The sequence below is a fragment of the Providencia sp. genome (assembly GCF_003533305.1).
Lineage (GTDB): Bacteria > Pseudomonadota > Gammaproteobacteria > Enterobacterales > Enterobacteriaceae > Providencia.
Genome location: NZ_DOEH01000023.1, coordinates 279,653 through 337,323 on the forward strand (window position 1 = coordinate 279,653; position 57,671 = coordinate 337,323).

At 37.4% G+C, this 57,671-nt stretch carries 43 protein-coding genes and 1 pseudogene (2 of these 44 running past the window's edge); 33 read left to right on the forward strand and 11 right to left on the reverse strand.

The features are described from left to right. The 3 genes from DD649_RS15675 to DD649_RS15685 all read left to right on the forward strand — a co-directional run. Positions 1-270 carry the final stretch of a DUF637 domain-containing protein gene (locus DD649_RS15675; protein ID WP_336430943.1) on the forward strand. It extends 5,001 nt beyond the left edge of the window, so 270 of the gene's 5,271 nt are visible here — the last part of the coding sequence; the start codon falls outside the window, past its left edge; its stop codon occupies positions 268-270. Continuing rightward, positions 267-617 (forward strand): hypothetical protein, encoded by a 351-nt coding sequence (locus tag DD649_RS15680; RefSeq protein ID WP_336430944.1) that lies wholly within the window; start codon positions 267-269, stop codon positions 615-617. Before DD649_RS15675 ends, DD649_RS15680 begins: the two co-directional genes overlap by 4 nt. Before the next feature lie 340 nt (positions 618-957). Beyond that, positions 958-1,563, forward strand: a complete 606-nt coding sequence (locus DD649_RS15685) for a hypothetical protein (RefSeq protein ID WP_294108645.1) — start codon at positions 958-960, stop codon at positions 1,561-1,563. A 138-nt stretch (positions 1,564-1,701) separates the two neighbouring features. On the opposite strand, the gene betT is transcribed toward DD649_RS15685, so the two are convergent. The 4 genes from betT to DD649_RS15705 form a co-directional block, all read right to left on the reverse strand. Continuing rightward, positions 1,702-3,708, reverse strand: coding sequence for a choline BCCT transporter BetT (gene betT / locus DD649_RS15690; RefSeq protein WP_294108647.1), 2,007 nt, complete (start codon positions 3,706-3,708; stop codon positions 1,702-1,704). A 481-nt stretch (positions 3,709-4,189) separates the two neighbouring features. Continuing rightward, positions 4,190-4,456 carry a DksA/TraR family C4-type zinc finger protein gene (locus tag DD649_RS15695; RefSeq protein WP_294108648.1) on the reverse strand — a complete coding sequence of 89 codons (267 nt, stop codon included), beginning with the start codon at positions 4,454-4,456 and terminating at the stop codon, positions 4,190-4,192. An 83-nt stretch (positions 4,457-4,539) separates the two neighbouring features. Next, positions 4,540-4,977 (reverse strand): GNAT family N-acetyltransferase, encoded by a 438-nt coding sequence (locus DD649_RS15700; protein ID WP_294108651.1) that lies wholly within the window; start codon positions 4,975-4,977, stop codon positions 4,540-4,542. Between the two features lie 167 nt (positions 4,978-5,144). Beyond that, on the reverse strand, positions 5,145-5,642 hold the full coding sequence (locus tag DD649_RS15705; protein ID WP_294108653.1) for a hypothetical protein: 498 nt from the start codon (positions 5,640-5,642) through the stop codon (positions 5,145-5,147). 308 nt (positions 5,643-5,950) lie between these two features. On the opposite strand from DD649_RS15705, the gene DD649_RS15710 reads away from it, so the two are divergent. Then, positions 5,951-6,646, forward strand: coding sequence for a YetF domain-containing protein (locus tag DD649_RS15710; RefSeq protein ID WP_294108655.1), 696 nt, complete (start codon positions 5,951-5,953; stop codon positions 6,644-6,646). A 49-nt stretch (positions 6,647-6,695) separates the two neighbouring features. Here the strand turns inward: DD649_RS15710 and cptA are convergent, their stop codons facing one another. Next, positions 6,696-8,405 carry a phosphoethanolamine transferase CptA gene (cptA, locus tag DD649_RS15715; RefSeq protein ID WP_294108657.1) on the reverse strand — a complete coding sequence of 570 codons (1,710 nt, stop codon included), beginning with the start codon at positions 8,403-8,405 and terminating at the stop codon, positions 6,696-6,698. A 396-nt stretch (positions 8,406-8,801) separates the two neighbouring features. Here cptA and DD649_RS15720 point away from each other — a divergent pair, with 396 nt between their 5' ends. The 6 genes from DD649_RS15720 (at position 8,802) to DD649_RS15745 (ending at position 25,520) form a co-directional block, all read left to right on the forward strand. Further along, positions 8,802-9,974: an NAD-binding protein gene (locus tag DD649_RS15720; protein ID WP_294108659.1), complete on the forward strand. Its 1,173-nt coding sequence runs from the start codon at positions 8,802-8,804 to the stop codon at positions 9,972-9,974. 30 nt (positions 9,975-10,004) lie between these two features. Further along, complete coding sequence (ccmA, locus tag DD649_RS15725) at positions 10,005-10,622, forward strand: cytochrome c biogenesis heme-transporting ATPase CcmA (RefSeq protein WP_294108661.1); 618 nt, start codon at positions 10,005-10,007, stop codon at positions 10,620-10,622. After that, positions 10,622-11,287 (forward strand): heme exporter protein CcmB, encoded by a 666-nt coding sequence (gene ccmB / locus DD649_RS15730; RefSeq protein WP_336430945.1) that lies wholly within the window; start codon positions 10,622-10,624, stop codon positions 11,285-11,287. Before ccmA ends, ccmB begins: the two co-directional genes overlap by 1 nt. Positions 11,288-11,819: 532 nt before the next feature. Next, positions 11,820-13,451, forward strand: coding sequence for a ShlB/FhaC/HecB family hemolysin secretion/activation protein (locus DD649_RS15735; RefSeq protein WP_336430946.1), 1,632 nt, complete (start codon positions 11,820-11,822; stop codon positions 13,449-13,451). An 11-nt stretch (positions 13,452-13,462) separates the two neighbouring features. After that, the gene (locus DD649_RS15740; RefSeq protein ID WP_294108664.1) at positions 13,463-25,159 is read left to right on the forward strand and encodes a hemagglutinin repeat-containing protein; all 11,697 of its coding nucleotides are present in this window, start codon (positions 13,463-13,465) and stop codon (positions 25,157-25,159) included. Between the two features lie 16 nt (positions 25,160-25,175). Beyond that, positions 25,176-25,520 (forward strand): DUF6572 domain-containing protein, encoded by a 345-nt coding sequence (locus tag DD649_RS15745; RefSeq protein WP_336430948.1) that lies wholly within the window; start codon positions 25,176-25,178, stop codon positions 25,518-25,520. Between the two features lie 10 nt (positions 25,521-25,530). Here the strand turns inward: DD649_RS15745 and DD649_RS15750 are convergent, their stop codons facing one another. Continuing rightward, positions 25,531-25,668 (reverse strand): hypothetical protein, encoded by a 138-nt coding sequence (locus DD649_RS15750; protein ID WP_294108666.1) that lies wholly within the window; start codon positions 25,666-25,668, stop codon positions 25,531-25,533. Between the two features lie 147 nt (positions 25,669-25,815). Here DD649_RS15750 and DD649_RS15755 point away from each other — a divergent pair, with 147 nt between their 5' ends. The 3 genes from DD649_RS15755 (at position 25,816) to DD649_RS15765 (ending at position 28,303) form a co-directional block, all read left to right on the forward strand. Then, the gene (locus DD649_RS15755; RefSeq protein WP_294108667.1) at positions 25,816-26,157 is read left to right on the forward strand and encodes a hypothetical protein; all 342 of its coding nucleotides are present in this window, start codon (positions 25,816-25,818) and stop codon (positions 26,155-26,157) included. A gap of 127 nt (positions 26,158-26,284) precedes the next feature. Beyond that, a complete protein-coding gene (locus DD649_RS15760; RefSeq protein WP_294108668.1) occupies positions 26,285-27,064 on the forward strand; it encodes a sulfite exporter TauE/SafE family protein in 780 nt (259 codons plus the stop codon). Positions 27,065-27,295: 231 nt separating this feature from the next. After that, on the forward strand, positions 27,296-28,303 hold the full coding sequence (locus DD649_RS15765) for a LacI family DNA-binding transcriptional regulator (protein ID WP_294108669.1): 1,008 nt from the start codon (positions 27,296-27,298) through the stop codon (positions 28,301-28,303). An 83-nt stretch (positions 28,304-28,386) separates the two neighbouring features. Here the strand turns inward: DD649_RS15765 and DD649_RS15770 are convergent, their stop codons facing one another. The 4 genes from DD649_RS15770 to DD649_RS15785 form a co-directional block, all read right to left on the reverse strand. Continuing rightward, positions 28,387-29,358 (reverse strand): ABC transporter permease, encoded by a 972-nt coding sequence (locus DD649_RS15770; RefSeq protein ID WP_294108670.1) that lies wholly within the window; start codon positions 29,356-29,358, stop codon positions 28,387-28,389. Between the two features lie 10 nt (positions 29,359-29,368). Then, positions 29,369-30,853, reverse strand: coding sequence for a sugar ABC transporter ATP-binding protein (locus tag DD649_RS15775; protein WP_294108671.1), 1,485 nt, complete (start codon positions 30,851-30,853; stop codon positions 29,369-29,371). A gap of 150 nt (positions 30,854-31,003) precedes the next feature. Beyond that, positions 31,004-31,918, reverse strand: coding sequence for an ABC transporter substrate-binding protein (locus DD649_RS15780; protein WP_294108673.1), 915 nt, complete (start codon positions 31,916-31,918; stop codon positions 31,004-31,006). 88 nt (positions 31,919-32,006) lie between these two features. Further along, a complete protein-coding gene (locus DD649_RS15785; RefSeq protein ID WP_294108675.1) occupies positions 32,007-33,080 on the reverse strand; it encodes an alcohol dehydrogenase catalytic domain-containing protein in 1,074 nt (357 codons plus the stop codon). Between the two features lie 1,219 nt (positions 33,081-34,299). Here DD649_RS15785 and dmsA point away from each other — a divergent pair. The 19 genes and pseudogenes from dmsA to DD649_RS15880 all read left to right on the forward strand — a co-directional run bounded on the left by dmsA (position 34,300) and on the right by DD649_RS15880 (position 55,884). Beyond that, positions 34,300-36,744: a dimethylsulfoxide reductase subunit A gene (gene dmsA, locus DD649_RS15790; RefSeq protein WP_294108677.1), complete on the forward strand. Its 2,445-nt coding sequence runs from the start codon at positions 34,300-34,302 to the stop codon at positions 36,742-36,744. Between the two features lie 11 nt (positions 36,745-36,755). Next, a complete protein-coding gene (locus DD649_RS15795; RefSeq protein ID WP_294108680.1) occupies positions 36,756-37,373 on the forward strand; it encodes a DMSO/selenate family reductase complex B subunit in 618 nt (205 codons plus the stop codon). A gap of 1 nt (position 37,374) precedes the next feature. Next, the gene (locus DD649_RS15800; protein ID WP_294108682.1) at positions 37,375-38,232 is read left to right on the forward strand and encodes a DmsC/YnfH family molybdoenzyme membrane anchor subunit; all 858 of its coding nucleotides are present in this window, start codon (positions 37,375-37,377) and stop codon (positions 38,230-38,232) included. 114 nt (positions 38,233-38,346) lie between these two features. After that, a complete protein-coding gene (dmsD, locus tag DD649_RS15805; RefSeq protein ID WP_336430949.1) occupies positions 38,347-38,949 on the forward strand; it encodes a Tat proofreading chaperone DmsD in 603 nt (200 codons plus the stop codon). Between the two features lie 229 nt (positions 38,950-39,178). Continuing rightward, a pseudogene (locus tag DD649_RS15810) lies at positions 39,179-39,355 on the forward strand (IS3 family transposase); the annotation flags it as partial. An 875-nt stretch (positions 39,356-40,230) separates the two neighbouring features. Further along, complete coding sequence (locus DD649_RS15815; RefSeq protein WP_294108686.1) at positions 40,231-42,771, forward strand: filamentous hemagglutinin N-terminal domain-containing protein; 2,541 nt, start codon at positions 40,231-40,233, stop codon at positions 42,769-42,771. 78 nt (positions 42,772-42,849) lie between these two features. Next, entirely contained in the window at positions 42,850-43,236 is a 387-nt protein-coding gene (gene acpS / locus DD649_RS15820; protein WP_294108689.1) for a holo-ACP synthase, read from the forward strand. Between the two features lie 10 nt (positions 43,237-43,246). Beyond that, entirely contained in the window at positions 43,247-44,002 is a 756-nt protein-coding gene (fabG, locus tag DD649_RS15825) for a 3-oxoacyl-ACP reductase FabG (RefSeq protein WP_294108691.1), read from the forward strand. 11 nt (positions 44,003-44,013) lie between these two features. Continuing rightward, positions 44,014-44,571 (forward strand): 3-hydroxyacyl-ACP dehydratase FabZ family protein, encoded by a 558-nt coding sequence (locus tag DD649_RS15830; RefSeq protein ID WP_294108696.1) that lies wholly within the window; start codon positions 44,014-44,016, stop codon positions 44,569-44,571. A gap of 19 nt (positions 44,572-44,590) precedes the next feature. Beyond that, positions 44,591-44,881: a phosphopantetheine-binding protein gene (locus DD649_RS15835; RefSeq protein WP_294108698.1), complete on the forward strand. Its 291-nt coding sequence runs from the start codon at positions 44,591-44,593 to the stop codon at positions 44,879-44,881. Positions 44,882-44,911: 30 nt separating this feature from the next. After that, positions 44,912-46,078 carry an aminomethyl transferase family protein gene (locus tag DD649_RS15840; RefSeq protein ID WP_294108700.1) on the forward strand — a complete coding sequence of 389 codons (1,167 nt, stop codon included), beginning with the start codon at positions 44,912-44,914 and terminating at the stop codon, positions 46,076-46,078. A gap of 73 nt (positions 46,079-46,151) precedes the next feature. Further along, positions 46,152-48,737 (forward strand): beta-ketoacyl-[acyl-carrier-protein] synthase family protein, encoded by a 2,586-nt coding sequence (locus DD649_RS15845; protein ID WP_336430950.1) that lies wholly within the window; start codon positions 46,152-46,154, stop codon positions 48,735-48,737. Beyond that, positions 48,734-49,882: a beta-ketoacyl synthase N-terminal-like domain-containing protein gene (locus DD649_RS15850; protein WP_336430951.1), complete on the forward strand. Its 1,149-nt coding sequence runs from the start codon at positions 48,734-48,736 to the stop codon at positions 49,880-49,882. The genes DD649_RS15845 and DD649_RS15850 overlap by 4 nt, the downstream gene beginning before the upstream one ends. 67 nt (positions 49,883-49,949) lie before the next feature. Beyond that, positions 49,950-51,008 (forward strand): ATP-binding protein, encoded by a 1,059-nt coding sequence (locus tag DD649_RS15855; protein WP_294108705.1) that lies wholly within the window; start codon positions 49,950-49,952, stop codon positions 51,006-51,008. Between the two features lie 20 nt (positions 51,009-51,028). Then, positions 51,029-51,742 carry an ATP-binding cassette domain-containing protein gene (locus DD649_RS15860; protein ID WP_294108707.1) on the forward strand — a complete coding sequence of 238 codons (714 nt, stop codon included), beginning with the start codon at positions 51,029-51,031 and terminating at the stop codon, positions 51,740-51,742. After that, positions 51,723-52,397, forward strand: coding sequence for a hypothetical protein (locus tag DD649_RS15865; RefSeq protein ID WP_294108709.1), 675 nt, complete (start codon positions 51,723-51,725; stop codon positions 52,395-52,397). The genes DD649_RS15860 and DD649_RS15865 overlap by 20 nt, the downstream gene beginning before the upstream one ends. A gap of 11 nt (positions 52,398-52,408) precedes the next feature. After that, entirely contained in the window at positions 52,409-53,713 is a 1,305-nt protein-coding gene (locus DD649_RS15870; protein WP_294108711.1) for an FtsX-like permease family protein, read from the forward strand. A gap of 103 nt (positions 53,714-53,816) precedes the next feature. After that, entirely contained in the window at positions 53,817-54,761 is a 945-nt protein-coding gene (locus DD649_RS15875; RefSeq protein WP_294108713.1) for an ACP S-malonyltransferase, read from the forward strand. 34 nt (positions 54,762-54,795) lie between these two features. Then, positions 54,796-55,884 carry a hypothetical protein gene (locus DD649_RS15880; RefSeq protein WP_336430952.1) on the forward strand — a complete coding sequence of 363 codons (1,089 nt, stop codon included), beginning with the start codon at positions 54,796-54,798 and terminating at the stop codon, positions 55,882-55,884. Positions 55,885-56,278: 394 nt separating this feature from the next. Here DD649_RS15880 and DD649_RS15885 read toward each other — a convergent pair whose 3' ends face one another. Then, complete coding sequence (locus DD649_RS15885; protein ID WP_294108717.1) at positions 56,279-56,590, reverse strand: hypothetical protein; 312 nt, start codon at positions 56,588-56,590, stop codon at positions 56,279-56,281. A gap of 641 nt (positions 56,591-57,231) precedes the next feature. Here DD649_RS15885 and DD649_RS15890 point away from each other — a divergent pair. Further along, positions 57,232-57,671, forward strand: partial view of a hypothetical protein gene (locus tag DD649_RS15890; protein WP_294108718.1) — the 5' portion only. The gene runs 94 nt beyond the window's last position; only the first 440 of its 534 coding nucleotides appear in the window; its start codon is at positions 57,232-57,234; its stop codon lies off the right edge, out of view.

Consider the following 57,671-nt stretch of genomic DNA (forward strand, 5'->3'; position numbering starts at 1 on the left):
CTTGCTCGGCATTTTTCTGATAAAAATGCGAGCCAATTTACTATTAGTCAATCGGATTTAAAAATAATACTTGAGAGTAACAATATATCATCTGTTCCAATTAGCAAGGTTAGAAAATATGAAGATATATCTACATTTGAGCGAGTTATTACACTAGATAAAAATATTGGTACTGATAAATTTAATGGATATCAACCAACAAAGACAATGACTGTTTTAACTGATATCCAAGGTAATCTTATAACGGCACATCCTGGGCGGCTACCATGAAATTAATAAATTCCAAATTAGAGCAAGAGATAAGAGAAAACCTTGCAAAACGTTCTCCATTAATTATGGGGGATAAAGAAATAACCAATTTTCTTATTCAGAATTTTCAAGAAATTAAAAGTGTATATGTCTTACAGGTAACACCAGATCAAGGTGAGGAACTATATACACTATTAGTCAATGGGGATAAAGTTATTGACTTTGAAATATCTAGAATTAATAACTCAATTTATGACGTGCATATCAGAACGGTTGATGAGTACTCAAAGGAAATCAAAAAAAAACTACCCAAGCTAAAGTTAATAATTGCTTTAGAGTTATCTAAGCAAGCATATAATGCTGAGTGAAATTAATATAAAGAAGTAGAGCTATACAAAAGCTAGGATTATGGAGACTATCCTAGCTTTTGGCTATTGATGCTTAGGGGCTATCAAAAAAATGAAGATAGCATAAATGATATTTTGAATTTTTATTCGAATTCATATGAATTATGTTACAAAAAAAATCTAACCCAAATAGATGTACAAATCAAGTTTATGGAGGAGTTAAACCAACAGACATAAGGATTTCACAAGCATATAGACCTAGAGATGCTCATGGATTCGATATATCAGAAGTTCCTCCAGAAGCGCTTGTATCTAATTGTAAAAATTGCATTAAAGTATTTTTAGAATAATAAGGATATCTATGGAATTACAGTTAGATGATAATTGGAAACCAGGCTCTGCAAGAAATCATACATGGGTTGCTATGGACAAGAATGGACATCTTGCATACATGTTAAATAATGGCTATGGCTGGCTTCCAACCATATTACTGAGTATCCCAAATATAAAAGATAAGTTATCTGATTTATGTGAATTTGTAGATGGTGACTCAAGTAAATATATTAATAATGTAGATAAACGAGGTGGTTATTTAATTGACTTATACTCAAGCTGGGTTTATGAAAATTATTGTGATAAAAAAACGATAGTAGGTGAGTTAGATAATCAATTAAAATGTGGAGATAAATATAGCGATGCTGCTATAGGAGCTAAAATGGGAATGTTCTTTTTTCAAGGACTGGAAGGACATAGCAAAGGTGAGGATTTTCCTGTTGGTTACGATGGTGATAGCAAGATGGGAGACTATTATCGTTTTATTGTCCCAACTATTTTCGCAACTATAGAGGATATTCCCCTTCCTTTAAGGCAATATATTGTTGTTTCAAATACAATTGATTTCACAACAGATAGGCTACTGGATAACGATAGGATTAGTGAGTATTTCCCTCGTATGTACCATAATTAAGGTTATGAGTTATTAGACGAAAAAATAAAACAAGACAAAGTTAGGAAAGAATCATAAGTAACCGCCATCTTTACATAAAGATGGCGGTTACTACTATGTAAGCTTTAGTCTCTAATGTTCAATTTCTCTCTTTTTGGGCTACTTACCCAATAAGTGTAAGAAATGAATGTGTTTTTCATACTGATCAAGAATGTCATGAATGATCTGTTCTTTTGCCCAGCCCATCACATCATAATCTTGCCCGCCTTCTTTTAAGTGGATCTCGGCGCGGTAATAACGCTGTTCTTCACTTTTTTCATCATCACTATCAGTGGCCATACCAGCGAGAGCAAATGCTGGCTGAACATAGTAACGGAGGCGAACTTCGTAGAAAAAGTTCATATCGTCGCCTAAATCTACATCAAAACTAATTCGGTCATCTTTCTCTATGTTGATATGGCAAGTAGTGCCTTGTTTAGCTAATTCTTCAGAAACCATCTCCATTGAAGGTTTGACGACCTCTTCAATAAAACGTTTAACTTGAGAGCGTTTCGGAAAATAAGCAATATTACGTAGTCTGCGCTGCCAAGGAATTGGGTTGCGGCTCGCTGTTGGTGCAATTGTTGCTAATTGCTGACTATCACGCTTATAGGCATCGACACGTAGTGCTTTAAATAGTCCATAGATTGATACGAGTAAGACCATCGCAAAAGGTAAGGCACTGGCTATAGTAAGGGTTTGAAGTGCTTTTAAACCACCCGCAAGTAGCATGGTGATAGCCACGACACCCATAAGACCAGCCCAGAAAATACGCTGCCAAATTGGTGTATCTGAGTCGCCACCGGAAGCTAGAGTATCTACAACCATTGCCCCTGAGTCAGCTGAAGTGACAAAGAAAACCACTACCATCAACATGGCAAAGAATGATAATACAGTTGAAAATGGAAAATAAGTTAGAAACTCAAATAAGGCTAGAGATACATCAGATTGCACGGTTTCTGCTAGACGTGTAGCCCCTTGATTTTTAATCAGATCGATAGCTGTATTACCGAAGAAGGTCATCCACAGTAAGGTGAAACCAGCAGGCACAAACAATACACCCATCACAAATTCACGGATAGTACGACCACGGGAAATGCGCGCGATAAACATGCCGACAAACGGTGACCATGATAACCACCAACCCCAATAAAGTAGCGTCCATCCACCTAACCAATTACTGGATTTAGGCTCATAAGCATACAAATTAAAGGTTTTCGTGACGATTTCAGAGAGGTAGCCTCCCGTATTTTCAACAAAAGATTTTAGTAATAAAACCGTTGGTCCCAAGACAACAATTAGTACCAATAACAAGAATGCGAGGCCCAAATTTAATTCAGATAAAATACGAATGCCTTTATCGAGTCCTGAAACAACGGATAAAGTGGCAAGTCCGGTGAAGGTGATAATCAAGATAACTTGGATGGTTTCGTTAACTGGCCAACCGAATAAATGATTCAATCCTGCATTGACTTGCAATACTCCAAATCCTAGCGAGGTAGCAACACCAAACACGGTACCGACAACCGCAAAAATATCCACCGCATGGCCTATAGGACCATAAATACGTTCACCAATAATGGGGTAGAGTGCGGAACGCAGTGTTAAGGGTAATCCGTGGCGATAACTAAAAAAGGCTAGAATTAAAGCAACAATTGCATAAATGGCCCACGCATGTAACCCCCAGTGAAAGAAGGTTAAACGCATAGCTTCTTTGGCGGCTTCAATGGTTTGTGCATCCCCGACTGGTGGATTGAGATAATGCATCACAGGTTCAGCAACACCGAAGAACATTAAACCAATACCCATACCCGCAGAAAACAGCATGGCAAACCAAGAAACATAACTAAAGTTAGGCTGTGCATGGTCAGGTCCAAGTTTTATCTGACCATAACGAGAGAGTCCCAGATAAGTCACACTCAGTAAAATGATGGCAACAGCAAGTATGTAGAACCAACTGGCGTTATCAAATAAATTTTGTTGAAGATGACTTAGATGAGATTCTGCGACTTCAGGCATCAAGGCGGCAAAGCCAACGATGATCAAGATAATGAGGGCGGAACTATAAAATACCGGAGGACTAATTTTCGATCGTACTTTTTTGATATCAGTATCAATTTGACTCATGACTACCTTCTTTGGTTTTATTTTTGGCATACCAATATAATGTCGAGTATGCAGCGAGCGTCCTTCTTAAAAACAATGGATAATTGCGAAAGGGTTTCGGTTAAGAAACAAAATAGAAAGAACAGCGAATAAATAGTGGTGTTGATAGCAGTTAAAACCGCCATAAATATTAACAAAAATCTTGCTTTATAGTCCTTCAGTTCAAAAAAATAGGGGGTAATACTGCCATGTTATGGCCTAACATTCAACTTACTCGTCATACTTTGAACTGTAGGGGTGTTGGCTTCATTCGCTAACCTCGGTCACATACTTATGTATGCTCCCAAGGATTATCTCAATTGCCGCCTACCTACAATTCAAATTATTTAGAGTAAATAATAATGTGGTGAATATATTTAAAATGAACTGAATGAACTGAATGAACTGAATGAACTGAATGAACTGAATGAACTGAATGAACTGAATAGGGAGAAGTGAGTTTTTATCTTAGCTGGCTGTCTTTACTGCCTCGGCGGTTGTAGCCACTGAACGCGGCCTGCTTTTTATCAAGCTCGCTTTGGCATGTGACACATAGTTTGACGCCGGGAAGGGCTAGGCGCCTTGCTTGAGAGATTTCATTGCCACACTCTTCACAGCATTCAGCGCTTTCTCCTGAATGTAACTCACTGCGCGCTTTGGCGACGGCGTCAGCTAATGTGGCGTCGATTTGCTCTTGAACGGCATTCTCATTTGCCCAACCCGTAGCCATGTTTACCTCAATGGTTAACTAATCATCGATATAATTATTATTGAGGTGAATTACAAGAAATCAAGTTTCTTACTGATTAAATTTTACTTAAGTTGGAGCGTCATATAAATATGATCCATCCCATCTTCATCGTACATCTCACCTTGGGTTTGATAGCCTAAGGTATGATAAAATTCGATAGCCGTATGTTGAGCAGAAAGGCCAATCGCACTGTAATGATTTTCTAAACCATATTGTTCAACGAATCTCATTAATTCGCGGCCGAGTCCTTTACCCCGATGTTGCTTTAATACTGCGACTCTACCGACTTTAATTAAGCCTTCGTCCAGTAATAGACAACGTAATACGGCGGCAGGTTTATCCGTTAAATAAAGCACCACATGTAAGGCGTTGTCGTCATATTCGTCAACATCAATGTCTGCCGGAAATCCTTGCTCATGAGTAAATATTTGCTGACGAATATCGAAAGCGTGACTCACTAATGTGGGGAGCGCATATCTGTGACTGTGTTTGATTTGCATATTATTCCCTATAAAGGCATTCAAAGTTCAAATTTTCGCTAAATAGCGTTATTAAATCTATAATAATATAGCTTAAGGAAGATACTGAGATTTATATTTTGAATTAAAAAATGCAGGTATGAGTCACCTGCATTTTTCAGTATATGACGGCTTATATAGGTTGAGTATTATTTATTGTCAGCCTTTGCATCATTATCTGCTTTTAATGATTCAGTCTTATTTTTTGCATCTGTCGCAAGCTCATCGGCTTTATTGATAGCATCAGTTTTGAGTTGTTCTGACTTCTCACCCGCACTTTCAGTGGCTTGGTTATATTTAGTCTCAAGTTCATCTGCTTTTTCAGATGCGCTTTGTTTTAGCTCATTGGCTTTAAGTTTGGCGTCATCGGTTAGTTCATCGGCTTTTTTCTCACCAGCTTCTTGCAACTCTTTCGCTTTATCGGTGATTTGGTCAGCTTTTTGTGAAGCATCTTTTTGCAGATCTTCGGCTTTTTCTTTTGCACTGTTGGTCAGTTCAGTAGCTTTTTGTTCACCTGTTTCTTTCAATTGCTGCGCTTTTTCTTCCGCTTGCTTCATCGTGTCGTCTGTTTTAGATGAATCATCACAGCCGGTTGTAACAGCAAAAACACCCGCTAGAATAAGTGAAGCGATGATTTTCTTTTTCATAAACATTTCCTTAGCATGAAGTTTGTCGAGTTATTGATTGAAATTCAAATCAAATATATTAATAGTTACTTCATTAATATAGACCAAAATTAGTTCGATGGATAATAGTTATGTCCTTTTTTTGATACGTATTAAGTTATGAAAGCTTTAATGCTATTTAATTTTTTATTGATTTTAAATAAATTAAAAACCTAATTTCATATTTAAATAATATGAAAAATGATTGGTTTAATGGTATTTTTATTAATAGAGATAGGTTTTTTAAAGTGGGAGTCTTAAATGAGATTTAATAATATAGGGATAACAAAATGACATATTATTACACGCTCGTTATTATAAAGTTTATCATTGGTTTTACTATTGTAATAACACATATGAATTTTTCGGGGAAAACACAACTTTCACAAATGACACCAATTGATTTTATTGGTAATTTTGTGTTAGGTGGTATTATCGGTGGTGTAATTTATAGTGATACCATTCCATTGCATCAATATGTAATTTTATTATTTATGGGTGTAATGTTTATTTCATTATTGAACTTTTTAACAAAAAAATTCAATTTTTTCCGCAGTGTTACTATTGGTAATACCATTCCAATAATTAAAAATGGGCAGTTTATTATGGAAAACATACAGGAGAAAAGGAATAAAATTGACATGTTGAATATCACTTCTCGCATTCATGCTCAAGGTGTCTATTCATTTCAAGAAATTTATTATGCGCAGATAGAGCCTGATGGCCAACTAACTATTATTTGTGATAAAAAAAATATGCCATCGGTGATATTAATTAAAGATGGTGTTATTAGAACCAGTGAATTGGAAGCGATTGAACGGGATGAGGACTGGCTTAAGCAACAAATTGAAAAACATGGAATTAATAACATCACAGATATTTTCTTAGCTGAGTTTTGGCATGGTGAAGTTAGTTTTATTTTGCAAGATGGTAAGATAAAGCGTGTTGATGAACAAAAGTTGAAAGTTGTTGCTGAAAATAGTTAGTGAAAAAGTGGATGAAACGAAGTTACTCATTTCATCCACAAATTGAACACTATTTTTTCAAATCATCATATAGCATCAGTGATGATTTTTTATCCGGATCGCCTATATACCTTGGTTGAGGCTTAAATTCAGCATTGAATAAGCTCTTTTCAGGTTCAAATCCGGTGTAGTTTAGCCCCGCTAAATCAGACCAAGCATAGATAAAATCCATGGTACTAAAAGGTCTGGTGGTTTTGCTGTTCAAATCAGACTGATGAGTCTGTAGCCATTCAGGTGATTGCCAAACTAAGAAAGGAATGTTGTACATAACCTTTGTCGGTTTACCTTCACTACGGCCTAACATCTCATGCGGTGGAGTATCAAATACATCTTCACCGTGATCGGAAAAGAACACCAAAAAGCCATTTTCTTTTGAAGAGTCGAAATCTTTAATCAGTGATGAAACCACATAGTCATTATAATGCTGAGCATTATCATAAGCATTGTAGTCTTTGATTTCGTCATCTTTCAGATTCGCAGGGATGAGACTATCTTTATTGGTAAAAATGGCTTTATCTTCAGGGTAGCGGAATTCATAACGCATATGCGTTCCCAACAGATGAACCACAATGAATTTTTTCTCAGCAGGATCTGCGAGTGCTTCTTTAAATGGCTCAAGTACTACGTCATCATAGATTCGAGAGCTTTGTGCCATATCATTATTCAAATAATATTGCTTATCTGTTTGGCGTGAAAATGCCGTTAACAGGGTATTACGCTCTGTCATAGTTTGCTGATTGGTGATCCAAAAAGTCTTAAACCCTGCTTGTTTCATCATATTCATGATAGACGGGCGCGAGTTAAATAATTCAGGTTCAGTTTGCGATGCAAAAGTCAGCACTTGTTGTAGTGCTTCGATGGTATAAGGACGCGATGTTACGACATCATTAAAGACGGATAAATTCGCGGGATAATCTTGAGCTAATTGAACAAGTTCAGGTGTTGTCGGGCGCTGATAGCCATATAAACTCATTCTATCGCGGCTAGTCGATTCACCAATAACTAATACAAAAGTTCTCGGTGTATTGCCGTTGGCATCAACAAAATTTTCTAGTGGTGGAATTTTGTTATTGTCACGGATCAGCTCCTCCATGTTTGCCAATTGGTTTTTGTAGAGGAAATAACCACTAACAAACTGCCACGGTGCTGCATACGCCAATTTACTATTGATATATGAAGTCACATTGGAAAGCGGGCGATCTTGCTTGATAGCTTTATTATAATAAGGCACACCAAACAGGATAATTAAAATTAGTAACGAAACGCCAATGCGCCCAGTGGTTGGTAATGTGACTGGCTTTAGGCGAGTCCATAAAAAGATAGCTACAAGCGTATAAGCGAGGATGACGCCAACGACTTTGAAACTGAAATACTGTCTGAGGAATTCTCCGGCTTCATTGGTGTTAGTTTCGAACATAACAAACATCACACTTTGTGATAATTGATGCCCATAAACCACAAAATAAGCTAAAGCGATAACGGAAGATAGCCAAAGGACAATACCGATAAGACCGGCAACGAGTCTTATTTTTTTAGGAAAAAGTAGGGCTGGAATAATCCAAAGTGAGCTATAAAGGAGTGAGTCTCTGAGTCCGATAGTGTTACTTTGGCCAGTAACGACAACATAAAGTTGCAATATCGATGAGAAATACCAAAAGTAGATTAATAGCCAGAGCAATGACGACCAGCTAAACTTGTTTGTTTGTGTAGTATTAACCATAAGTTTTTTGACTCTTACTTTTTTGTATTGTTGAGTAGCTATAAAGTAACGATAAGTAACTATGAAAAATAGTTGAAAAATCGATTTTTAGATAGAGTGACAATCGTTAAGTTCAATAATAAATTTAGTGAGATAATAATCTCTTAAGGTTACCTTTAATCATCTGTTTATTAAAATGAGTCTATTTAGCGCTTTCCGTTTAGATATTTTGATTACACTATAGTTTAGAATGGTGAATTGTGCCTTATTATACTAGGGTGACGGCATAACTTAGCGAGCGATATCATCATGCTTTGCCTGTTGCACAACTTGCCAGAATGATATTATCCTTAGCTAAACTAACTGGTATATAAACAAACGTTAATTATCTTTTCGATGAAAGGATGAGGCCAAATAATGTTCGATAACTCTTTTGTGGCTTTCTTAAAATCATCCTTATCAATCAGGCTGTTACTATCCTTATTGATTATTATTGATGGTTTTATGATTTTAAAACCAGTGCTAAGTGCATATACCGACTATATCGATTGGCGTGAAACAGGCTTCACAGAATGGTTGAAGTCATTGGGTTTTATGAAATTACTCGATATTCCTCGGTTTTTATTGGGTGCCTCGCTGATTTTTCTTTCGTTATTTATGATCAATGGTGCACGGATAGCTTGGGTATTTTCCCTGTTTTTATTAGCCATTATCTCTTTTGTTGATTTAAGACTTGCTCAAGAGAACATTCATCAAGGTTATTTTTCTCTCGGTTTATTTGTCGCATTATGTTTATTTTGGAAGCTTTATCATCATCATAGCTTAACCAGTGCTGGCTTTGTTGCTGTCACCTGTATTATTGGTTTATTGCTCTATTCCATTTTTGGTACGCTCTATATTGGCAATGAATTCTTTCCTATTGTGAAAGATGGCACAACAGCATTTTATTTTGCACTTGTGTGTATGACAACGGTTGGATTTGGCGATATTGTGCCTGTGACAGTCGATGCTCGCGTTTTTACTGTTACTGTTATTATTTTGGGTATTACTATTTTTACAACATCGGTCGTTTATGTCGTTGGCGTATTGGCTAAAGGGACGAAAGAAATTGTCCGCAAGAGGTTTTCTTATATGAAAGATCATTATGTCGTCATTGGTGGTACGCCTATGGCCGTGAATGTTTATCAAGGACTTAAAAAACGTGAGCTTCCTGTTGCGGTCATCTGTCAAGAAAACCATCGTAGCCATTATCCAGAAAAAGATAATATTGTAACGGGTGATCCTACGAGCTCAGAATTACTGGCCGCTGCTAACGTCAAACATGCTAAGTGCGTGCTTATCATGACGGATAGTGACTCATTGAGTACTTTTGCTTTACTCGGTGTTAGGGAATTAGCGGGCAAAGAAGTCAAAACAGTTGTGCTTATTAATCAAGAAAATAACATGGATAAAGTGCGTCTACTACATCCTGATATGTTGTTTTCATTATCTTCTCTGGGTTCTGAAGTTTTGATGCAAGTGCTTTGCGGTGACGCAATATCCAGTGACACTATCAGTGATATGCTGTTGAATAAAGTTGCAAAAAGCTAATAAAAAAGCTCTAAACAGGGAATGTAACCCATGCTAAGCGCACAACAAATAAGCTGTCATCGACAAAATAGAGTATTGTTTCAGCAGTTAGATTTTACAGTATTACCGGGGCAAATTTTACAGGTTGAAGGCCCTAATGGTGCAGGCAAAACCACTTTATTGCGTATGATGGCTGGTCTGTTAAAACCCGATGATGGCGATATTCTTTGGCAAGCACAATCGATTGAAAAACTAAAAGAAGATTATACGCGTCATTTACTTTATTTAGGTCATAAGCCCGCAGTAAAGTCTCTGTTAACACCTTATGAAAACTTGCTATTTTACTATCAAATGCACCATAAAGAGCCTGAAGGGGAGCGTATTTGGCAAGCGTTAGAGGAAGTTTCGTTGATAGGTTATGAGGATGTTCCTGTTTGCCAATTGTCGGCGGGTCAGCAACGTCGAGCTAACCTGGCACGGTTATGGTTAAGCGAAGCATCACTTTGGATTTTAGATGAACCGTTTACCGCTATTGATGTGGCGGGTGTTAAACGCTTAACTGAACGTTTTCATCAGCATGCTGAGCTTGGTGGTATTATTTTGTTTACATCCCATCAAGCGATGTCGGGCCATTTTGGATCATTAAAACTGACGGGCGGGTATGAGTAATGTTTTGGTTATTAATTAAAAGAGAACTAAAAATTGCCTTTCGAAGTTTTTCTGAATTAGTTAATCCGTTATGGTTTTTCTTAATTGTGATCACGTTGTTCCCGTTGAGTATTGGTCCTGAACCTCAGTTACTCGCCCGTATTTCGGTCGGTGTTTTCTGGGTTGCAGCCATCTTGTCCTCGCTATTATCATTGGAACGCTTATTTAAAGATGATTATCTCGATGGCACTTTAGAGCAGCTTTTATTAGCACCTAACCCGTTATTTATCACCGTATTAGCCAAAGTTATTGCACATTGGTTAGTGACTGGTTTGCCATTAATTTTGCTTTCGCCAATCGCTGCATTAATGTTGTCTTTTAACAGTGATACATTAATCGTACTCGCGGGCACACTCTTATTAGGTACGCCGGTGCTCAGTTTTATCGGCGCGATTGGTGCTGCGTTAACGGTTTCCCTTAAAAAAGGCGGCGTTCTTGTGAGTTTACTGGTGTTACCGCTCTATATCCCTGTCTTGATTTATGCCACAGGTACCATGGAAGCACATAGTTTTAATATTCCATTAAATGGTTATTTCGCTATCTTAGCGGCGTTATTTGCTGCAAGCCTAACATTTTCCCCCTTAGCCATTGCTGCTGCATTGAAAATCAATATTAGTCACAGTTGATTGTGACCTAGTCAATTGCTGCCTAGTCATTAGTTACATAGCTAATTTCTAAAAGGCGTCATCACGCATTTATGCATTTTTACATCTATATTTTTTGTTTTTTGTTTTCTTTCATTAAATGGTAGTGCTGTGGATTAATATATGTATGTTAAATTTTATTACTTATTTTGTGAGTGATTAATGTCAGTTAGTGAATTTAACTTAGGTTAAGATGATGCGATAATTTAAGCCGATAAAGTTAATTTGTTTTATAATATCTTAGCTATTTAACATAAGAAATTTAATTATATAATTGATTTAATTATTTAAATTGACTTTTATCTTTTGGGGGCGAGAGTGAGGGCTAAGTCACTATTTAACTAAAAATGCGATAATAGCTGATTGTGATTTAGGTTAAAGTATGTAAAGTTATGCGCAGATAATTAACTTACACTTTGGGCTATTAAAAAAACTAATGATTTTTGTACGGACACTCATTTTCGGATCGATTTTTTTTACCTTTTGTTTCCCTACACTAGCAAAAGCTTCATTATTGAAACCGGATAACACAGACGATCTATTCAATCGACAAACTCAGCAGCAGCAAGCTCAGCAGCAGCAATTTGAGGCAAAAGCCCCAGATGTGAGCTTATCTACGCCTATCGCCAAGGCGCAATTACAATTTCCAGATGAAAATCCGTGCTTTAAAATTGAGCAAGTCTCTATTACAGGCCAAGAGGCCTTGCCTCATTGGGTTCCGGTTCAGAGACTGGCTAATCAGGCCGTTGGTCATTGTATTGGTGTTGAAGGGATTAATTTATTGGTTACGGATGTGCAAAACCGATTAATAAGTCATGGGTGGATTACAAGCCGTGTTTTAGTTCCTGAACAAGATTTATCCACGGGTCAGCTTAATTTAGTTGTATTACCGGGCAAAGTTCAAAAAGTGGTTTTTACCGATGATTCATCACAATACAGTACGCTGTATACCGCAATGCCAGCCCATTCAGGTAATTTATTGGATCTTAGGGATATTGAGCAAGGCTTAGAAAATCTTCAGCGTCTACCCACCGTGCAAGCTTCTATGGAAATGGTACCCGGTGATGGTCCGGGTGAAACCCAAATTGTGATCAATCGCCAGCAGTCGCGTTATTGGCATGCTGGCGCGTGGGTGGACAATACTGGCTCAAAAAGCACCGGTAAAAACCAAGTGGGTGTGATGTTGGCACTGGATAACCCGGCTTCCCTCAGCGATCTTTTCTATATTACGGCAACGCGCGATTTAAGCTTTTCTAGCGATAAAGACACCACTAACTACAGTGCGCACTATTCGGTGCCGTTTGGTTATTGGCAGTTTGCCACCACAGCGAGTGATTATGAGTACACACAAACTATTGCTGGTACAAATAGCGACATTCGTTATCACGGTAAAAGCAAAAGTTTGAACCTACAACTGAGCAATGTGCTGTACCGTGATGCCACAGCGAAAACCACAGCGACCTATGATGTCAATTTACGTGAGACGCGCAACTTTGTGGGTGAAACTGAAATTGAAAACCAAAAACGGCGCACTACCGCTTGGAAGCTCGGCCTTAATCACCGTCAATACGTGGGGCAATCCACACTCAATGTGGGGGCGAGTTACCAGCATGGGACACGCTGGTTTGGCGCAATGCCCGCTTTTGAAGAGTTTAGCAGTAAAGGCTCCCAAGATTATGCGACCGCACTGGCGATAATTATGCAATTTTCCGCGTCTGCGAGTATCCCGTTTACACTTGCGGAGCAGCCACTTCGGTTTGAGTCACAATACTTACGTCAAATCAGTGACAGGCCTCTAACGCCTCAGGATCAATTCAGTATCGGTAACCGCTGGTCGGTACGAGGTTTTGATGGCGAACGCACCTTAAGTGCGGATGAAGGCTGGACGCTGCGCAACACCCTATCATGGACATTACCTGTTCCTGCTCAAGAACTGTATGTGGGCGTCGATTACGGCAAAATTAGCGGACGTGGGACTGACATTAACTTAGGCTCACACCTTGCGGGTGGTGCGATTGGTTTGCGTGGTGCGATTAACCCCGCCAACTTAAGTTATGACTTCTCTATTGGCACCCCGTTCTCTAAACCAGAAGGTTTTAGAACCGACCCAGCTACATTTTCGTTTTCGGTTAACTGGAATTACTAAGGACTCTCAGGATGAACAAGTTACTTTACCGCTTAATATTTAATGTCGCTCGCCAAATGGTGATGGTGGTGGCAGACATTACGCGCAGTCATCGTGCGGGTCCTGCGGGTTCGAGTGAAAATCGAGTCGAGAAAACAGCCAGCAGTCGCATTCGTTGGTCAATCAAGCCACTCGTCACTTCCCTTTGGTTGACGCTGGGCATGGTGAGTTTTAGCGCGTCGTCATCTACCATCGTAGCGGATGGTAATGCGCCGGGAAATCAGCAGCCTACCATTGTGAATACCCAAAATGGTTTACCTCAAGTCAATATTCAAGCGCCTAACCGTGACGGGGTTTCGCGTAACCAATATAGCCAATTCGATGTCGACCATAAAGGGGCTATTCTTAATAACAGTAGCACTAACGTCAACACACAACTTGGAGGGATGATCCAAGGCAATGATTGGCTCGCCAAAGGGGAAGCCAAAATTATCCTCAATGAGGTGAATAGCCGCAACCCAAGCCAACTCAATGGTTTTATTGAAGTGGCGGGTAAAAAGGCTGATGTGATCATTGCTAATCCAGCGGGGATCACTTGTAACGGTTGTGGCTTTATCAATGCCGATAAAGCCTTACTTTCAGCCGGTAAGACACTGATCGAAAATGGTAAAATTAAAGGTTTTGAGGTTGATAAAGGGAGTATCAATGTTATTGGTCAAGGCTATAACGGCAACGGAACTAACTATACGGCACTGATTGCTCGCTCGGTGAATATCAATGCCAAACTGCATGCGAAAGAACTAGCCATCACTACCGGTAAAAATACTGTTGCTGCAGACGGTCAAACTGTACTCAAAACCGATAATTCAGTGGCTGAGGATAAACCCGAATTTGCTCTTGATGTGGCTGCACTCGGCGGTATGTATGCAAACACCATTAAAATGCGCGGCACAGAAAACGGGGTGGGCGTGCGCAATGCGGGGCATATTGGCGCAGAGGCAGGCGATATTACGTTATCCGTTGACGGTAAAATTGGTAATGCTGGGGTAATAACAACCAACCAAAATATCGCGATAGACAGCCAACAAACGATTAATAATAGCGGCACCGTATTGGCACAAAACGATATTCAGCTCAATGCAAAACAAGCAATAACGAACACAAATAAAGGCCAAATTGTCGCAGAGCATGATGCGACGTTGAATGCTGATCAAATTAATAGCGATACAACGGCATTATTAGCTGCGGGCGTAGACAGTAAAGGGAAATTAACTTCAGCAGGTTCATTAACGGTTAAAGGCCAAAAAGACGTTGCATTGCAGGGGGATATTGTTGCCAAAGACAGCTTAATCGCCACAGGCGGTTCACTCGACTTGTCTGATTCCAATACTCAAGCCAAAAATATTTCACTGACGTCAACAGTAACCGATATCCGCACGAAAGATGCGCACCTACAAGCCAACGATAGAGCCACACTGACGGCTAAAACGGGTATTGATAATCAAAACGGTGAAATTGTTGCCAACGAACTCACCTTAATAGCTCCTGAATTTCTTAAAAACCAGCAAGGTAAATTAGTTCAAAAAGGCAATTCAAAAAATATCTTAAATACTAAGGTATTCGAAAACCAGCAGGGGGAAATTAACTTTGCGGGTGACACCGTTGTATCAACACAACAACTGAATAACCAGTCCGGAAAGATATTAAGTCGTGATGGTAAAGTCGATATTCAAACTAAAAACCTAGACAACCAACAAGGGACAATCTTAGCCTCGGGCAAACAAGGGCTTACTATCAAGGCGGATAAGCTGGATGGACAAAAAGGGGAAATCCTGACCCGTGGCGTATTAAGCTTAGCAGGGCAATCCATTAATTTGGATAATGGAGCCACCCAAGCTGAACAAATCACCTTGAAAGCTAATGCGCTCTCTCACCGCCAAGGGAATCTACTACAGATGGGCGATAAAGCCATGATCGTGGAAATCGCCACGACGTTGGATAACCGTGGGGGAAGTGTGTCATCCAAAGGTGACTTGCGTATACTTGCAGATAACCTTGATAACAGCGATGGTAAATTATTCACGAGTACTAACAAACAGTTAGCACTTACTGTAACTACTGAGTTGAATAACACGCGAGGCGTGATTCAAACAGATAAGTATTTAGCCATTAAAGCCAATAAACTGGTTAATTCTCAAGGGAAAATCAGTAGCTTATCAGGGGCAGCATTGCTCAGTGCAAATCAGTTGGATGGTAATAAAGGGACGATTTTTGCGCAAGATACCTTACGGATTGAAAGTGCCAATATCAATCTAAGCCAAGGTTTTACTCAAGCAAACCAGATTTCCATTTTAGCCAACAACTTCACACATCAGAATGCAACGTTACTGCAAACAGGTGAAGGAAAAACGGAACTACACATTCAAAGTCAATTTGATAATCAGCGGGGGGAAATCTCTAGCAATGGTCAAATTGATATTGTGGCAAACAGCTTGAATAACCAAGATGGTAAAATCATTGCCGCAAAATTGGGTAAGCTGACGCTCAGCATTCAACAGACGCTGAATAATACTCAAGGGATATTATTAGGTAATCAAGGTATTCAATTAGCGGCGAATCGCTTAATTAACCAATCGGGTAAACTCATTGCGAGTTTTGGTGATAACCAATTAACGCTCAAGCAGTTAGATGGCGAGAAAGGCGAAATCCTCTCGAAAGGTAAGTTGGCTTTGACCGGAGATAATCTCAATCTCAATGATGCCATTACACAAGCCGATAAACTCCAAATTCAAGGACAAAATCTCTCCCATCAACGTGGAAAAATGCTGCAAACTGGCAGCGAAAACGGTGAAATTAAGCTGACTCAAACCCTTGATAACCAATCGGGTAACATCAGCAGCCAAGGCACGTTAAATTTGGATGTTAATAAACTGGCTAACCAACAAGGCGTTGTGGTTGCCGCAAAAGCGGGTGCATTAATTTTAAATGCTAAAGGCGGTGTGGATAACACACAAGGTACCCTTTTTGCCGAGCAAAATTTAACGCTCAATGCACCGTTGCTCGCTAACGTTGACGGTAAAATCATTAATAAAAACGGGGATATGTTAATTTCCGCTGAAAGCGTGCAAGGTCAGCGAGGGGAAATGGTTGCGGATGGGGAGTTAGTGCTACATGGTCAAGAAATTGACCTGACTGCGGCGAATACCCAAGCGAAACATATCGAACTGACCGCAAATAATTTAAATCATCAGCAAGGTACAATGACCCAATTGGGTGAGCAACAAGGCACAATTTTAGTTTCTCAATACCTGAATAATCAAGCGGGTAATATCAGTGGTAATGGTTCGTGGCAGGTCAATACTAATACTTTAGATAACCAGCAAGGGAAAATATTCAGTGCCAAAATGGGCGCGTTAAACCTACAAATTGAGCAGGCACTGAATAATACAGATGGCACCTTGACGGGGCGCCAAGGTGTGTTTATTGACACACAATCGCTGATAAATCGTACCGGAAAAGTGATTGCGAATATGGGGGATATCACCCTCAATAGCCAATTACTCGATGGCGATAAAGGTGAATTACTGGCCGCAAATAACGTAAATATTCAAGGGAAAACGCTTCTATTAAATCAAGCCATTACGCAGGCCGATAATATTGTTATCACCGCCAATACCCTTGATCACCAAGGCGGTAAATTATTACAAACGGGTGATAAAGCAGGAAAAATAGCGCTTCAAGGTCAATTAAATAACCACGCGGGTGAAATCGGCAGTAATGGTGATTTTACGATTAAAGCCGACGCATTAAATAATCAGGCTGGACAAATTCTAACGGCGAATAGCGGGCATTTATCCCTTGATTTAAAAAATGTATTATCCAACCAAAGTGGCGTGATTGTGGGTGATAATGGGCTGGAAATTACGGCGAGCCAGTTGGATAACCAACAAGGAAAACTGGTTGCTCGCCATGGCGATACTACGCTGGATGTTACCCATACAATCAATAATCAAGCAGGGTTAATTGCGGCAGCGCAATTGTTGCAGATGCGTAATCAAGCGCTGCAAAACCAGCAGGGTTATCTTCAAGCCAATACCATCAATATCGATACGCATAATCAATTGTTTGATAATACGGATGGTTCGCTATTAGCTCAGCAAAAATTGACTTTAAATAGCGGTAAAATTGAAAACCAACAAGGTTCAATTCAGTCTGGCAGCGACATGCAGATTGATACCCATGGGAAGCAACTCAATAATACCCAAAGTGGAGAAGACAAAGGCATTTACGCACAAGGTGGGCTAATTTTAACCACTGGACAACTCAATAATGAGCAAGGTCGCATTGTCGCTAAAACCGCATTGGATTTAAAAAGCCAAAACTTAAACAACCAGCAAGGTTTGATTGGTAGCCAGTCTGCTATTTTGATGAAAACGCAACAGTTGGATAATAGCCAAGGTGTGATCAAAGGGCAATCCATCACCCTTGATACCCAAGGACAGCGTTTAATTAATACGACTAAAACTGATGAGCAAGGGATTTTTGCTAGCCAAGGATTAGCGCTAGCTATTGGTGAATTAATTAACCGACAAGGCCATATCCAAGCAAATAATATCACGTTAACAACGCAGAAAAACCGTGTTGATAATAACCAAGGTGAGATTTTAGCCAGTCAAACTTTGAGCCTAAAGAGTGGTGAATTTGATAACCAACAAGGGCGTGTGCAGGCAGGCCAACAGCTATCGCTCGACACTCATGGGCAACTTCTCAACAATGACGACACACAAAAAAGTGGTGGGTTGTTAAGCGGTGGCCGTCTAACCCTCAATAGCGGTAAATTAACGAACCAGCAAGGACAAATCCAAAGCGCAGCGGCAAGTGAATTAACCACTCAAGTCTTGAATAATCAGCAAGGGCAAATTTATTCAGGCGGTTTATTGGATATCAATACTCAGAAAAACAAGGTATTGAATCAAGACGGTGTACTGGCGAGTGAGGGGCAACTCACGTTAAAAGCCAACGATCTGAGTAATCAGCAAGGGTTCGTACAAGGCAAAAAAGGCTTAAATATCGATGCTAATCAGATTGATAACCAAAAAGGCACTCTGCTAAGCCAATCCTCAGCACAAGTAACAGGCGCTTCTCTTAATAACCGCGAGGGCACCCTGCAATCACAGGGAAATACTGACTTAACGATCGCGCAGCATATCGATAATCAGCAAGGAAAGATTTTGTCGGGGGCTAATCTGAATATTGGTAGCCAACGTCTGAACAATACTGAAGGTACTGTTCAAGGGCTAAACAATGTTGAATTGGCTGTAGTGCAACAGCTTGATAATCAACAAGGTTGGATCAAAGCCAATGAAAGCCTAAATGTCACAGCGCAAAAGATTGATAACCAAAATACGGCTAAAGCAGGGAAAGGGATCGAAGGGCAAAATGTTACCTTTAAAACAACAGATTTAAATAACCAAACCGGTGCTATTCGTGCAGGGAAAGCTATCGATGCCGTTGTGGCGCAAAGTTTAAATAACATTCAAGGAATGATGTCAACGGGCTCGGCGCTTATTATTACGGATAATGCCAAAGGGAAAGCCTTAGCGATATCAAACCAACAAGGGGTGATGGTCAGCAATGGTTCTGCGAGTGTATCGGCGAACCAATTAACGGGCGAAGGCAAGCTTATTACTCAAAAAGCGTTGACGTTGAGCCTATCTCAAGCTTTTACAAACCAAGGTCGTATTCAGGCTGGTGAACATTTAACCGCTAATTTTGCGCAAGGGCTCACGAATAGTGGGCTAATTTCTAGCCTTGGTGAGCTCGCACTCACTACCACGACGGTCATCAATCAACTTTCCGGTGAAATCAGCGGGCAAAATACCCGTATTAAAGCGAGTGGTCAGGTGCTCAATACCGGGTTAATTGACGGTGTGTTAACGCATATCATGGCAAATTCATTGGATAATTTAGGCACTGGACGCATTTATGGTGACTTCTTGTCCATTGCCGTCAAAACCTTGGTTAATGATAAGCAAGGGGACAAAGCGGCAGTTATTGCAGGGCGTAAAGCCGTTAATATTGCGGTTTCTGAGTTGTTAAATCGCGATCATGCTTTGATTTACAGTGATGGTGACTTACATATTGGCAACTCGTTAAATGACCAATTGCAAGCCACAGGTCATGCAACCCAAGTGAAAAACCACAGTGCGAATATCGAAGCGGCGGGTAATTTAACGTTGAAAACCAATCTGCTTGAAAACAAAGATATTCATTTAGAACTGACGGATAAACCAATTGAAATGAGCCGTGAGCATTTTGATTGGTTTGATTATGGTAATGGCAAACGTTATAAAATTCAGCCACGTAATGGTAACGAAACCCGTTATACGATTAATGATGATGGCACGCTGAATAAAGAAGTGGGCATTCACTACGAAAAATCCAATCGCTGGCGGATGTTTGAAAATGGTAATTGGACAAAAGATTTTTATGAATACGATTACGACCGTGTTGTTTATGAAACTCAGGTTATCAATCGTGATGCTGCACTGATCACCAGTGGGAAACATTTAACCCTTGATGGGCAACAGCTTAATAATGAAAACTCACGCGTAGTGGCAGGACAAAACTTGATCCTAACAGGCAATGACCTGAATAACGAAGAAGCGCAAGGTATTCGCCGTATTGTTGAGGATGGTAAGACGATTTATCGTTATAAAGGCGGTAAAAAATGGAAAACACGTGAGTCGGTTTATGCATATCAAGGGGTTAATCGTGAAGACGACTTGTCGTTGCATTTATTGGAAGTCACAGATAATGCGGGTGGTATTGATAAAACCCAACTTGATTCAGCGAAAGTTAACAAACTTGATGGCGCAGCAGAGACGGTTTCTGAATCAATCCTAAAAGAAAACCAAGGGACAACGGTTACTGAGCAAACATTAAAAGACAGTAAAAATACGCCTCTCGAACTTTCTGCGGGTCAACAAGTTGAAGTCACTCAGTTGCCCTCTGTTTCGGCTAAAGTTGATGTGACGGATAATAAAACCGTAGGAGCAACGACTCAGGCAGATGATGCCAATGTCGGGAGTGATGTTGAGGTTCAAGGACAAACCGATGCCGGTAAAGGGGAAAAGGCCACCGCAGAAACAGGGCCTCAAGGTAAAGATAACCTGGATACCGTGATAAGAACCGTCGGACCCAATACAAAACTGCCTGATAACAGCCTATTTAACCTAACGCCGGGCAGCGACAGTCAATTTTTGATTGAAACAGACCCCCGCTTTACCAATTACAAAAAATGGTTATCAAGCATTGATATTGTTACCAACGAGCAACTGCATAAGCGTTTAGGCGATGGCTATTATGAGCAGCGCTTAGTGCGTGATCAACTGATTGAAACCACCGGTCAACGCTTGCTAGGCAATTATCATAGTGATGAAGAGCAGTATCGGGCGTTGCTGACTAATGGCGTCGCATTCGGTCATCAATTTAACCTGACACAGGGCATTGCATTATCACCCGCGCAAATGGCGAACTTGACCACCGATATTGTGTGGATGGTCAACAAAGAAGTCACTCTGCCCGATGGTCGTGTTGAGTTAGTCAGTGTGCCTCAAGTGTACGTCCGTGCGCGCCAAGGAGATTTAAATGGTAATGGCGCATTGCTGGCGGGTCGCAATGTGTCAGCTGATATGGCGGGTAATCTTCTCAATAGTGGCGAAATCAGCAGTCGTGAATTGACCGATTTACGTGCAGAAAACATTGAAAATAGTGGTCGACTCCAAGGAAAAGATGTTCAGCTCAATGCATTGAAAGATATTAAAAATGTTGGTGGTGAAATTCGTGGGTTAGACAGCGTATCACTTTCTGCAGGACGCGATATTTTTAGTGAAACCACACAACGTAGCGAGGGCAACGCCCAATGGCTCGATCGCCCTGCTAGTATTTATGTCACTGGTGATAATGGACAATTGACCTTAAAAGCCGTGCAAGATATCAACTTGATCGCGACAGATATTGTCAATTTAGGTGTCGATGGTAAAACCGCAATTATTGCCGGACGTGATATTAGTTTAGAAACTCGCGATGTCAGTTCTGCATTTGATTACACTCGTAATTCAAATAATTATTATCGTGGTTCAAACAGCACGGAAGTCGGTACGCAGATCCAAACTCAAGGGGATTTAACGTTATCCGCAGGACAAGACCTTTCCGCTCGCGCAGCGAATGTCTCTAGTGGCGGCGAACTGGCAGTCAATGTTGGGCGAGATATTAACCTAACCTCCGGTGTTGAAACTCGAGATTACGCGAAGCATACAAAAAGTACAGATAAAGGCTTTTTATCTAGTACGACGAAAGAAAATCATGATGAAGTCAACGAGCGTACGGCAATCAGCAGCACGCTGAGTGGCGATAGCGTGAAAGTGACGGCAGGGAATAACGTGAATATTCAGGGCAGCAATGTTCTGGGCACAAACGATGTTACCGTCAATGCAGGCAACCAACTGAATGTCACCACATCTGACGAGGCGTTGTATGAAACGCACATGTCGAAAACGACCAAATCGGGACTGATGAGCACGGGTGGGTTAGGCTTTACAGTGGGTTCAAACTCACAAAAAGTCACCACCGAAACTGACAGTAATCAGAAAAAAGGTAGTGTCATTGGGAGTAGCGCAGGTAGCGTAACATTGAATGCTAGTGATACCGCATCGATTCATGGCAGTGATGTGATTGCCGCGAAAGATATTAATATCACGGGAAGTGATGTGTCCATCACTGCCGCTGAAAATAGCCGTACTGATATTACCACAGTGGAAAGTAAATCCAGCGGTTTGACGGTCTCGCTAGGCGGTGCGGCAGGCAGCCTGTTAGATGGCATGGCGCAAACGGCCAAGTCAGCGAAAGAAGAAGATGACGGTCAGCTAGCGGCACTTAAAGGGATAAAAGCAGGGTTGCAAGGTGTTCAAGCCGAACAAGCCGGAGAATTAGCCGGACTTAAAAAAGGCGGTAGCGTCAAAGATGCTTTCGGTGTGAATGTGTCTTATGGTAGCAGCTCTTCAAAATCGACCACTAAAACCGAACAAAACACGGCATCCGGTAGCAGTCTCAGTGCGGGGGATAATATTAATCTCACTGCGACGGGTAAAAAAGAGGGAAGCCAAGGCAATATAGCCGTGCAAGGCAGTCAGTTGACCGCGGATAAAGATATCACGCTGACTGCGAAAAATGATATCGATTTGACCAGTGCTAGTAATACGCAAAAAGTGGATGGCAAAAATTCGAGTTCAGGTAGCTCCATTGGGGCGGGTATCAGTACCGGCGGTTGGAACGTTAATGCCAGTGTTAATAAAGGCAGTGGTTTTGAAAAAGGCAACAGTGAGTTTTATACCGATACGCAGGTGGATGCAGGCAAACAATTAACCCTTAATAGTGGCAAAGATACTACGTTAACGGGAGCGCAAGTTAGCGGCGAAACAGTGAAAGCCAATGTGGGCGGTGATTTAACGTTATCGAGCCAACAAACCACGGATAAATACGACTCTAAGCAAACAAGTGGCAGTCTTTCAGGCAGTATTGGTTCAGGAATGAACACAACCGCCTCCATAAACGCCAGCAAAACCAAAATGCACAGTGATTATCAATCCGTTGACCAGCAAACGGGTCTCAACGCTGGTAAGGGTGGTTTTGATATCACGGTTGGCAATCATACCCAGCTTGACGGTGCGGTGATTGGCAGCACGGCAGAGTCGGGCAAAAATAAACTGGATACGGGCACATTGGGCTTTGGTGATATTAAAAACAAAGCGGAGTACCAAGTCGAAAGTCACAGTGCCGGTTTTAGTACGGGCGGCTCACCGTTTGCCGACCAACTGGCAGGAAATGCGGCAGGCTCGCTACTGACGAATGTGAATAATAAAGGTGAGTCGAGTAATACTACTCAATCGGCGGTGTCGGAAGGGCAATTGATTATTCGCGATAAGGATAATCAGAAACAAGATATCAATGAGTTAAGCCGTGATACGGATAATGCCCATGAGAAGCTCAATACCATTTTTGATAAAGAAAAAGAGCAGAAACGGATTGAGAAAACGCAGTTAATTGGCGAGTTGGGTAAGCAAATTACTGATATTGCCGTGACAGATGCGACGATTAATGCGACAAAAGAGGCGAATGAGAAAAAGACAATCCCGACACCACAAGAGCGTGAGACTGCGAAAAAAGCGCTTGAAGTACAAGGTAAAGTGGTCAGTGATGAGGCGATTGATAACTATATTCACGAGCAAGTTATTCAGGCGAAAGTGAATGAGTCAGGCTGGGGTGTAGGGGGCGATAAGCGGCGGATAGTCGAGTCAGGTACGGCTTTAATCCAAGGTTTAGTTAATGGTGATATGAACAAAGCGGTGGCGAATGCCAGTGCCCCGTATATTGCGAATGAAATTGCTAAACAGATACCGGCAGAAAATAAGGAAGGGCGGATTATAGCCCATGGCATTGCCAATGTTGCATTAGCCCTTGCAAAAGGCGAAAATGCAGGCGCACAATCGCTTGGCGCGATGACAGCCGAAGCGGTTGGTATGCTGTCCAAAGAGCTTTATGGAAAAGACCCGAGTAAGCTGACGGAAGATGAAAAAGCCACAGTCAGTGCGTTTGCGAGTTTGGCGGCAGGTATTGCGGGTGGATTAGTTGGCGGTGATACCTCCAGTGCTGCAAATGCCGCCGAGGCAGGGAAGACCACGGTTGAGAATAACTCTTTATCAAACAAAGATGTCCTTGATTTAAGAAAAGAGTTAATCAAAGCGACAGAAACTGGCGCAGATAAAGAGCTAATATTTGACCAGTTCCGCGAGCTTAGTAAAAAGAAACGAGATGAAGCTGTCGCTGATGCGAAGGAAGGCAAAATTACAGCCAGTATCACGTCATGGTCTGATGTACTTACTGGGGTAGACCAAGCGGACTCGTTAAAATGGATTGCATGGATAGACTCTTTAAGTGCTGATGATAGAAAAGCACTGGTTAACTTAGTTAAGAATGAGAATGAGATAACCGCGGCGGCAATTTTTAACTCAGCGACACCAGAAGTTAAACTTGCTTTAGGTGGTAAAGAAGGTCTTGATAAAATCGGAATAACCGGTGTAGGCAATAGCACTGGTATTACCGTTATATCAACGGCTATTAAAGGGAATAAGGGGAATTCTAACTTACCGACGGGTTACACTACTAAAGGCGGTTCAATAGTAGGTCCGAAAGGAAGCTCATATAGTAACACAGGCAAGACAGATGCTTTAGGAAACACGGTTTATAGTAATAATGGTGGTTATTATACATTTGAGAATGGTGTTAAGACGAAAGTACCATCACCAAATCCGCCAACAAATGTTCAGCTAAATAGTGAAAAAGGTAAGGAGTTTGAGAGTTCTATTTTTGATGAGATAAAGTCAAATCCTAATTTAAAAACACCTTCAAGAGAAATAACCGTAGAAACAAATAAAGGAACTAAAGTTAGAATTGATATAATGGCTAAGGATGAGAATGGAAATATTAAGTGTATTGAATGTAAAAGTTCTCAAACAGCTCCATTCACTAAAAATCAAGAAAAAGGCTTCCCTGAACTCAAAGCTGAAGGTGGAACTGTTGTTGGAAAAGGAAAGCCAGGATTTGAAGGGGGAACTAAGATACCACCGACAGAAGTTGAAGTTGTTAGACCAAAAGTAATTGATGATTAAGGGCTAAGGATATTATATGTCAATAGAAGATTTGAATAAAATTGATTTAATTACGGTTACTTGCGAAGACATAGTGCCCCCACAAGTAATATTAGTTATTACAGATCATTTACAGTGGTCAGAATATACCAATGATCATTTATATCAATTACAAGAAAAAATTAATAAATACATCGAATTTGTTGAAAGCGGAGAAATGTTAGAAAAATATCCTGATGCTTTTGGTAAGGAGATTATGTTTAAAATTTACTTTAAATATAGCATTCCACATGAATGCATCGAATTTATAAATCGAGTTAGAGAAATTTTGCTGTCTATTAAAATTCAGCTGACATATGAAGAAAAACATATTACGGATTGAACATTTCATACTATTTAAAGATCTGAAGATCCCAGCCCAACACTGGGATCTCTTTAGCCGCTTTACTCCCCTCAGCCAGCTGGATAATTAACTCATCGGCTTGGCGAGTGAGGGTATAGTGACTACCCACCTCAAATCCCATCTCCATCAGCTACTTACCGCTTAAGGTCAGTTGAGGGCTGCGGTTGGGTTTACCTCGGTTGGGGGCGTAACCCTCTGTATACTTTCTGGTTTTAATCACTTCTTCTTTTTTTTAGTCGTCAGTATTTCTACTTTAAACGCCAGCAAAACTAAAATGCACGGTGATTATCAATCGGTTGACCAGCAAACGGGTCTCAACGCCGGTAAGGGTGGCTTTGATATCACGGTCGGCAATCATACTCAGCTTGACGGTGCGGTGATTGGTAGCACGGCAGAGTCGGGCAAAAATAAACTGGATACGGGCACATTGGGCTTTGGTGATATTAAAAATAAAGCGGAGTACCAAGTCGAAAGTCACAGTGCCGGTTTTAGTACGGGCGGCTCACCGTTTGCCGACCAACTGGCGGGTAATGCGGCAGGCTCGCTACTGACGAATGTGAATAACAAAGTTAGCAGCAGTAACACTATTTATTCCACGCTGGTTGATAGTGGGTAAATTAGTATTATTCGCAGCTATGTTTACATAGTTGTCGTTGATTAATATTATTGCACTGAATATATCTCTAGCTTATGCTTTAATGAACTTAGCGTAAATATTGCGATTTTATAAGTAAAATTCTGCCATGCTAATACTGATATTTGAAGGTTTATTGATAGGTTGTTTGCTTGGTTTAACTGGTGCTGGTGGTGGTATTTTGGCGGTTCCTGCACTAATTGCAAGCCAAGGTTGGAGTGTGGCTCAGGCAGCGCCTGTTGGGCTATTAGCAGTAACACTCGCTGCCTTTGTGGGGGTGATCGAAGGGCTAATTAACAAAAATATTCGTTATAAAGCAGCTCTGTGGATGGCTTTAATTAGTATTCCTTTTGCAAAATATGGCGTGTACTTAGCCAATATTATTCCATCAGTATGGCTAACTTTTGTATTTAGTCTGGTCATGTTTTTTATCGCTTATCGTATTTTTTATAATAAACTAAATGAGTTAGATGATGCTCCTTGTCGCATTAATCAACAAACAGGGCGGTTTATCTGGAATTTTAAAACAGCGCTTATTTTGGGGGGGATCGGTATTATTGCGGGACTATTAACTGGGGCTCTTGGTGTTGGCGGTGGTTTTGTGATTGTTCCTGCATTGTGTAAAGCCACTAACTTAAAAATGAAAAGTATTGTTGCTACCTCGTTAATGGTAATTTTTTTAATTGGTAGTATTAGTATTTCAGTTAATTTATTAAATGGCTTTCAATATCCTATTAATATTAGTACCACCTTCGTTTTATCTTGCATCTCAGGGCTATTAATTGGGCGAAAAATAATAACATATATTTCAGCTAAAACAGTGCAAATAATATTTGCTTATACTGTTATTGTAGTTGCTTGTTATATGTTTTATTTGTCTTTGTTTTAATTAATGAGATTTCTATAATGAAAATTAATTTTATATTCTAACTAGTCAATTTGATTTTGATAATAAGCTTCTTTGAAATGCTACTTATTTTATTTGTTTGAAAGGAAATAGATTTATCTTCATTGATAAATTGGTATAATGAGGAATCGCATACTCATCACGACTGATAATAGCTAAAAAAATTTATATCATATTAATCAGAGTGGTCATTGAAGGTTGACTAATATAATTATGTCTAAACAAGATAGCTCAACAACGATAATTGATATAGCTAAGCGGGCTAATGTGACCGATATCACGGTCTCTAGGGCATTTAATCATCCTGAAATGGTAAAAAAAGAGACCAGAGATAAAATATTAGCGATTGCTCAAGAATTAAACTATGTACCTAATTTTTTTGCTCGTAATCTAAAAAATAATAACAGCCGTATTATAGGCGTGGTTACTGATAGTACGTTTAATCCATTCTATGTTGTATTAATCCAAACAGTTTCTCGATTAGCCAAAGAAAAGGGCTATCAGGTCATGATCTTTGATTCGGATAGTGACGAAAAAGCCGAGCAAACCGCTATTCAAACTTTAGTGAGTTATAAAGCCAGTGGCATTTTATTATCCCCTGTTCGTGATGATAAAAATTATCAACCAAGTTATCTTTCATTAATTGACCAGCACAGAGTTCCATTAGTTTTTGTCGACCGTTCTATTTATGGCTATGGTGAGAAATATTCAGGATTATTTTTGAAAAATTTTGAAATTGGTGCATTAACGGGTGAGTTTTTGAGTAAGCAACATTGTGATAATATTTTAGTTGTTTCTGGCCCTAAAAGTTCTGAAATTAGTATTTCACGTCTTTCTGGAATATATGAAAGTTTTTCTAATCGAAAAAATTTCAATGTGCTTTATAGTAGCTATGTGTTTAATAAAAAAGATGAAGCCTATCTTAGAGAGAAAATTCAGGCGTTTTATACACCTAATATGTATATTGTCGGGTTAAACGGTATTATCACAGCAGGTATGTATAAAATAATTTCAGAGCTCGGATTATCTTGCCGTTATTTTTCTGTTGATTTACCGCCTTATGCAGATACTTATCACTTATCGATTTCTGGTGTACATCATGATTCGGTTTATTTGGGGAAATTAACAGCTGATCTTCTATTTTCAGAGATAGAAAAAAACTCAAATGATAATAGTGAATCTAAACAAATATTTGTCGATGGGAAGCTTGTTGTATATTAAAAAATGATAGTACTAAATAAAAAGGTTCACTCTTATAAAATAAGACAATAAGAGTGAGCCTTTTTATAATAATGAGTATGAAGTTAACGTTTCATTGAGCTAATTAAAGTTGCTCCCCAAATAATAAGTCCTTTCACAATATATTGAACATATGGAGAAATACCTAATAAGTTCAAGCCATTATTTAATACACCTAAAATCATCGCCCCAATCAGCGTACCAATAATCATACCTCGGCCACCTGCGATAGAAGCTCCGCCCAAAACAACCGCAGCAATCGCATCTAATTCAAAGCCGACCCCTGCGTTTGGTTGACCACTCATCACTCGGGATGTGAAAATTAATCCAGCAAAAGCGGCGGTAAAACCGCTAATCACATAGACTAGCATTTTATAGCGTTCAACGCGGATACCACTTAAGCGAGCCGCTTCTTCATTTCCACCAATCGCATAAATATAGCGACCAAATGGAATGTGATTTAAGACGACATAGAAAATAAGATAAAGGCCAAGCATTAATAAAATTGGTACTTGAATACCTAATAACTCTTCACGCCCCCAAAATGCAAACTCTTTGGGTAAACCTGAAATTGGATAACCTCCGGTATAAATTAAGGCTAAACCTTTGGCAATAATCATTGCACCGAGGGTTACAATAATAGGTGGCATTTTTCCATAGGCAGCTAAAATGCCATTAATAAAACCAAATGCAATACCCGAAAGTAATCCTAATGCAATCGCAACAGAGGGGTCCATGCCGTAATATTTCATTAAACCGGCCATTAAGGTTCCGGATAATGCCATTACTGCACCAACAGATAAGTCGATACCTCCTGTCAATATGGCAAACGTCATACCGATGGCGATAATGGCGTTAATGGAGACTTGACGCGCAATGGTTGATAAGTTACTTACGGTTAGAAAGTGTTCATTGAAAATGGACATACAAGTGAATAGCAGCACTAAGCCCACAAGAGGTAAAAAGGCAGGTATCTTTGTTAACTTGCTAAAGTTTAACTTATTTTTTGTTAGAGGAAGCGTATTTTCATTAGACATAGTCGTTATCCTATATAATATTGCCAGCCGCATGCACCATTATCTGAGTTGAGTTAATATCATCTCCACTTAACTCAGCGGCAATTTCACCATCTCGAAAAACTAAAACGCGATCACTCACACCAATGACTTCAGGTAATTCGGATGAAATCATAATAATGGAAATACCTTTTTCGGTTAATGAGCGCATCAGCTGATATATCTCTGATTTTGCACCTACATCTATTCCTCTTGTGGGTTCATCAAAAATAAGAATTTTAGCTTGTTTATTTAGCCAGCGAGCAATAACAACTTTTTGTTGATTTCCACCGCTTAATGTAGAAACCGGAGTATGAGGCTCTGGTGTTTTTACTTTTACTTGAGAAATTAAATCAATGGATAAGGCGAGTTCTTTTTTATTTTGAATTAAAAATAATTTTTGGACGTGGTTATTTAGCCAAATATTTTCTTTAACAGAAAAGGGGAGTACGAGACCTTGGGTTTTGCGGCTTTCGGGTAATAAACCAATACCCAATTGTAAGGCAGCTGCCGCTGATTTTATTTTGACTTCTTTACCTTCTAATAATACTTTTTTCTGATAACATTTATCCGCACCAATCATCGCTAAAATTGTTTCAGTTCGACCAGAACCTACTAAACCTGCAAGTCCTAATATTTCACCTTTTTTAACTTGGATTGTATTGATTGGACTTGTCGAGAAACGCTGAACTTGCGCATCTAGAATGATTTCTTGTTCATTAAAATGGCGTTTATGTGGATAGATATTTTCAACTTCTCTACCTACCATCATTTCGATAATAACGTCTAAATCTGTATCATCTACTTTACGCGACCCAATATATTGCCCATCACGTAACACGCTGATAGTGTCACAAATTTCATAAATTTCTTCTAAGTGATGGGAAATAAAAAACATACCAACCCCTTTTGATTTTAAATCGCGCATGACATCAAAAAGGTGATTGGCTTCATTTGGGGTTAACGTGGCGGTTGGCTCATCTAAAACGAGAATTTTAGCGTCTAATGATAATGCTTTTGCTATTTCAACAAATTGTTGTTCAGCAATACTCAAATGGCTGATAGGTTCATCGATATTAATATTAACGCCTAAATCAGCTAGGATAGATTGAGATTTTTCACGCATTAATTTTCTATCTAATAATCCCAATTTGTTTTTTAGCTCTCGATTTAAAAAAATATTTTCAAATGCATTTAAATAAGGAATAAGCGAAAATTCCTGAAAAATAATACCGATACCGGCTTTGATTGCATCTCGATAATTATGAAATACATATTCTTGGCCTTCGATAAAAATCTTCCCACTATCTGGTTTATGAATTCCACATAGCACTTTCATTAATGTTGATTTGCCGGCACCATTTTCACCTAGTAGTGCATGAACTTCTCCCTTTTCTAGGGATAGATTAATGTTGTCGAGTGCCTTAACCCCAGGGAAAGTTTTACTGACATCTTTCAATGCTAATAATTGCATCATATTGCTTCCCTATGTTTTTAAATTGCCTAAAATTGGGTAACAAAATCATTTGAAATAGTGATATTCCATATGTATTAATTATTATGAAAATGTATTGCATCGAAATAGTTAAATAACGAGTGCAATACATTTATTATGGCTAACTAAACATTACCAACGAAAATCTTTAGCATTTGTTTTATCAATTAATTTAACATCAATAGGGACTTCTTTAGGGACATTTGCACCCCAATATTTTGCTAGACCCATTGCTAAACCAATACGTACTTGGTCACGTGGGAATTGTGCTGAAGTAGCAATAAAAGGTGAATTACCTTTGGCAATTTCAGCAACCGCTTCAGGGGAACCATCAACGCTGACTAGTTTTACATCTCGACCTGAGGATTCAATTGCCGCTAACGCACCTAAAGAACCCACATCATTGACACTGAAAATACCATTTAGTGTTGGATTCGCCTGTAACATATTTTCGGTTACGTTCATGGCTGTATCACGTTCTTGCTTACCATTAAGTTTGGTCACAATTTTAATGTTTGGATATTCTTTCATAGCGGCTTCAAATCCGCGGACACGCTCAAGGATAGGAACAACAGGGATGCCATCAAGTATCGCAACATTTCCTTTACCGCCTAAAGCTTCCCCTAGGTGTTTTCCTGCCATTAAACCTGCATCATAGTTTTTAGAACCAACGAAGGAATCAATAGGGCCATTAGCTTGGGCATCGATGGCGATAACGACAACGCCGGCTTTTTTCGCTGCAAGTACGGCAGTTTCAGCACCGACGCTATCGGCTGGGTTAATTAACAGAATATCGATTTTTTTCTGTAACATATCTTCGATATCGCTGGTTTGTTTTGAGACATCATGGGCCGCGTCAGAAATATATAATTGTGCGCCAATATCACCGGTTGCACTTTCTAACGCTTCTTTCATGGTAACGAAATATTCATTATTAAGTTCTTGAAATGACATACCAACTGAAACAGGTTTTGCCGTTGCATTAAATGCCATACCTAAAGTTATTACACTTGCAGCTACAGCTAATGTTTTGAATTTACTCAACATAAGATGTTCTCCTAAAAGAGCGTTTAGTAATATGTAGGGTATTACTTATTTAGTGTTTATTTATTATTAATACAATCAGTTAATGAATTTATGGCTTAATGACGACTTTTATTGAGTCTGCTGATTTCGCCATAACAAACGCCTCTTCCCAATCATCAATTGAGTAGAAGTGGGTAACGATATCATCAGCACTGACTAAACCACGGCTAAATAGGTCAATGGCAACCTCATAGCTGTATGGGCCTAGGTGCGCGCCGCGGATATCTAACTCTTTACGGTCTCCAATAATTGACCAGTCAACGGTTGTTTCTTTACCAAAGACACTGAATTCAACAAAACGACCCAATTTTCGGATCATTTCTAACCCTTGGGTTACACCAATTGGTGCGCCAGTTGCTTCAATATAAACATCGCAACCGTATCCTTCTGTCATGTCTTTGACTAATTTAATCGCATCTTCTTTTAGTGGATTGATAACCACATCGGCACCGAATTTTTTAGCTAATTCAAGGCGTTCATCAATCGCATCAATGACAACCAATTTTTTAGGTGTTTTGAGTTTTGCCACTTGGATCATACACAGTCCTAATGGACCTGCGCCAGCAATGACGACGACGTCATTTAAGTCAATGTCTCCTCGGCGAACGGTATGAATAGCACATGCCATCGGCTCAATTAATGCTGCATCTTTTTCTGAAAGCTCATCGGGAATTTTGTGGATAATCGCGCGTTCTGAAAAACGCATGTATTCAGCCATACCGCCATCAGCGACTTCCTTTTGGAAACCGTAAATATCATGGACTTCACACATCCAGTACTTACCTGATTTACAGAAGCGGCATTCCCAACATGGGACAATTTGTTCAGCCAAAATACGGTCACCTACCTTCAATTTGTATTTTTCTGCTGATCCATCACCTAATTCTGCAACTCGACCATAAAATTCATGTCCCGGTACAACAGGCGCTTTTATCCATGGGTTATCTCCCCAGAACATTTGTGCACCATCATTGGCCTTACAGTCTCCAGCACAGATCCCACATCCATCGACTTTGATGACAACTTCTCTAAACCCTGGTGTTGGTTTTTTGATTGTTTCAAAGCGGTAATCATGGGGGCCATGACAGACAACTGCTTTCATTTTTTCAGGTAGGTTACTCATGTTCTTAAACCTCACTCTTGATTTTAACCCTAATGTTGACGTCAACATTAAGCGTTTATTTAGTATGAAAAACATTCTGTTCTTAACGCTTAATCATCAATAACGATACTTATGTAATAAAAATGAATCTCTAATGTTATAAATAAAATAATTTATTTTTAATATGACGACGTCGTCATTTTTGATATTGAAGTGATAAAAAAGTAATAAATGTGACTTATATCTTAATTTATGTGTTTTAATTTTCTACTTTTCACTAAAAAGTGAGAATAAATGCAAAGTATTTTAGGTAATCGAAGGATCTAAATTATTTTGAAAAATGGTTAGTTTTGTTAAATAAATAGATTGCCTATTTAAGCTAGAAGTATAGTTATTTTGTTTTTTTTCAAAAGGAGATAATTTATGCAGAAACATTTCAGCTCAATTTTTTAATTGTAATTGCATGAAATTTTTATTAGGTTAAGTGATGACGATCTCGTGATTTTTTGATAATGAGAATTATTATTTATTAGTGTAAGTTAATTTGATGCTTTCATACGTAAATTTAGCATGATTTAGTTTGTCGTAAATTTTATTTTTGGTTTTATATAATTAGTTAAATCTTGCTGTGTAAGATTAATTAATGTTTGTTCTTAATTTTTAATTATATAGGTTAGTCGTTATTTTATGTAGTACATAGTTTTTTTATCATTATAAATTTGAGGAAATAAATTTAATAACGATTTACTTACTTTAATTTTTTCATAAGTAATTGAAAAATAATGTTTTTTGTATTTTAAATGGATTATTTAATTAAATAAATCATGGGTGTTAAAATAACTAAGTATGGATGGGAATATTAAATTAATTATTAATTACTTTAACTTAATTCAGTGTGTAACAGCCAAGTATTGCGATGTTGCATTTCTTTTATTGTCCTCAGATATATATCAACCAAACATAAAATTTACGTTAGGGTATTGTTTTAATATTATAAAGTCGAAAACAAATAATGTGAGTATGTTCATATAAATACAATGGTTTTTAGACTTTATTGATGTAAAACAATCTCTCAATTTCACAGCTTGATAAGATTAGCTAAATCAAAAATCCAATAATATCCAATTTTGTTTTTAACAAATTTCATGACCTGATGACTGATAACTGAAATGTGTTTTATACAATCTTGATAAAAAAGTCATTTCTACCATTTAAGTAAATTTAATCAAGTGAGCAATGTATGGCAAATATGAAAGAGAAAGCATTAGATTTTGCTCCTCTTACCCGTCGTGGATTTGTTAAAGCAGGAACTATCACGGGTTTGGCAGCGGCAGCAGGTGGGTTTTCTCTCCCATTCAGTGCCTCAGCAGTTGAAGAGCAAAAAATAGCCAGCCCTACTGGGGATGAAAAAGTTGTTTGGAGTGCATGTACCGTTAACTGCGGAAGCCGTTGCCCGTTACGGATGCATGTTGTTGATGGTGAAATTAAATACGTTGAAACTGATAACACTGGTGATGACGTTTACGAAGAGTTTCATCAAGTTCGCGCTTGTTTGCGTGGACGCTCTATGCGCCGCCGAGTGTATAACCCTGACCGCTTGCGTTACCCCATGATGCGAGTGGGTAAACGTGGTGAAGGTAAATTTAAACGAATTAGTTGGGACGAAGCATTTGATGCTATTGCCGATAATATGAAGCGCTTAATTAGCGATTATGGCAATGAATCTATCTATCTGAATTACGGCACCGGAACTTTGGGCGGCACCATGACAAAATCATGGCCGCCGGGTGCAACATTGATTGCACGTCTAATGAACTGTTGCGGTGGTTATTTAAATCATTACGGTGATTATAGTACTGCGCAAATTGCTGCCGGACTCAATTATACTTATGGTGGTTGGGCTGATGGTAATAGTCCTTCTGATATCGAAAATACAAAATTAGTGGTGATGTTTGGCAATAACCCTGGTGAAACACGTATGAGTGGCGGCGGGGTGACTTATTTTGTTGAGCAAGCGCGTGAAAAATCAAACGCTAAAATGATTATCATTGACCCACGCTATACTGATACTGGCGCGGGTCGTGAAGATGAATGGATTCCAATTCGTCCAGGTACGGATGCTGCATTAGTTAATGCATTGGCCTATGTGATGATCAAAGAGGATATGGTCGATAAACCTTTCCTTGATAAATATTGCGTGGGCTATGATGAAGTCACCATGCCTGCTGGCACACCTAAAAATGCACATTATAAAGCCTATATTTTAGGGGAAGGCCCAGATGGGCAAGCTAAAACCCCTGAATGGGCAGCAAAAATTACCGGTATTCCTGCTTCGCGTATTGTGAAATTAGCGCGTGAAATTGGCAGCGCTAAACCTGCTTATATTGTGCAAGGTTGGGGGCCACAACGTCGTTCTAATGGTGAATTAGCCTCGCGCGCAATTTCTATGTTGGCTATTTTGACCGGAAATATTGGTATTAATGGTGGAAATACGGGTGCCCGCGAAGGGTCCTACAGTATCCCATTTGTTCGTATGCCAACTTTCACTAACCCAGTTGAAACTAGTATTTCAATGTTTATGTGGACCGATGCAATTTTACGTGGTCCTGAAATGACAGCAACTCGTGATGGTGTACGCGGTAAAGACAAACTTGATGTACCTATCAAAATGGTGTGGAACTACGCCGGTAACTGTTTAGTGAATCAACATTCTGAAATCAATCGAACCCACGATATTTTGCAAGATGAATCTAAATGCGAAATGATTGTGGTGATTGATAATCACATGACTTCATCAGCTAAGTATGCGGATATTTTGCTACCTGATTGTACGGCATCAGAGCAGATGGATTTTTGTATGGATGCCTCTGCCGGTAATATGTCTTACGTTATTTTTGCCGATCAGGCGATTAAACCTCGTTTCGAAAGTCGTAATATCTATGAAATGATGAGCGAACTTGCCAAGCGCATGGGCGTTGGTGAGAAATTCACCGAAAACCGTACTCAAGAAGAGTGGTTACGTCATTTATATGAGCAGTCACGTGAAGCGTTGCCTGAGCTCCCAACTTTTGAAGCTTTTCGCGAGCAAGGTATTTTCAAAAAACGTGATCCAAAAGGCCATCATGTGGCTTATCAGAGCTTCCGAGAAGATCCTGTTGCTAATCCTCTCACGACACCTTCGGGCAAAATAGAAATTTATTCTTCTCAACTAGCCGAATTGCAAAATTCTTGGGAATTGGATGCCGGAGATGTGATTCATCCACTGCCAATTTACTCTGCGGGTTTTGAGCAATTTGGCGATCCATTAATGGAAAAATTTCCACTGCAACTGACAGGATTCCACTATAAGTCACGTACTCACTCCACTTATGGCAATGTTGATGTATTAAAAGCGGCCTGTCCTCAAGAGCTGTGGGTCAATCCACAAGATGCGGGCAAACGAGATCTTAAACATGGCGATCTTGTTCGTGTGTTTAATGATCGTGGGGAAGTACGCGTGAAGGTGAAAGTGACACCGCGTATTTTACCGGGTGTCGTAGGTTTGAGTGAAGGGGCTTGGTATGACCCAGATGGTAACCGAGTTGATCATGCGGGGAGTATTAATGTGTTAACCACGCAGCGTCCATCGCCACTGGCGAAAGGGAATCCATCGCATTCTAATCTTGTTGAAGTTGTTAAGGCTTAAGGGTGTCAGTTATGTCAACGCAATATGGTTTTTATATCGATTCAAGTCGTTGCACTGGCTGCAAAACCTGTGAGCTAGCGTGCAAAGACTTTAAAAATCTATCACCACAAGTGAATTTTCGTCGAATTTATGAGTATGCGGGAGGCGATTGGACCGAACAAGATGGTGTCTATTCACAAAATATTTTTGCCTATTATCTCTCAATATCCTGCAACCACTGTGATGATCCTGCTTGTGCCAAGGTTTGTCCGAGTGGTGCAATGCATAAACGCGAAGATGGTTTTGTGGTGGTGAATGAAGAAGTGTGCATCGGCTGTCGTTATTGCAGCATGGCTTGTCCTTACGGTGCACCGCAGTTTGATGAAGAAAAAGGTCATATGACCAAATGTGATGGTTGCTATGAACGTGTCGCAGAAGGTAAAAAACCGATTTGTGTGGATTCTTGCCCATTGCGTGCTTTGGATATGGCTCCAATAGAAGAATTGCGTGAAAAATACGGTACCTTGGCGGAAATTGCACCATTGCCATCTGCTGAATATACGCATCCAAACATTGTTCTAAAATTGAATGCCAATAGTCGTCCTGTCGGTGATACCACCGGGCATCTGGCTAACCCGGAGGAGGTATAATATGGGATCGGGAATTCATGAATGGCCACTAATGTTTTTTACGGTGATTGGCCAAAGTGTTGCAGGGGCTTTTATCATGATGGCAGCGGTGCTGCTAAGTGGAAAGCTCTCTACTGATTTGGCACGTCAAATAAAACTCAGCATGTTTGGGCTATGGTTGTTGATGGGTATTGGTTTTCTTTTATCAAGTATGCATATGGGAACCCCAATGCGTGCCTTCAATGCTTTCAATCGCTTAGGTAGTTCTTCATTAAGTAATGAAATTGCTAGTGGTGCTTTATTCTTTACCTTTGGTGGTTTGTATTGGCTGTTGGCGGTACTGAATAAAATGCCTGCGGCACTCGGTAAGCTGTGGTTGATTGTCGTGATGGTTTTGGCTGCGGTGTTTATCATCTCAATTTCACGTGTTTATTTAATCGAGACGGTACCAACGTGGGATAATGGCTATACGATAGTGAATTTTATCCTGACCGCATTCCTTGGTGGTCCGATATTAGCAGCATTATTACTGCGTATTGCGGGATTTGATTTACAGTGTATACGCCGAGTTCCTGCGGTGAGTATCATTGCTCTGTTAGTTGGTATTTATGCCGCTATTTCACAAGGCTTTGAGTTGGGAAGTATCCAAACCTCAGTACAAAAAGCGGTAGATTTAGTGCCTGATTATGGGATGTTGATGGGTATTAAAGTGATTGCTGTTGCATTGGGGCTAGGTTGTTGGATTATGCCATTAGTGGCGAAACGTAATCCATCCGTTGCTATTATGGCGATTGGCTTCTTATTCGTCTTTGTCGGTGAACTCGTCGGTCGAGGCGTTTTCTATGGCTTGCATATGACTGTAGGCATGGCAGTTAACTAGACAGTTAACTATGATATTGACTAAAGCGTGATATTTTAGGCTTAGTAATGAATGCTCCGTTTGTTGCTAAGCCTTTTATATTAGATACATCACAATAAGCGAAATTACATCATTATGAGTGAACAATCATTAAATAACATTTCCTTGACCGCTAGAGTTCTCGGCGCTGCATTTTATTATTCTCCATCTGCAATCCAAGATATTGTGACTTTACTGTCCTCAAACGCATGGGTTGAAAGTTGGCCTTATGAATCTCTTGAGTTAAAGCAGTCTATTGCGACGGAATTAGCTATCATAGAAACAGAAAATGAGTCTTTAGATGAGGCTTATCAGCGATTATTTATCGGTCCTTATGCATTACCTTCACCACCTTGGGGTTCAGTGTGGTTAGATAACGAAAAGGTATTGTTTGGTGATTCGACAGTACAGCTTCGAGATTGGATGCAGCAAAATAAAATTGATATTCATTTAGCGCAAAATGAACCTGAAGATCATATTGGATTACTTTTCATGATGGTGGCTTGGGTTGCAGAAAATTGCCCATCAAAGTTACCTGAATTACTGGCTGACCACATTTTGCCTTGGAGTTTCCTTTATTTGGATAAATTGCAACAAAATGCCGATTTTCTTTTCTATACTGGGCTCGCAAAATTAGCCAACTATAGCTTGATAAGCTGGCAGCGAGATCTCAATATGCACGAGTTTACAGTGGTGTGATTTAATTAAACTAGTCTCAATATTGAATTATGTGAAATTCAATTAAAGTCAAATAGCCATAGCCTGGGAGTCTATTATTCGTAAGGTGTGTATTTGACATTAATAATGTTACTAAATTAGCACTTATAAAATATCGAATGCCATGAAATTAAATCAATGAGTGGCAATTAGACTCACGAAAAAGCACGATAATCCTTCATCGGATAACAAACATCGATATGCTCCTAATATTAATCATCAATCTGCCGTCTATGAAATTGAAAATTACATTCAGTTTTACAATTATTCTCGACGCCATTCGATGATTGGTTATTTAACGCCACATCAAAAATATCATGAACTAAAAATGCCGCTTAGATCTTCTTCAGTATTTATTGACCATTACAAGTATACATATATTAAATAATCAACAAAATGTGACCGCGATTTTAGGTTTTTTTTAATCATTAATTATCCTCTATTGAGGATGATAAACAGTAGCATTGAACTAAAATTTGGCAAGTACCTGTTAAATTAGTTATTTTTTAAGTTTTAAATATGGAATGCAATTACCTTGTAATTAATAGATAGTTATAATCAGATTAGCTGATTATAACTATAATCATTATGCAAATAATAAAAAGTATCGGCGATTAATAATTTATTGGCTATCGTATAAATATTGAGAGGTATAGTCTCAAGTTTTAAGGGAAAAGGTTGCTAAGATAGGTATGAACCACTTAATAAAATCACGAATTTAGAGTTGATTAACTCGTTATAATTTAAAGGTGATTTTTCAGGGGGGCTGTATTTGCAACTAGAGGAAATGGCTTTTATATGGGGATAATATTTTGCCATTACGCACTGTGATTTATCATTAATTTTTAAAGCATATAAGTTTTATAATCGTGAAAAAATAATAATAAATTTAATTTTTAGTCTATTTATAGTTTTATTTTATATTGTTATATATTGAAGTTATTTAAATTTAATTCGGTTTTTTTTTGGTTTTAATTTTATATTCCATGATGTTAGATTGTGAATGTTAAGCGATAAAGACCATAAAAAAAGTTGATAAATAAAACGGCTTGTATATATTTATGCTCAATAAGTAACTTCAATCATTATGATTTATATTTGGGGTGTAAATTAATTTTTTATTTTAAAATTCTATTTGTATCATATTTTGATAGGGTTGCTTTATTTTTATAATTAACCAATAAGTTGTTTTTTATATATTCTATCTATCTTATCGCTACTCGTCATGTGCTAATTATTTCAATGTTAAACTAAGGATTTACAATGAAAGAAAGTAAACATGTTTTTTTTAATAAAGAGGGTAAAAATTTAACTAAGCTAAAACCTATCGCACTTTCAATTTTTATGACGATAGGTATGGTATCTATTGTGAACGCTAATACGATTTCAACAGAAGCGTTAACTGAAGCGGTTAAAAAAGAGAATGCTAAAGTTTTAAATATTGCCACGGTAAGTCATGGTAACTCATATAATACCTATGAAAATTTCGATATTTCCGAAGCCGGTTTGGTTATCAATAATAGTTCTACAGATTCAGACACTCAACTGGCTGGTAAAGTACCTGGAAACAGTAACTTGGCGGATGGAGAAGCCGATATAGTACTTATAGATGTAAAATCAACTAAAGCAACGACACTAAATGGCATTATTGAAGTGACAGGAAAAAGTGCCAGAGTGATAGTTTCCAACCCATCAGGTATTAATTGCAGTAGTTGTACCTTTCTTAGTGCTAACCGCGCCGTTTTAACGACAGGCTCATTGGTACTTAAGGACAATGCATTAAGTTCATATAAAGTAGTAAAAGGCACTATTTCTATTAGTGGAAATGTTGCATTTGATGATTCGCCTAGCAATATTGATTTAATTTCTCGCGATGTAGTCGTCACGGGTATTGTACATGCAGAGGAAACTGATTTACGGGTAACGACTGGCGCAAATGAAGTTAATGCAGAAAATGACAAAGTTACTGAAATCAAAGGAACAGGAACAGCACCTAGAACAAGCCTGAAAGTTGAAAAAGATGCTGAGATAAAAGCAAAAAAAATCACATTGGTGAGTACGGATGCTAAAGCTGCTTTTTCTAATCAAGGACAAGTAAGAGGTGGGGCTGATGGATTTATTATCGATAATAAAGGGGAGCTACTGAATAGTGCAGGTAAAATTGTTGCAAAAGGAACTGTAAATATCAATGTTGCGAGTGATATTAAAAATACGACGGGTAAAATCCAAAGCTTAAGTGCAATTAATATTAATACCCAAGGCTCAAAATTAGTAAACTCTTCGAAAGGTAATATTTCATCGAAAGGTTCGGTGTCGATCAATAGCGGTGAATTAAAGAATGATGCGTCCTACATTGCAAGTGAAAGTAATATAATTATCAATACTAATGGTAAAAGTATTATTAATGACACGACATTAGGAACTAAGGTTGGCTTTGCTGCAATAGGCAGTATTAAAATAGAGAGTGGTATATTCACGAATAATAATGGCCAAATTAAGGCGGAAGGTGATATAGATATAGATACAAATATTAAAACATTCAATAATAAAAATAGCACTATAGATACAGATGGCAATATTAATATTAAAAGCGGGAAGTTAGATAATAATACAGCACGTATCCGCTCAGCTAATAAACTCACTATTAATACTAATGGAAATAAATTATCGAATAATGGGCTGACAGCAGATACAGCAAGTCATGATACACGAGGTATTTTAAGTGGTAAGGGTGGTATGTCTATTAATATTGCTGGTTTGAGCAATGATAAAGGTATTTTGGCCAGTGAAGGCGACTTCGAGTTTACAAATACAGGCACGATATCTAACCAATGGGGGCAAATAAAAACTGATGGGAAACTGCTATTTAAAAGTGATAATGTAGATAATATGTATGGCGGTATTGCATCTAAAAATGGCGGCGATATCGTTATTACTAAAAAACTCGATAATCATTTTGGTGTTTTATTCTTCGAGGGTGAGGAAGCATTAATTAAGTCACCCACTATCGGGAACAGTAAAGGTATCATTAAAGGTGATAATATTAAGGTAGAAACAGATACTCTAGATAATGACTCTGGCTTTATTGTTTCTGAAGTGAGTCTTGATGTTGCGGCCAATAATTTAAAAAATAGTCGTAGTTCTGGCTACAAAACTGAAATGGGGTTCTATCTAGGCCAGCCGGATCAAGTTGGTGGTATTGTTAGTAAAAAATCAATGACATTGAAAGGTAAAAAACTATCCTCGAACTCAGGCCGAATTATTACTGAAAAAGGTAACATGGTTCTTGATTTCAACCAATTGGAAAACGCTAGCAGTATGATTGCTTCTGAGCAGGAAATAATTATTAAGGCTGATTCCTTAAATAATACCCATGGTACCGTCTATGCAAAAGAGAAGTTAGAATTGAGTACTGCAGAACTGAAGAATGTAAGTTCGGGTTCATTGGAAGCCAACACACTAACGGGGGTTATTGCGTCTGAAGGTATTACTGATATTTATATTACTAAAGATTTTAATAATTCCGGAGTTATTTCTGGCATTAAAGGTTTGAATATAAATGTTGGCGGTAAATTTGATAATAGTATTAAAAGTACACTATCAGGCAAAGAGTCATTTACGTTGACCGTAAAAAAAGACATTGTTAATAAAGGAACTTTAAATTCAGATCTAAACAGTACGATCTCGGGCGTGAATATCACAAATGAAAAATCAGGATCGTTAATTGGCAGGGAAGGCGTGAAAATTAATGCTTCTGGACAGTTTGTCAACAAAGGCCGCTTAGTTGGGCCAATTATTGAATAAATAAACTTGTTATAACAGAGGTGGCAAATAATTAGTTACCTCTATATTTTAACTATTATTTATTTTCGGAATAGTATTATGATAAGTATAGGCACGGATATTATTGAAATTAATAGGGTTATTGTTGCGATAGAAAGGAGTAAGGATAGCTTAATTAAACGTTTATTCCGAGATTATGAAATTAGCTATATTGAAGATGTATATGAAAATCCTCAACGAGTCGCTGGTTTATGGGCTGCAAAAGAAGCCGCAGTGAAAGCAACCGGTATAGGGTTTAGGCTGGGGATTACATTTCATGATATTGAAATACGCCATGATGAGTATGGTTGTCCTTACTATAAGTTTAATGGGGTGATGCTTGAGATAATGAATAAAAAAAATATTCAAACATCATCTCTAAGTATTTCACATTGCCGTTCTTATGCCGTGGCAACAGCACTATTAGATGGGGCATCATTATTATAGAGAGTATTATATGTTCATTTATTCTGATCTAAATAAAAAAAATGTAGTGGTAACAGGGGCAAATGGCGATATGGGGCTGGCAATCTGTGCTAAATATTTAGAACAGGGATGCAATGTTTATGCAATATATCATCGTTTTCGAGACTCTTTAGATGAATTACAATTAAAAAATAAAAATAGTCATTGTTTATATATAAAACAATGCAATATCAAAGATGACAATTCAATAAATGAATTAATGAACTTTTTAACCAAGGAAGTCGGATATATTAATGTATTAGTGAATAATGCGGGTATTGTTAAAGATAATTTGTTTGCAACAATGGATGCTAACGATTTTTCAGAGATTATTAGCACTAATTTAATTGGCATGTTTAACATTACTAATAAAATGTTAACTTTATTACGAAGTGCAGAGAAATCAACAATTATTAATGTTTCATCGATTGCCGGTATTATACCAAGTGTAGGACAAATTAATTACAGTTCTTCTAAAGCGGGAATTATTGGGTTTACTCGTACCTTGGCTGCTGAGTTGGCAAGTAAAGGAGTACGAGTAAACGCCGTAGCGCCCGGGATGATTGAATCAGCGATGGTGAAGAAAGTTTCCAGACAGGTTGTCCGTCAAGTTATCTCGACTATCCCATTGCAACGCTTAGGGTTAGCTAGCGAAGTCGCGGACGTAATCGTTTTTCTAAGTTCAGATGCATCCAGCTATATGGTTGGTCAAACTCTGGTCGTTGATGGTGGCATGGTAATGCGTTAAGAGATCAGCACATGGTTAATTATAATAATTCACTTGTTTCACCTGAGCTTTTTTTGAAACTAGGTGGTTGGAGGCAACCAATCATAATGGTAGATAGGATCGTAGATTTTATACCAGGAAATAAAGCCTCAATAACGGTTATAAAACATATTACTTTTAATGATAATTATATTATAGGACATTACCCAGGTTCCCCAGTTATGCCTGGTGTAATGATTGCAGAGATATTTGGTCAGGCCAGTGAATATTTATCATTTATTAATGATTTTTGTAACAAACATAAAGATAGAACCGGTATTGAATTACATGGGTTCAACGAAATATCACGCGAAATAAATAGGCCAGAATCAGAAATAATGTTAATAGAGCATAGGAAAAAAGTTAATGGTGTACTAGCCTCTCAAAATTTAAAATTCACAAATGCAGTATACCCGGGGGATACAATCGAAGTGAAGAGTTCAGTCTCTTTTTCTGACGCTAATAAATTTAAACATTATGCCGTTGAGGCAAGGGTTGGGAGGCATATAGTTTGTCAAGGAACTATTGTCAATTATAGAGAGAGTTATTAGCAAAGGTTTATATATTACTATGAATGAAAATTCAGTATTAGAAAAAATAGAACAACGAAAATTAATTTTGAATAAAGTAAAGTGTGGTTTAATTGAACGTTTAAATTTAAATAGGAAGCCTAACCAGATAGATGATGATACTCCATTATTTAGCACTGGCCTAAGACTAGACTCAGTAGACGCAACGGAAATTCTAGTTTTCATCAATGATGTGTTTGATATACAAGTTAGTGAAGGTGATGATCCTAGTTATATGCGTAATATAAATAATATGGTTTCTTTTATTCTAATGAAGAAGAGTTTTAAATAAATTTAAAAATTCTAAAATATAGGAATAAATATGGGGTCTATAGTTTCTGGAACAGAAATAAATGGTTCACTTTTGGATGGAAATAATCAGATGAATTTGATGGCTAATCAGTCTTGTATTAAAGATGAATACTATGCTGTGCGTAATAATGTATTATTGGTTGATTATTCTCATTATGGTATTGCAAGAGTGATTGGTGAGGATGCATGGTTATTATTGAATTATATGATTTCAGCTGATCTTTCTTCTATTCGTGATGAACAACTATTATATGGATTATTTCTGGATGATTTAGGTGAGATCATTAGTGACCTTTATGTCGCTTGTGATGATGAAAGCTATTTATTGGTTTCTGAATGGTTAACAGGTGATGCGTTATCTAAAATGGTGAATGATGTTATAGAAAAAAAAAGGCACGAAGGTGAACATTATAAAATTGAAACTGTAAAATCACTTAATTCTGAATGGGGCATGCTTTGTGTTGAAGGGCCATATTCATGGGAATTGTTATCAGAAATATTCGGCTTGGATATTATAGGATTACCGTTTCATGAACATATGCATATTAATACAGAGCTTATTCTGATGCGTGCTGGCAAGCATGGTGAATTTTGTTATCACTTACTGGGTGAAAAAGCTGAGTTAGATGATGCATGGGGCAAAATACTCAAATTAACGGATAAATATGATTTAAAAACTAGCAGTTTTAGTTATTTACAGGATGTGAGATTAGAGAATCCATGTTGGGATCCTGATATTTTTAACGTGCACACACGATGCCCTATTGAATTACAAATGCAATGGGTGGTTAGCTATGATAAAGAAGAATTTATTGGACTAGAAGCAATTAAAGAAAGATTAAAATCTGGGGTAACAAAGCGAGTAATCGGCGCGAAGATTATTAGTGATAATGGTGAAAAAATATGTACTGGAAATAAAGTTTTATTCCGTGAAAAAGAAATCGGTATCGTTATTAATATTGGTTTCTCGAGGGCATTAGGCCAGTATATTGCACGATTATTAATAGAAGATAAATATGCTTATGTCGATATAGATAGTTATATTATTAAATCAGATGACGTTACCATTAAAATTGTCACTTCAAGTATTCCATTTATTTATAATTTAAGCCTGATGATTAGCCCTATTGAGCATAGTTATGTAGATAGAACGCGAGCGTTGAGTTTTATCGAATAAGAATAATTTTAAATTATAAGAGCTCTACATATTAGTGTGAGCACCAGAAGATAGAATTTGGAAGGGATCTTGCATGAAAATAAAACGTCGTCGTGTCGTCATAACGGGTATGGGCATTCTTTCCGCACATGCAGAAAATATACCTGAATTTAAAAATGTATTACTGTCAATGGATTGTAGTATTAAGGCAAGTAAACGATATTCAAAATGGTTCGTCAATGCGAATGCCTCAGAGATAGAACAATATATTGATTATTCGGATATTCGAAAAGATATAGTTGGATTTTTGGATAACGCAGCTTTGTGGGCATACAAAGTTACCAAAGAGGCATTGCAACAAGCTAATTTAAAAGATAATAAAGCAATATTAGATAATACAGCAATGATTGTTGGGGTATCCTCTGCGGGTACAGAAGCTTTTTTACCTCTATTTGAACAGCATGTAGAGGATTTTTCTATTAAGAAAGCGATTCTTTCCGGCGGCTTTTCATCTTGCAGCTCAAGTGTATCCAATTTGCTTGGATTACGTGGTGGAGTTGAGTTAGTTGCTACAGCTTGTACAGCGAGCACTAATGCAATAGGTATCGGATATGATTATATTCAAAATGGTAAACATCCTGTTGTATTAGCGGTAGGGACTGAGCCAATTTATTTACCCACTTTTGCTGGTTTTTATGCTCTTAACGTCATGAAGAACACACCGACTTCACCTTTTTCAGGCGAGCCGGGTATGTCTATTGGGGAAGGTGCTGGGGCGTTAGTATTGGAGGACTACGAACATGCGCAGGCTCGTGGGGCAACGATTTATGGTGAAATAGCTTCATATGCGACTTCATGCGACGCTTATCATGAAACTGGACCTGATCCCCGTGGAAGTGGAGCAGTTCAGGTGATGTTAAAGGCGATGCAAAACGCCGATATTACTGCTGATGACATTGATTATATTAATGCTCATGGAACGGGAACGGAGGCTAATGATCGCATTGAAACCATGTCAATGAAAAAAGTTTTTCCTAATATAGACAATATACCGCTTAGCTCTACTAAATCTTATGTTGGTCATAATATTGGTGCTGCGGGTATAGTTGAAATAATTGCTTGTTTAATTACTACAGTTGATAACAAAGTTTTGCCAACATTGAATTTTACAAAGCCAAGACTAAATTGTGATCTCAACTATGTTCCAAACCAATTCCAAGATAAAAAAATTGGTTTATTTATGAGTAATAATTACGCCTTCGGTGGGAATAATTGCTCAATTGTCGCTAGCCCACATTTATTAACAGGTGAAATATCAGAATATACTCCTAGGCGAGTTGTTATTACGGGGATGGGAGCGGTGACATCAGCTGGGAATAATATTAAAGAATTAATGCTTGCTGTACAAAATATGGCGGGGCCAAGTGAATTAGAGCAAATCGTATTTGGTCATGATGTTCGTAGTGATATAAATAAATTAATGACAGCGATTAAACATGATCATGAATTCGAAAAAACATTAGGACATCCATTTTATAATCAAGAAATTGAAGAAAAAATAAATCACAAATCAGGTCAGCACAGGGTTAAAAATATTAATCCTAAAAAATTACTACGCTGTTACGATCCGCGCAAAGCGATTCCTAGCGGAACATATGCTTTGATTGCGTTAACGGAGGCATTAGAGAATGCAGGCCGAAAAATAAAACGGGATGGTGAGAATATTGGTTTAATTATGGGAATGTCAAAGGGGCCTCAGAGCACAGTGAATCGCTATTTACAAAGTCTGATCCCGGATCCCAACAAAGTAAGGACATCCGAGTTTGCTGGAACTTTGATGAATGCAGTACCGACATTTTGCTCAATTTCTGCGGGTATAAAGGGTTATACAACCACATTAGCAACGGGAGTTAATGCGGGTTTAGGTGCTTTAACTTATGGTTATGAAATTATTCGGCAAGATTTACAGCCTCAAGTTATTGTAGGTGGAGCAGATGAAAACTTTGGTTCAATTTCTATCTACATGCAATCGATGAATAAAAAGGTGAATTTAACTTTAAACGCAGAAGATTTTCAGATTTATAGCAAAGACGCCAAAGGGTATATTCCAGGAGAAGGCGCGAGTATGCTGCTGTTAGAAGACATGCAACATGCGAAAGGAAGAAATGCAAAGATATATGCTGAAATAGTCGGTTACGGAAAAGCAAATGACAATTCATTTTTTAATGAAGAGTATACTAAAGTTAGTGAAAGTATCGATATTAGTGATCGTTCCAATGCCTTGGTTAGTGCAATTGAGCGGGCATTAAAAGAAGCAAAAATAGGGTCAAAAGATATTGACCTGGTTTGTGGTTCCAGTGATGGAAATAAATGGAACGATGCAACAGAAATTACAGCCATCCGTAATGTTTTTCAAGCATCTTTAGCGGAGACTCCAGTCGTTAATTACAATGCAATACATGGTTTCGTCGAATCATCAGCCGGTTTGCTAAATATATCTATTATTGTGAATATCATGTGCACTGGTGTAATACCACCAATTCCATATACCAGTGATTTTATTGCAGATGATGTTAATTTTATTACCATCCCTACGAAGAAAAATATTAATTATGCACTGATAACAGGATCATCGGAAGGGGGAAACCACTATGCAATAATTGTCAGGAGGATACCTTGACTGATAAAACCATATTAAGTGGATGGGAAATAAATTTACCAACAATAAATGACTTTAATGAACTAATAAATAAATTGACAGCAAATGAATGTGTACAGGAAAATAAATGGTTTAATGACGAAGACTTAGTGACTGAGCTCGAATTATATGGAAATCCATCCGTGGTGACTTATCATAATAAACCGCACGCGTTAGATTTTTTTTTAAAGGAACTAATCGATAAATCATTAAAAAAGGCAAAGCTAGATAAAACGAAGTTACAAGGAAGAAGAGTCAGGTTTTATCTCGCTGGACACGGAATGAGAACTGATTTAAATAATTATCAGGGGTTTTATAATAAAAATGATGTTGAAGATATCAACTATTCTCCTAGTATAAAAAAATTACATGCTAAGTATTATGCACAAGATCATCTCGCTAATGAATTATTACGATACTATGGGTTAACATGGCCTCCGATAAGTATATATGGCACCAGTAATTCGGCATTAATGGCCACGCATATAGGGAATAAAGCAATTAATAATGGGGAGCTTGATGTTGTTGTTGTAATTTCCTGGCTAGATATTTATTTACAAGATATTTTATTTATAGATGGCCAAGATATGTTGGTACAAGAGTATGCACAACCTTTTAGTTTGGCTAGTGATGGCGCTATACTTTCGGAAGGTTATGCAGTATTAATTTTAGAAAGTGAATCTCATCTTAATAAGAGAGAATTTCATCCTAGAGTCTATCTCAATTATTCTGGCTGCATGCAAAGCCATGGCGAGCGTAATAGTAATGTTTCCTTTTATACAATATCTAAAGTCATTGAAAATACGATGGAAACGCTAAATTTGAATGAATCAGAGCTTGGTGCAGTATTTGCTCATGGCAATGGGTCCATAATCAGCGATAAAGCAGAAGCTATGGCAATTGAAAATTTATTAAAAAATAATTTAGATATTCCAGTTTTGAGCTATAAAGGGCAAATTGGTTATATTTCAAATTGTTCAGGCATTATTGATTTAATGATTATGACTGAAGCAATTATAAATAAGAGAATACTCCCATCGGTTAGTCATTATCCAATAATAAGTAATTTGAAATTTAATTTTTTTCGGATACTGAACCATTGCCATATCTTAAAAAATGTATGCTGAAGTTAGGGCTAGGAATGGATGGTTCAATTATTACTATGGTGCTTTCATCATATCAGGAATTAAATTAATGAAAACTGATAATAAGAATAATATCCCCCCACAGGCAATGAGCATCGCTGCATTTTCAATGTGTGAACCTGATGAGCCTATAATGCCATTTGTTCCATCATGGTATAATGTATGGGAGTCACATATGCTAAATTTAGCCAATAAAAGAACAGGAAGTTGCCATTGGGCATTTAGGCGGTATGGGGTTAATCATAAAATTTATCCTAATGAAGGTATAAGAAATGCAAGTTATCGGCCTTATCTCCATTCTATGGAGCGATCTTGTGACTATGCAGTTTCAAAATTAAATATTAGAAATAAACTCTCATTGAGAAAAGGAAATAATGGTTTCATATATGTTGAATCTTGGGGAGAGATTAGTACATTTGAAGATATTTCAAGTTGGCGAGATTCTTTTAATATAAATATAGTTTCTAAAAGTATATTGAAAAAATATGGAATAAGAGGTTTTTCTTGCAAAGTAAGAGGTGAACGCAATGGACTTATGTCAGCGCTACTATTAGCTCAAGATTTATTAAGTTGTAATGAGTTTGATAATATATTTATTTGCGGAGCATTTAGAGCAATTCCTGTATTGGTTTTTAGTGAAATTGAAAATCAGCCTAAAAATTTGCTTAAAAGGTTAAATGACACCAATAATCAAATAAGTGTTGAGCGCACAGGTTGCCTTATCTTAAATAAAGAAAAAAACAACCATATGCAAATTTGTGTGAGGGATTATTTTATTTTACCGAAGGGAAATCGTAAAGCATCAGATTATCTGTCAGATATATGGAAGCAATGCTTAAACTCAGGTGCGAAGTCATTATTTACTACAGCATTGCCGACAGTAGAATTTAGAAAAATTCAAAGATTTGCATTTAAAAAATTGGGAAAACGAATCGAATTTCATCAATTAAATGATATTTACGGTGATAGTGGTTGTATGATGCCAGCATTAATGTGGGAGTATTTAAGTCATGTTCAGCCAACCAACTCTTATCATGCCATGACTGTCATTGATGGCGATAGAGGGGGCTGGCTCCTTGAGTTATGGGAAGCCAATTCGCAAAAATAAAATATCAATGAGGTGATTTTATGACTCAAAATCAACATGTGAATAAAATACCAATTATTTCTTTATGTAATATTATTAAATATTTTGGAGATGGTTTTTATGAAAATATAAGCTTTGATGAAATAAGCTTAGAAATACATTCAAATGAATTTATTGTTATTACGGGTTCCAGCGAACATGAAAGAGTTAAGTTGCTTAATATTATTTCAGGTATTGATAATAACTATATAGGGCATGCTTATTTGATGGGGAATTATTTGTCTTCTCTTAATAGATTAAAATGTTCAATATTACGTAATAAATTCATCGGCTTAATTTATAAGTATCCTTTTTTATTATCGACGTTAACAATTTATGAGAATGTTTCTTATCCGCTATTATTAAATGGAATGAACAAGCGTAATGCTAGGAATCATATACTAAAAATAATGGAGTATATTGGTATCAATCAATTTGCTGATAAACTACCAAAAGAATTACCTCCCTTATTGTTGTACAAAGCCGCTATTGCTAGAGCACTGATAACGAATCCTAAACTGATTATCGCCTATGAGCCTATCGTATATTTTGATGCAAATCATAGTGAACAATTGATTGAACTATTAATTAATATCCAACAAGAGTTAGGGATCACGGTCATTATTTCCACTCATAATGATGCGATAACATCAAAAGCGAATAGAGTTTTGGCGCTTGAAAATGGAAAGTTAAAAAATGTTAAATTTACCAATTAAAAAAAATGAATTTATTTCATACATAGTGTTTTTTGGGATTATATTATTGGTGCCTTCTGTTCTTTATGGAAATGATTTCAAAGATAAACTTTATGGTAATAATTTGGAAATGTTATTATCAATTAATCAATACATGAATTTTGAATCGTTAATTTCAATGACTAATGAGCTAGATAAAAATATTAAATTGAAGAATAATAGTATTGAAAAGATTTTCTATGGTTATGGGATGCTATTTATTTCTGATATATATGTTAAAAATAATAAACCAGCTAATGCGGCCGAATCAGTTAAGAAGGCATTTTACTCTATCGATGAGGCGGTAGAATCAAATAATAATCAATGGCAGCTGAAGTATTTACGGCTACGTATGGATGCTTTTGTTCCTCAAGCGTTAGGCCGTTGTGTGGTTGCAATTGCGGATAGTCGTACGTTAATGAGAAATACTAATGTCGCTCAAGAATTTTTACCTATGCTTGAATATATGCAAGCTAGGGCATTAATGAGTTGTAATCGAAAAGATGAATCTAAAATGCTGATGAGAAAACTATTTTTACAAAATGATACGGGAAAAATACTTTCACAATATGGCTATACTGGTGTGCCTCCTTGGTCAGTATCAGAAATTGAGTCTATATTCCCTCCATTATTATAAGAGGGTGATTAATGGGTATTTTATTAAATGTGATTATTCTTAGCCTTGCACTCATCGTTGTTCTATATACATTTTTAGTTAAATATACTGATACTAAATATTTATTTTTGATTTTCAAAAATAACTTTAGGATTAATGTATTTGTATTAATAATTATCATTTTTTTCTATGTTTTTTCATTTTTATGCGGTGGTTTTTTAAATCATTTGATTATTCAGTTAGAGGAGCATACAGCTAGAACAAACATTGGTCATATCCAAATATACCAAAAAGGATATCTCGATAGTTCCCGGAATGAAAGTATGAAGTATCTTATAGAAAAGCCATTAGAAATAATAACGCTATTAAATGAAAACGATGATTTGAATGGCTTAATATCAAATATTGCGGAGCAGCTAGTATTTTCTGGGTCTATACACAATGAAGAAAAAAATACTTCAACTTATTTTAGAGCTATTGCTATAGAGCCGTTTGAGTCTATAAAGTTTGGGGCTTATGACCTTACTATCTCTGGTAGTGATTTATCGAAAGTTAATCACCAAGAGATAACATTAGATTCAAAATTAGCGAGTTCAGTGGGTTTAAGCTATAGTTCTAAGGCCGAATTACGCATTATTGATAGTTTAGGACGGGAAACTAAAACCAATACCCGAGTCAGGGGGATTTTTCAAGCCGGTGCCAAAAGTTCAGATTTTGGAATATTGAAAATTCCTATAGAAACTGCACGTAAAATTTTAAAGACCAGTTCAGCAAGCACGGTGAGTCTATTTCTTAACGATGCAAAAAAAACAGAACAGACGTTAGCTATTATTAATAATCTAATAGAACAACATCATTTTGAATTAGAAGTATTGCCTTGGTATGAATTATCAGACCATGTGAGTGAAACAATTAAATTTTTTTCAGTGATATTTTTATTTATAAAGGTATTAACATTAATAATTTCATTTTCTCTGATCGGCCTTATTCTGATGATCAATACCGAATCGCGTCATGACGATATTAATGTATTGGCAAGCATAGGTGCGAATCAGTTCTACCTCGCTCGTATGGTTATTTTTGAAGGTATTTTCTTGGCTTTAATTATTTCTTTTTTAAGCTTTATTATAAGTTTTTCTATTTCTTATTTAATAAATATAAATGGTTTAAGTATTCCATCGGAAAAAACGGGTGGTGATAGCTATCAAGCATATATTGTGTGGGATAAATGGTTGGATCTTATTTTGATTTTATTTACATTTCCTATTATCTCAACGGTTGCAGCGTTAATTTATCCAGTATATAAAATGTTATGTGTCAGAGTTAATTTAAGGTAGGGCTGAAATTATATAAAGGATATAAAATAGCATTCAAATAGAAAGTCGGCACGGATTATACAATTACCAATAAAATTTAAGTGATAAATAAGAGGGGCATTAATTGTTAAATTTAAAAGAGAATATTTTTCAGAGCATAAAGAATGGATGGGTTTTACTATTTTCTGGTCAAGGGACTCCAAGTTTGGGAATGGGGACTACCGTTTGTGATGTTTCAATAAATACATCGCGTGTTTGGGACTGTGCTAGTGATATCTCTGGCATCGATATAAGAAAACTTTGTATTAAAGGTCCTATGAGCAAGCTTATTCAAACACGTTATCAACAACTCGCAGTTACAACAATTAATGTCGCAACACTCACTTTATTAAGAGAGATATTTTCAATTAATGAGCGAGGGTATTCAGGACATAGTGCAGGTGAATATTCAGCCTTATATGCTGCTGGGGCAATGGATATGGAAACATTATTTAAAGCAATAGATAAACGCTCTATTATCATGCAATCACTCGCAAAGGAGAAAAAAGGAGTGATGTATGTTGTTAAGAAATATAGCCATAATAAACTTTGGAATATTATTGAGTATTTAGGGTTAAACCCATTTGTTAATATATGTTGTGATAATAGTAACAATCAACAAGTTATTGGCGGTAGGTTCGAAGAAGTTAAAATACTCGTCAATTATTTGCTCTTAAATCATGTTGAAGTTATTAAATTATCAGTGAATGGTGCGTGGCATTCAGAGCTAATGCGTGATGGAAAGGGGCCGTTAAGACAATATTTAGAGAAACTTAATTTCACTAGGCCAAAAAATCCTATTATAATGAATGTATCTGCTCTAAATATTTCTAACGAAACTGATATCAAGAATCAATTAATTAATCAGTTAACTGATACAGTTAAATGGCAAGATACAATAAAAGAATGGGCGAAAGTTGGACATGAAAACTTCCTAGAGATTGGTAGTAAAAAAACACTACTGCCTTTAATTGATGATATTTTTCCTAAAAATAATTTTAATAAAAGACATGCCAGCGAATTTATTTAATAGATTATAATAATAGTGTTCTTAGGGAGTCAATATGTTACCAACCTGCAATTATTATATAAAAAAGCACCATTTCACCATTCTTAAACCAATCATAATTACCTCATTGATATTGGTGCTGTGTTTTATTAATAATATTGAAGGTTTATCTTTTTTAGAATTATATTTTGGTATAGCAGCCATTTCGATATCAATTATTTGGAATATATCAGAATATTATAGTTCGTATTGGGTCTATTGTGTTTCTTCGGGTAAATTCAAAATGAATAAAATTAAGCGACAGTTATTAACAATAAAAGAGAATATGTGGCTTTGCAGAATAATGTCTTTTTTATCCTCTCCATTACAATCTTCTTTTTTAATATGTGTGATTATTTTTGGAATTACTTTCACTATGTGGCCATATGGAAAGGATAATGTTCGATTGATGGTCTTCTGCCTAGGCGCTGTCGTATCACCACTGCTTATTTGGTGTATTTTACGGTTTACATATTTACATCATCTCTCTATCGCTAGCGAGAAAGTAAAAAACTATACTCGCGATGAACCAAACACTAATAGGAAGGTGATTAAACTTGATGACATTATAATAAAAGAAATTTTTTTCAGTGTCATTGTAACTTTAGCGATTGTTCTGCCTATTAAGCATAAAAAAGCATTTGATTTAGGGCAAGGATATGCAAGCCCAAGTTTTATTGTAGCATTAATCATATTAATATATTGTGTACTGGGTATTATGCTATTTTTATCTAGAGGTTCCCAAATAAATTTCCTTGTGGGAAAGATATTATTATCTGAAATTGATTTCAATTATAGCTTTACTCGTGGTTCGGGGGGCTATTCTCTTCATACAACAAATTTTTATCTTAGGTTGCTAGTTTGGATGTGTATTATCTTTATATTAGTCACTATATTTTGTTTGGTTTTTGAACTGTTGAATGTACCAGTCTGTTTTGCTTATATATTGTGTACTTGTCTTATCCCAGCCATTATTATTTATAGAGTCGAAAGGGTTATCCATTGGCGGCATGATTTCAACCTTGCATCTGATATGTGTTTACGAATCAATGCAGTTAATCAGGTTGCAAAAGGGACGAGTGCTTACGATGATACATATGTGTAAAGTGAACATTCTTAATATCATGTACGCTGCATTTGGCTATCTTGGATAGATGATATTATTACTCTTTGAACTTGAGATAAGAAGAATGAAAAGAAACTAAATACGGGGATTCTATGATCAAAACTTTTGGCCGATAAATAACCGTCCACCAGAGGCATATCAAAAATACTTAGAAAACTCTAATTTAATATGTCTCAATGAATGGGAGTGGACAACTGGCTAATCACAGATAATAGAATACTTAGACAAATTGCCAGACTTAAGTTTCTATATTATTTATAGGCGTTAAATATTCTAATGAAAATATCTAACGATAATCAGTGCATGAACTTGAGCTTAATTTTTTCAAAGGGAGCTCTATAGAACATGAACGTCAAATATAGGGAAGATATTATTAGTCACAGACATCGTCACCAATAAATGACCAATGTAAGGAATTGCTAATAACTTTTCCTGATGAGCGAATATATCCCTCTTCACTTAGTTTTATAAGTAAATGTCTGGTTTTGTAAATGCTAAATTGACAATACTCGGAAATCTCTCTAGTTGTAGGCCAATGACTTTCATCTTGCTGAGAAAACTGTTTAATATTTTCCATTTTTAATCGATGCTGTTGATTCAATATTTTAACTGCATTGAGTATGAGAGCTAATTCAAAGTTATTAATTTTTCGGCGCTTTTTCGTAGTGGCGGTTTCATCGCTCATAATGGTTCCTTTCAACAAAGTATTTATATCACCTGATAATGAAAATTGGGTCATAAGGTTATTATTTAAATATTGAACTAATCTTTCCTTTAGATATGACCATCTATATAGAGAAGGCAAATAGATACCCATAATATAGAGCATAACTAAATAGTATCTAAAGCTAAATCTAAAGATTATGACTTAAGGTAGTTGCTGTTCATATATATATATTATTAAGGCATTCTCGGGATAATTCAATAGTGTTTTAGCTAATAAATGAGAACAGAATATTGTATCGCTATTTACAAGCTTGCGATCCTTATTATCGCATGATGCTTGTGTGATTAAGATAAATAATTTTATACTTTGAAATGACCATTTTATTTAACTTTGGGTTTTTATCGGTGAATTATTAATGTATTATTCGAATCAATCACTAATTAAGTGATCAAGTAAAGCACTGCAATAATTTACATTGAAAGTTTCAAAGCCAAAGTGAATGATATTATCTACTTATCCTCTCTTTTAATTTGTATTCTTTCTTTGCAGCAATGTGCTTTATTTTTATAGCGCTATTATCCAATATGCATGACTTATGATGTAGTTATAGGTGGCATTTAATGGATTTAATTTCTTGAAATAATAATGGGAATATATGTATGAACTTTAAAAAAATGTCGAGTAACGTCGTTAGTATTATTGCATTGGGCTCTATTCTCGGTGGGGCAGTTATTGCTAATGCTGCTGATGGTGTAGAAAGGAAAATTACGCTAACCGCCCAAATCAGTGATGGTATCTATGTAACAAAGCCTGATGGGAAAACGTGGTATACCACGGAAGAATTAGAGTCCGTTGATCATAAGCAAAGTGCTTTTGCTAAAACATTAGATGTGCGGGTTTGGACTAAAGGTGAGAAATTTAATGTTTCAATGATTCAGCCTCTTATTATTCAACGTAATGATGGTGCCTATCGCTTAAAAGATACTAAGGTTAGTTTTGGCGGACCTGCAAATATCTTAGATTATGGTAAACCACCAGTTTCTATCACACAGAATTTAGTCGGTGATGGTGGTTTTGATGATATTTATAAACTGAATAT

Coding starts and splice junctions, on each gene's coding strand:
- DD649_RS15680 (WP_336430944.1), top strand. CDS start 267: ATGAAATTAATAAATTCCAAATTAGAGCAAGAGATAAGAGAAAACCTT.
- DD649_RS15685 (WP_294108645.1), top strand. CDS start 958: ATGGAATTACAGTTAGATGATAATTGGAAACCAGGCTCTGCAAGAAAT.
- betT (WP_294108647.1), bottom strand. CDS start 3,708: ATGAGTCAAATTGATACTGATATCAAAAAAGTACGATCGAAAATTAGT.
- DD649_RS15695 (WP_294108648.1), bottom strand. CDS start 4,456: ATGGCTACGGGTTGGGCAAATGAGAATGCCGTTCAAGAGCAAATCGAC.
- DD649_RS15700 (WP_294108651.1), bottom strand. CDS start 4,977: ATGCAAATCAAACACAGTCACAGATATGCGCTCCCCACATTAGTGAGT.
- DD649_RS15705 (WP_294108653.1), bottom strand. CDS start 5,642: ATGAAAAAGAAAATCATCGCTTCACTTATTCTAGCGGGTGTTTTTGCT.
- DD649_RS15710 (WP_294108655.1), top strand. CDS start 5,951: ATGACATATTATTACACGCTCGTTATTATAAAGTTTATCATTGGTTTT.
- cptA (WP_294108657.1), bottom strand. CDS start 8,405: ATGGTTAATACTACACAAACAAACAAGTTTAGCTGGTCGTCATTGCTC.
- DD649_RS15720 (WP_294108659.1), top strand. CDS start 8,802: ATGTTCGATAACTCTTTTGTGGCTTTCTTAAAATCATCCTTATCAATC.
- ccmA (WP_294108661.1), top strand. CDS start 10,005: ATGCTAAGCGCACAACAAATAAGCTGTCATCGACAAAATAGAGTATTG.
- ccmB (WP_336430945.1), top strand. CDS start 10,622: ATGTTTTGGTTATTAATTAAAAGAGAACTAAAAATTGCCTTTCGAAGT.
- DD649_RS15740 (WP_294108664.1), top strand. CDS start 13,463: ATGAACAAGTTACTTTACCGCTTAATATTTAATGTCGCTCGCCAAATG.
- DD649_RS15745 (WP_336430948.1), top strand. CDS start 25,176: ATGTCAATAGAAGATTTGAATAAAATTGATTTAATTACGGTTACTTGC.
- DD649_RS15750 (WP_294108666.1), bottom strand. CDS start 25,668: ATGGAGATGGGATTTGAGGTGGGTAGTCACTATACCCTCACTCGCCAA.
- DD649_RS15755 (WP_294108667.1), top strand. CDS start 25,816: ATGCACGGTGATTATCAATCGGTTGACCAGCAAACGGGTCTCAACGCC.
- DD649_RS15760 (WP_294108668.1), top strand. CDS start 26,285: ATGCTAATACTGATATTTGAAGGTTTATTGATAGGTTGTTTGCTTGGT.
- DD649_RS15765 (WP_294108669.1), top strand. CDS start 27,296: ATGTCTAAACAAGATAGCTCAACAACGATAATTGATATAGCTAAGCGG.
- DD649_RS15770 (WP_294108670.1), bottom strand. CDS start 29,358: ATGTCTAATGAAAATACGCTTCCTCTAACAAAAAATAAGTTAAACTTT.
- DD649_RS15775 (WP_294108671.1), bottom strand. CDS start 30,853: ATGATGCAATTATTAGCATTGAAAGATGTCAGTAAAACTTTCCCTGGG.
- DD649_RS15780 (WP_294108673.1), bottom strand. CDS start 31,918: ATGTTGAGTAAATTCAAAACATTAGCTGTAGCTGCAAGTGTAATAACT.
- DD649_RS15785 (WP_294108675.1), bottom strand. CDS start 33,080: ATGAGTAACCTACCTGAAAAAATGAAAGCAGTTGTCTGTCATGGCCCC.
- dmsA (WP_294108677.1), top strand. CDS start 34,300: ATGGCAAATATGAAAGAGAAAGCATTAGATTTTGCTCCTCTTACCCGT.
- DD649_RS15795 (WP_294108680.1), top strand. CDS start 36,756: ATGTCAACGCAATATGGTTTTTATATCGATTCAAGTCGTTGCACTGGC.
- DD649_RS15800 (WP_294108682.1), top strand. CDS start 37,375: ATGGGATCGGGAATTCATGAATGGCCACTAATGTTTTTTACGGTGATT.
- dmsD (WP_336430949.1), top strand. CDS start 38,347: ATGAGTGAACAATCATTAAATAACATTTCCTTGACCGCTAGAGTTCTC.
- DD649_RS15815 (WP_294108686.1), top strand. CDS start 40,231: ATGAAAGAAAGTAAACATGTTTTTTTTAATAAAGAGGGTAAAAATTTA.
- acpS (WP_294108689.1), top strand. CDS start 42,850: ATGATAAGTATAGGCACGGATATTATTGAAATTAATAGGGTTATTGTT.
- fabG (WP_294108691.1), top strand. CDS start 43,247: ATGTTCATTTATTCTGATCTAAATAAAAAAAATGTAGTGGTAACAGGG.
- DD649_RS15830 (WP_294108696.1), top strand. CDS start 44,014: ATGGTTAATTATAATAATTCACTTGTTTCACCTGAGCTTTTTTTGAAA.
- DD649_RS15835 (WP_294108698.1), top strand. CDS start 44,591: ATGAATGAAAATTCAGTATTAGAAAAAATAGAACAACGAAAATTAATT.
- DD649_RS15840 (WP_294108700.1), top strand. CDS start 44,912: ATGGGGTCTATAGTTTCTGGAACAGAAATAAATGGTTCACTTTTGGAT.
- DD649_RS15845 (WP_336430950.1), top strand. CDS start 46,152: ATGAAAATAAAACGTCGTCGTGTCGTCATAACGGGTATGGGCATTCTT.
- DD649_RS15855 (WP_294108705.1), top strand. CDS start 49,950: ATGAAAACTGATAATAAGAATAATATCCCCCCACAGGCAATGAGCATC.
- DD649_RS15860 (WP_294108707.1), top strand. CDS start 51,029: ATGACTCAAAATCAACATGTGAATAAAATACCAATTATTTCTTTATGT.
- DD649_RS15865 (WP_294108709.1), top strand. CDS start 51,723: ATGTTAAATTTACCAATTAAAAAAAATGAATTTATTTCATACATAGTG.
- DD649_RS15870 (WP_294108711.1), top strand. CDS start 52,409: ATGGGTATTTTATTAAATGTGATTATTCTTAGCCTTGCACTCATCGTT.
- DD649_RS15880 (WP_336430952.1), top strand. CDS start 54,796: ATGTTACCAACCTGCAATTATTATATAAAAAAGCACCATTTCACCATT.
- DD649_RS15885 (WP_294108717.1), bottom strand. CDS start 56,590: ATGAGCGATGAAACCGCCACTACGAAAAAGCGCCGAAAAATTAATAAC.